A 57000-nucleotide genomic window follows, 5' to 3' on the forward strand; every position below is an offset into this window, starting at 1 on the left:
TCCCATGTCCGCATTAGCATCAGATGCCGGCCGGCCGGTGACCAAACGCGATTTTATTTACGTCGCGACAGGAGCGATGGTTGTCGTGGGCGCCGCGGCTTTCGCCTGGCCGTTTATCGACAGCATGAATCCTTCGGCAAGTGTACGTAGCCTCTCAACAGTCGAAATCCCATTGGGTGACATCGAGGTTGGGCAGCGCGTGACCGCTATGTGGCATGGCCGTCCGGTGTTCATTGACAGGCGAACGAGAGCTCAAATCGATGCGGCAGTCGCTGACGACGATGCCGATCTTATTGATCCGCAACGCGATGCCAATCGGGTGCAAGATCCCGAGTGGCTAGTCGTAGTTGGCGTGTGCACGCATCTCGGCTGCGTCCCTCTCGGGCAGAAGGAATCCGATCCCAGAGGCAACTGGGGTGGCTGGTACTGCCCCTGCCACGGTTCCCATTACGACACGTCCGGACGTGTACGGCGGGGCCCTGCGCCGAAGAACCTTATCGTTCCACCCAACAAACTCGTCAACGGCGAGAAAATAGTCATCGGCTGAACTAATTACGAAGCTTCCGGTGAGCCCATTGGAGCTTCCGGTTACATAGATGGAGACAAATAGTGAATATACGAGCAAACCTTCCGAAGGTTTTTATCCTGGGTTTTTTCGGCTTGGGGGCCGCGGTCTTAGTGTCGAAAACTTTTCGGTCCGAACCCGAGGCTACGGTTGTGGCCGTGTCTATGCCGGAACTGTCGAGCGAGGCGCGCGTCGGGCAGGTGTTGTTCAACGACAACTGCGCCGCCTGCCACGGAGACCGTGCATCCGGCACGGACAAGGGGCCTCCGCTGATCCACGACATATACAATCCGGGTCATCACTCTGATGCTGCCTTTTTCCTGGCTGCTGCGAACGGGGTCAGGCAGCACCACTGGCCCTATGGCGACATGCCGAAGCAGGACCATGTCACGCGCGTCGAGGTGGAGAAAATCGTCCAGTACGTCCGTGAGCTCCAGACCGCAAACGGCATTACCTACAAACAGCACAACATGTGACAGGACAAGGAGCGATTGCGATGACGTCCCGGCACGAACACCATCATCACGCGACAGGAATCGAAGACAGCTCTTCGGTCGACAAAAATCAGTATGACGAAGTTCCCGCTGGATATGATGGGCCCGTCTATACCTGCCCAATGCATCCGCAAGTGCGTCAGACACATGGCGGTTCATGCCCGATATGCGGCATGGGACTGGAACTGGAATCCGCGGCCATGGTTGAAGAGGGGCCGAATCCGGAACTTGTCGATTTTACGCGGCGTCTATGGATTGGCGCGGTCCTCACCGTACCGCTCCTGATCTTCACCATGGGTCCCTTTGTCGGGTTCCCCGGCGTTCGCGAGATCTTTGGCGAGCGGGTGACTCTCTGGATCGAGCTTGCGCTCGGTACGCCCGTGGTCCTCTGGTCGGGTTGGCCGTTCCTCGTTCGCGGCTGGACATCCTTTCGCACGATGAAGCTGAACATGTTCAGTCTGATTGCCATGGGCGTCATGGCCGCATGGACCTTCAGCGTCGTCGCTGTGCTCTTTCCCGATATTTTCCCCAGCGGTTTCCGGGATCCTGAAGGCCATGTCGGCGTCTATTTCGAGGCCGCTGCAGTCATCGTGACGCTCGTGCTTCTCGGCCAGGTGATGGAATTGCGAGCTCGCGAGGGTACGGGCAGGGCGATCCGTGCGCTTCTCGACATGGCCGCCAAGACCGCCCGGGTTATGCGCGATGACGGAACGGAGGAGGAAATCCCGCTCGAACATGTTGCGGTCGGTGACCGCATTCGCGTGCGGCCCGGCGACAAGGTGCCCGTGGACGGTGTGGTCATCGACGGGCGTTCCTCGATCGACGAAAGCATGATTACGGGCGAACCCGTTCCGGTCGAGAAAGTCGCTGGTGATCCGGTGACCGGGGCCACCATCAACGGCACGGGAAGCCTTATCATGAAGGCCACACGCGTCGGCGCCGACACGATGCTGAGCCAAATTGTCGAAATGGTCGCTAATGCCCAACGCTCGCGCGCGCCCATACAGAAATACGCCGACAAGGTATCGGGCTATTTCGTGCCGACCGTGATCGGCATCGCAGCGATTGCCTTTCTGGGCTGGGCGCTTTGGGGTCCGGAGCCCGCTCTTTCCTATGCCCTGATTGCCGCGGTCGCGGTGCTGATCATAGCCTGTCCCTGTGCCCTCGGTCTCGCCACGCCGATGTCGATCATGACGGCGACGGGACGCGGGGCCCAGGCCGGAGTGCTCATAAAGAACGCCGAGGCGCTCGAACGATTCGAGAAGGTCGATACGCTGATCGTCGATAAGACGGGTACGCTGACCGAAGGCAAACCGCGACTGGTGGCGGTCCTGGCCGAGCGCGGTCATGACGAGAGCGAAGTGCTGCGTCTCGCGGCATCCCTGGAGCGTGGTTCGGAACATCCGCTCGCCGAGGCCATCGTACGAGGAGCCGAAGAGCGCGGCGTGGAGATGGCGGAAGCCGATGATTTCGAGGCGGTTACCGGCAAGGGCGTGAAGGGCACCGTGGACGGCAGAGCCGTGGCGCTCGGCAATCTCGCTATGATCCGCGAACTCGGCCTGGAGGCAGGCGAGATGACCGAGAAAGCCAATGGCCTCCGGGACGAGGGAGAGACTGTCATGTTCGTCGTCGTCGACGGTGCGGTTGCCGGCCTCGTATCCGTCGCCGACCCGGTGAAGGAGACCACGCCGGATGCGCTGAAGGCGCTGCATAAGCTGGGCTTCCGCATCATCATGGCGACTGGCGACAACGAACGAACGGCGAAGGCCGTCGCTGCACGCCTGGGCATCGATGAGATCCGCGCCGATGTGCTTCCCGAAGACAAGGCGCGCATCATCCAGGAATTGCAGCAACAGGGGCGCAAGGTCGCGATGGCGGGCGACGGCGTGAACGACGCTCCGGCTCTGGCCCAGGCCGATGTCGGGATCGCCATGGGAACCGGGGCCGACGTCGCGATCGAAAGCGCGGGGTTTACCCTGGTCAAGGGCAATCTCGATGGCATCGTCCGTGCTCGCCGGCTGGCGCACGGGACCATGCGCAACATACGGCAGAACCTGTTTTTCGCCCTGATCTACAATGCTTTGGGCGTTCCGGTGGCTGCAGGCATTCTCTTCCCGTTTTTCGGCATCCTGATCAGCCCGATGTTCGCCGCATTCGCGATGAGTGCCTCCTCGATCTCGGTGGTCGTCAATTCGCTCAGACTCCGGCAACTGGAACTGAAGTCCTGAGTGACGCAGCACCCCGATCCTCGAACCCAAAGGTTTTCAAATGAACTCGACTACACGACGTGGTTTTCTCGCTGGAAGCGTTGCCGCCGGTTGCCTCGCTGCAGCCCAGGTGCTGGTTCCGGCACGAGCGCGCGCGGCGACCGAAGCGAAGACTCTTCGCGTCGTTCGCCGCAGCCTTGATATTGGCGGGCGTTCGGGCAGCGCGCTTGGCCTGATGGATGGGTCGGGACGACTCGGCCTCACGCTCGATCCCGGGCAAAGCTTCCGTGTCGATCTGACGAACGAGCTCGACGTCGAGACCATCATCCACTGGCATGGCCAGATCCCGCCAAACGCGCAGGACGGGGTTTCAAATACCAATCCGATGCTCCAACCCTTCGAAACCCGTTCGTTCGATTTCGCTCCGCTGTCGGGGACATTCTGGATGCATGCTCACGTGCCCGCACAGGAGGTAGATCTTCTGGCCGCATCCTTGATAGTGCGAAGCGCGGAGGACGTGGCGGCGGACCGGCAGGAAGTCGTCATGTTCTTGCACGACTTTTCCTTCAAGTCCGGCGCCGAGGTTCTCGACGAAATCAGCCGCGGCATGGCGATGGATCATGGCGATGTTCAACAGGGCGGTCATGCAATGGGCGGAATGTCGGGAATGAACCATGGCACAGAAGGGACAATGCCCGAAATGCGCTCCGGAATGGATCAAATGATGGGCTTGATGCGGGGCATGGATCAGATGCCCGGAATGAGCATGGACCTGAATGACTTCGACTTCGATGCCTATATCGCCAACGATCGAACTTTGGACGATCCGGAGGTGATCGCTGTCGACCGTGGGGCACGTGTCCTGCTGCGGATCATCAATGCCGCGTCGATGACGGCGTTCTGGATCGATTTGGGCGAACTCGAAGGCCGCCTTGTCGCGGTGGATGGTCACCCGGTCGTGCCCCTGTCTGGACGACGTTTCGGATTGGCGCATGCGCAACGGCTGGACATAGAAATTACCGTGCCGGCCGTCGGGCACGCATTACCGATTTTGGCGCTTCGCGAAGGCGCCCGCGAGCGGACGGGAATCGTCCTGGCGCCGACCGGAGCCAAGGTTTCTGCTATCGCAACTACGTCCGATAGCGGTCATTCCGCCTTCTCCGGAGACATGACACAAGAGCTAGCTTTGCGCGCGGCAAGTCCTCTCGCCGCGCGGCCCGCCGACAGGAGCCACATGGTGATGCTCGGAGGAGCAATGATGCCCTATGTCTGGACGATCAACGGACAGATCTGGGGCAGTCACACGCCCATCGCGGTGAAGGCGGGCGAACGCGTTGAAATGATGTTTCACAACATGTCCATGATGGCGCATCCGATGCATTTGCATGGCCACGTGTTCCAGGTGGTAGATGTGAATGGCCATCGGTTCGCCGGAGCGATGCGCGATACGGTACACGTGCCACCCATGGGAATGGTCACCATAGCTTTCGATGCGGGGGAGATCGCGCCGTGGATGCTTCACTGCCATCACATGGCACATATGGCAACGGGCATGATGACAGAACTGGACGTGCAGGCGGGATAGTCCTCGGTGCCGGAACCGGGTTGTGCGTTATGATCACGAACTGAAATCGGAGTGCGGCAGTGACAGGAACGTCAGGTGGAAATCACGTGCAGCGCCCCTATACACAACTGCAAATAGCGCTGCATTGGTTTGTTGTGCTTCTGATTTTCGGGCAATGGTACACGTCGAGCGCGATACCCCGAACACACAATCCTCTGCTTCCTCCGTCGGAATCAGATTTGATACAGCATGCCATTCATACCTATGCCGGCGTGCTCATCGGTGGGGTAATGGCGATTAGGCTAATGCTGGCGCATGCGAGTTACCGTCGGCGGCCGCCAATGCATCTGGCCTTGACGGAACGCCTGGCGTCGATCGTTCACGGTGGGCTCTATCTCGCGGTTCTGTGCCAAGTCACTGCAGGCTTTGTCACGACTTATCTCTGGGGGCCTGCGCGGGTGATCCATGCGTTTTTTTGGGATGTCATTCTGATACTTGCATCGGTCCACATCGCCGCCGCCGCCTATCACCTGACACGCGGCGACGGTGTGTTCCGGCGGATGATCCCGTGGCTTCGATGAATCAGCGGGCTCGTTTAGGTTTTTGGGGCCCTCGGTAGGATTCGAACCTCCATCTTCCTGACAACAATTCAGGTGCTCTACCGATTTGAGCTACGAGGGCTAACCGGGCGACAATCCTCGTTCCGATTCGTGAAAAAATCATTTTCTATCCGGAACTTCACAATGCTGGATCACGGAAAACGTGCGAAGTGCCGCAATCAGTGAGGCATCTCTCCGCGTGCCAATGCCAAGTGGTGTGCCTGGTGGTGCGCCCCAAGGCCATCGAGCTAATGAATCCTAGCGCGAGAATACGGGTTGTATCCCCGGTCGCCGTCAGGACGGCGCCGTTTTCGGTTTTCTCCGCCTTGGAGTTCCGGCCATCTCCGCGAACAATGGATCTCTTCCGCCCAAGGGGCATTGGCAGGAACTCGCGGCCGAGCTGGGCGTAAGCCGCGAGGCGCTCTACCGGGAGTTCGCCAGGCGCAGTCCGCGTTCGGGAGCGCTATCAGAGTCCTTGAATTGACCTTCCACTTGCCGGAACGTTTAGATTTCTCCGCTCTGTCGAAATCGGGAGCCCGATAATGCGCGGCATCACGAACCAACCTGAATTCGGTGTGGTCGTCTTTTCATTCCTTCTGCATTTTGTCTGGGAGTATCTGCAGGCGCCGACATATGCCGGCATGACCGACCTGCCCCACTGGGAAGGGGTCAAGCTCTGCACCTCCGCCACGATCGGCGATGTCGGTTTCGCACTGACCGCTTTCTGGATCGCCAGCGCGGCGGCGCGGTCTCGCTACTGGATCATTGATCCGCAACCGCTGCATTCGCTGCTGAATCTTGGCGCCGGCATCGCGCTGACGGTCGGCTTCGAGTACTACTACACGCAGGTAACCATGCGCTGGAGCTACTCGGACCTAATGCCTATGGTGCCGCCGTTCGGCACCGGCCTGAGCCCCCTCCTTCAATGGCTTGCGATACCTCCGCTCGTGATCTGGTTCACACGCCGGCAGTTGCCAGATCGAAGCGGTTCCAGAAGAGACTGACTTACTTGTAAGCCTCCTTTTCCAGAGCCTGGTACTGCGCGTTCATCTCGTCGTGCCGCTGCCGGACTTCCCCCGGCCACTGCGCCTTGATCCATGACAGCGCCGCGATCATCTCCTCGTCGGACAGCACACCCTCATAGACGGGCATCGCCGACTTGTAGTCCTTGAGATTGGCGGCCTTCGCGACACCGTGTTTGGTGATCGCGAACAGGATCTCGTCGGGATGGTGCCAGGTATGCCCGGTCTCGTCATGCGGCGGCGCAGGCATCAGGCCGTCCTCCCCGGGCGCCTGCCAGTTCGGCTGGCCTTTTAGGTCAACGCCGTGGCAGGACGCGCAATTGGCCTGGTAGATCGCCGCGCCCGCGGCGACAATCTGTTTGTCGTCGGGCCGCAGCAACGATCCTTCGGCTTGTTGTGCGTCGGGCAACAGCCAGAAGGCTAGCGCCGCCAGCAGCGCAAGCCCGATCGTCGCCAGAACAGCGAAACGTCTTGCCGTCATCACCTGCCGGCCTCGTAGAAGACGGTTGGCTTGTCTGCGGGATCATCGGTGAAAGCATAAACGTCGTAACGGGCACTCGGGTCGTAATCCATGCCGAGCGAACCTGACGGCATGCCCGGTGTTGCGATGCCGCGAATGTCCGGCTGTTCGCTGGCCAGTTTCTCTATCGCCTCCAGCGGTATGTGCCCCTCTAGGACGTATTTGCGGCCGACATCCAGTATTGCGGTGTGACATGCCTCGAGTTCTGCGCTCACGCCGGCTTGCCTCTTGACCACCGTCAGATCTTCCATGTCGCGGACTCTGACCGTGTATCCCGCCTTCTGCATTGCCTCCGTCCAGACATGGCAGCAGCCGCACCAAGGCGTCTTGAACACGGTGATAGTCATGTCGTCCTGCGCGTGACCCGGCATAACGGCGCCCAGTCCGGCAGCCGATGCGACAAGAAGGATGGAAAGGAAGCGTTTCATGTTTCGGAACTCCTTTATTTCCTGCGTTAGAGGGTTCGAGTTGGTCGCGGAATCGCGATTGTCGGTTCGGTGTATATTGGTTAGCTGTCGGCCACCTCGAACCAGGTGTTCATGCCTGCCGCCGCGTGTTCCAGCATGTGGCAATGCAGGAGCCATTTGCCGGGATTGTCCGCGACGAAGGCTATTTTCGTCGTCTGCTGCGGCCCGATCAGGAATGTGTCGCGCCAGGGCCGGCCGTCGTCGGCCGTTGCACCGGACCGTTCGACAATCCGGAAATGGTGGCCGTGCGTGTGCATCGCATGCACCCAGGCGGTGTCGTTGACCGTCTCGATCACGACCGTCTCGCCCCGCCTGGCCCGGAACAGCGGTTCGTCGGCGAGGTTCGCGACGCCGTTGAACGCCCAAACCTGGCCCGTGGACTGAAAATCCTCGCCTTGCAGCCTGCGGCCCTTGTAGACGATCTCGGCAAAGCCGCCCATCGCGCCGCCGGTCATCTCCAGTCGCACGGTCTGTGCATTTGACAGGTCCGGCTCGGGAATGGCGTTGGCGGCGAGCCGGGGAACTGCCTCGTCGCCGCCACTGCCCTTTTCGACCTTGAAGCTTGCAAAGGCGAACGGCTCGTTGCCCGAGATTTCCTCCAGCGCGAAGTCCTCCTGCGGCACGACCAGAAGGTCTACCCGTTGCGCGGGCCCGAGCAGGAACGGCGAATAGTCGAGCGTGACAGGCTCCGGCAGCGGCTGCCCGTCATAGGCCAGCACCTTCGCGCCGAAACGCGCCGGGTCGAGCTCGAACACCCGCGCATTGGCCGCGCAGATCAGCCGCAGACGATAGGCCTCGCCCGCCTTCAGCTTGGATGCCGGCAGGCTCCTGCCGTTGACGGTCAGCCAGTTGCCCATCCGTCCGCCATGGCTCCAGTCCATCAGCGATCCGAAACTGGCGAGATCCAGCGCCCCATCATTGCCGAGCCGCCAGTCGTCGATCACCAGCGTCAGGTCGTGATCGCGGTCGAAGGCCGGTTCGGCTTCGTCGACGATCAGCGGCCCATAGAGACCGCGCGCGACCTGGTTCCAGCTCTTGTTGTGGGCGTGGTACCAGAAGGTCCCGGCATCCGGTACGACGAAGTCGTAGTCGAAGCTTTCGCCGGGCGGCACCGGCTCCTGCGTCAGTCCGGCGACGCCGTCCATCGCATTGTCGATGCGGATGCCATGCCAGTGTACCGAGGTGGGCTCTTCCAGGTTGTTGGTCAAGCGGACGCGCACGCGATCGCCCTTTGCGACCCGGATCTCCGGTCCGGGCGACATGCCGTTATAGGTCCACAGCGAGGACGGCGCGGCACCTTCGGGATAGAGCGTATGCTCGCTCGGGCCCGCCGTAAGCTGAATGACGCCGGCGTCCTGCGCTGCGGCGTAGGGTGGAAAAGTGGCGAAAGCGGCGGCGCCCAACGTCCACCGCAGGAAATCGCGTCGGTCAGGATTCATCTTGTTCATCCTTGTTGAGAAGATAGATGGCGATCGCGCGCAAATCGGCATCGGACAGGAAGGCGGTGCCGTCGCGCACGACCTCGCCCATCGAGCCGCCGAAGACGTCGCCTTCGGGCGTGACGCCGCTGCGCAGTGCATAGGCAAGGTTGTTGACGGTCCAGCCCTCCGCTTCCAGCCGGTCCGCGGTGATCCGCGGCGACTTTCCGCCGTCCGGCAGGCCGTCGGCTCCGTGCAGGGCGAATTCGGCCTGCCGTGCGCCGAGCAGGTTGCGCGGCGTGTGACAGGCACCGCAATGCGCCGGCCCGCGAACGATGTAGCGGCCGCGGTTCCACGCATCGCTCCTGTCCGGCATCGGCTCCAGCGGCCCCATGTCGAGGAACAATGCCCGCCAGGCTTTCAACGCCGGACGGAAGCTGTAGGGAAACTGCAGTTCCTGTTCGCGGGACGGCGTAGCCGTCGCCGGAACGGTCCGGAAGGCCGCCCACAGATCGGCGATGTCCTGGTCCGAGAAACGCGAATAGAACGGATACGGGAAAGCCGGGTAATAGGGTTCTCCTTCGGGCGATATGCCCTGGCGAACAGCCTTGGCGAACATCTCCGGCGTCCACGCGCCGATCCCGTATTCGTCATCGGTCGTGAGGTTTGGCGAGCGGAATGTGCCGAATCCTGTCTTCAGTTCCAGTCCTCCGGCCAGCGGCGCGCCGCCGCCATCGGTATCGGAGTGACAGGCGATACAGCCGGACATGCGAGCCAGATATGCGCCACGCGCCGCATCGCCGCTGAGCGATTCCAGCGAAACAGGTCGGCCGATCGGCCATGCCGCGAGCGCGACGCCGCTCCCCGCCGCCGCGATGGCGGCGAAGGCTGCGATCTTGAAGGGGCGCCGCATGGTTTAGTTCTCTTCGGCCCGGAACTTCGTGTGGCATGCGGAGCAAGTCTGCACCGTCATGGCAAATACACCGTCAGCCGGCATCGCGGCGAGCGCGTCGGCATCCGGTATCCCGGCTCCGCCCATCAGGCCGCCGCCCGCCATCGGGGAACCGGATCCCATCATCCCGCCTCTCATCATGCCCGAACCGGAACCCATCATGCCATTGCCCTGGCCCATCATGTTGCCTGCGCCCGGGCCCCGGCCGCCATGCATCAGTCCGTTGCCGGCCGCGGCCTCGAGGCCTCCGGCAAGGGTTTCGAGCTGACCGGCCAGCGCCGAGAACTCGTCCCAATTGGACCAGATGTCCGGCTTCGCTTCCGACGGTCCACCGGCGCTGCCTTCCGGAAAAAGCTCGGTGATCGCTTTGCCTGCGTGCTTGCGGATCGTCTCGGCCCCGGCTTTTACGGCCGCGGCATCGTATTCGGTTTCGCCGCGCATCACGGCGGACAGCTTCTTGACCACATCGCCCATGCTCTCCATGGCTTCCATGCGTTCCTTGACGATTCCAGTCGCGCCACCATGCGCATATGCAGCGGCAACGGACGCGAGGCCGAGGGCGCCCGCGCCGATTAGTGTTTGGATTTTCATTGTCATTCCTCGTTGTTCGATGTCGTGCAGCCGGTCAGGCTGCGGCGTTACATTTCGAGAACGGGAAAAGCGCGGGGTGGCGGGGATTCGGGTATCAGGAGGTGCCCGGCCAGCTGACTGTAGCGCATGTCGGTGGATTGCGGTGCCAGGGCAGGATGGTCGAGGTCTGCGACAGAAGCAGTCATCAGGATGTTTGCGCCGCAATGGACCGGTCGTTCATCTTCCTTGCACATCGGGCAACCGGAAGTGTGTCCGTGATGGTCGCCGGACGCAGCGGCATGAACGTGATCGCGAGGACTGATTTCGTAGGCGTGCGCATACACGCCGCCGCCCAGCAGGAGCGAGACCAGCGCAAAGGCAGACAGCAGGAAACGAATCCCGCGAAAACTCATGGATGATGTCACTTGTAGCATTCATGGAAATCTACGACATCCGAAGAGAGCGGACAATCCTTTGAAACGGTATTGCAGGTCCGCTTATGGGCGGAGCTGAAGTGCGTTTGTATGGCGACTTTGGGGGCGCGTTGCTGCCACGCAGCACCGGGGCCGCTTGCAGAAAGTCTGCTTTCGGCGCGGCCAAATGACGAAGCTAGCCTTCGGCAAGCGCCCCCTAATTCAGCCGTCTACTCGCCCCAAGTTACCTCGATGCGCGTCATCACCGCGGCGATCGGTTGATGGATCCAGTACTCGAAGCGCGACTTGCCGGTCACTTGCCGGAGTGCGCGTGCATAGAGAGCCAACTGGCCGGCCACCGCGCGCAGCCGCTCCGCTTCTATCTCGACCGATCCGGGAAAGCTCTTGTGATCGATGATCGCGTAGCCGTCGCCAAGGTCGACCAGGAGATCGGGTCGGCCGCCGAGCACCTGCAGACCTTCAAGCGCATGAACCGGCCATTCGGCCAAGCGCGCGGCGGCGCCGTACTGCTCGTCAAGAAGCCCGTGCAGCCGATCGGCGATCTCGACGAGATCCTCGGGCTGGAACTCGGGAACGCCCCACCGGGCAAGCATGTCCGCCGCGCGAGAAATGCGCTGCGCGGGCCCGCGCGCTTGTTCCTCCCCGGCTAGAAAGCGGTGGATCGCTTCGCCGAGCCGCTGGAGATCGGGATCGCCTACGAGCGCGAACCGCGGACCGAGCACCTCGGTGGCGGCAATCCTCACCGTGCCGGTGTCCGCGATCGCGTCGCTCGGCCGCAGGCTCAGCGGCGGATGGACTGCCGCCACCGCGGTGGGACGGGTGTATTCCTGCGCCGGAGCCGCCGCTTCCGCACTGATCTCCAGCGCATCGGGCGGCGGCCGGACGGCAAAGTCCACGCCGCCTGCGCTTATTTTCTCAGGATGGAACGAGATTAGCGGCGCGCCGGACTCGTCGGCCAGTTCATCGAGCCAGAGCATGGCGTTCCCGGGATCTGCCAGCACGAGATGATCGCGCGCGCGAGTGAGCCCGACATAAAGCAGCCGTGCGCGTTCGAGACGCTCCTCGTCGAGCACGGCGGTGCCTTCGGGCGAGGCCGGGGCGGCAACATCGAGCCCGACGCCCTTGCGCTGCTCGCCGTAGGGCCAGGGCCAGAACCGCAATCCGCGAGCCGCGAGCGGCTCGGCCCAATCGGGAGCGGCCTCGTCGACGGCGGTGAGGCGGAAGGGCCAGGCCTTGGCCGCTGCGTCGAGTTCCGTGAGAATGACGACTGGCCATTCGAGGCCCTTGGCGCCGTGATAGGTCAGGACATTGATCGCATCGGGATGGCGGCTTGGCGGCTGGCGCGCGTCACTGCGCGCAGCGATCCACTCACTTGCGCCCGCTAGCGTCGCTGCCTGGCGCTCGGCGCGCTGCTCTTCCTGGTAAAGCGTCACCAAAGCCCGCAGCGCCTCGAGATTCTGGAGCCGCTGTTCGGCATTACCCCATCGCAGCATCGTAGCAAGCACCGTCTCGGCATGCAGAAGCGCGTCGAGAACCTCGGCCGGGGTACGCTGCGACGCTTCCGCGCGAATAGCGTCCAAGGCTCCTGAAAACGGAAGGCAGGCTACGAGACCGGCCCCGTGATCGTCCTCGAACACGGCCTCGAACCAGGTGTCGTCGTCGCTCGACAGGCGCGCCATCTCGGCGAGCGCAAGGCCGTCGCTGGGATCGGCGATCCATCGAAACGCCGCAAGCGTGAACTCGATCTCGGGTTGGTCGAGCAGCCCGGGCCGATCGACCGCGACGCGCAGCCCATGCGCAGAAAGTGCGGTGGCAAGCTCGGACACCTGCGCGTTGCCGCGGCACAGTACCGCGATATCTCCGCCTCGGACCGGACGAAGCGCACCGTCCTTATCGCTGACCGCCCAGGCGCCGGGATCGACTTCGGCGTTGAGCCCGGCAACGCGCGCGGCGAGCGCCGCGGTCCGTGCCGCCTTGGTCCTGCCCGCGGTCGGCCAAACCGACAGCGCAGCCGGCATCAGGTCCGGTTCGCTGCGTGCACAACGATCGAAGCGGACCTCCTCCTCGGTCATGCCGGCCCGCAACATGTTGGGGGTGATCGCGGCATTAATGAACGCGGCGAGTTGCGGGCGGGTCCGGTAGGAGCGCTGGAGGTAATCGGTCGCGCCGCCGCTCGAGGCAGTTATCGCTGCTGCTGCGGCGGTGGTGAGCGCAGGATCGGCATCGCGGAAGCCGTATATCGACTGCTTGGGATCGCCGACCCAAAGGTTGCGGGGAGCGATCCGCGACAGCGCGGTAAAAATCGCGATCTGGATCGGGCTCGAGTCCTGAAACTCGTCGACAAATACCGCACCAATAAGTTCGCGCAGCCGCTCCCAATTACTGGGTTCCGTGAGGATTGCCAGCGCGAGCATCTCCTGGTCAACGAAATCGAGCAGGCCGCGTTCGGCCTTGTAGGTCGCATAAGCCGCCATGCACCGCGCGGCGCAACCGAGGACAGCCTCGCAATAACGCTCGATGTCGGCGTGAAGGCGCGGATGGCGCGGATGCGCGCTGGCGGATGCGACCACACCGGCGAAAAGCGCTTCATCAGACTTGGTCGCGCCGAGCTTGGCGAGCTTGGCCCAGTCGGGCCAGGCGATCGGATCGCCCGCCGCGAGAGAGCGCAAGGCCTTCTCCACAGCCGGTACGTCGCTCTTGAGCGTACCCGCCTTGAGCGCCGCGCGCGCCGGTTCGATCGCGGCGATGCAGGATTCGAGCGCGCCCCGCAGCGCCGCGTCGAGCGCGCCCGCCGTGTCTTCACCTGGGTCGGGGAACAGCGTCAGCAGGCTGGCGGACGAGATCTCGGCGCACAGCGCGAGCCGCTCGGCGGTAATGCCGTTGGACCTCGCCAAATCGACAGCCCGCTGGACATCGTCGTGCCAGCCGCGCACGGCGCGGCCGTGAAGCGAATAGCCGCTTGCCGGAATGCCGAATCGCTCCGCTATTTCCGAGATCACCGGCCCATGCTCGGCGAAGACGTCGCCGGTGGCGCGGCCAAAGACGATTGCTTGGCGATCCTCGGCAATCACGTCGGTGATAGGCGAACGGCCGGTCTCGAAGGCAAATTCGCCGAGCAGCGTCCCGCACACCGCATTGACAGTGCCGATGCGCGCGCCGAGCATCGCGGCGCCGAGGTCTGGGCGGCCACGCTGGATCAGCGTCGCGCGGATTCGACCGGCAAGCTCGGCTGCCGCCTTCTTGGTGAAGGTGGTGGCGAGGATACGATGCGGCTCGGTTCCGGAAATGACTTCGGCGACGATATCCTCGACGAGACGGTGGGTCTTGCCTGTGCCCGCGCTGGCAATGATCGTGTCGACCCGGTTCTGCCTGGCACTCTCTGTCATGCTAGTCCCCGCACGCGGCATAGCGTGGCGTAATCGCACCATTCGCAGTGAACATCCCGCACAAGCGGAAGGTCTGCAGGAAGAAGATCGGCCACGCCTTCGACTCCCGCGGCAAGCAGCTGGCCGTCTGCTGCTACCTCTCGCCAGGTCCGCCATCCGGCCAGAATCGCTTCCCAGGTCTCGCCGAACGTGCGCGCGCCCTCGACCGACCGGCCCACGAGCCCGCTGCCCGCGAGCGTCGCGAATTGGCGCTGGTTGAGCAGGTAGTAGCCCGCACGGTATGGCGTATTCCCGGCAACGAGGGCGCCGTAAGTCGCTAGCTGGACAGCACGTCCGGTGGCGAGTTCGTCAACCCGGGCGCGCTCGCTGTGGGTCCACTTAAGATCGACGATAACCGCGTTTGCGTCCGCGTCGCGCGCCACTAGATCGACCGCACCACGCAGTGCGAGCAGCGTCTCAAAAGTCCCGCTTACCTGCGCCTCTGTCCCCTCGACGACAAGGCCGTTCTCGGCGAGGCAGCGCGCAAGGCCGGCCATCGCGGCCGGGAGCCGGCGCCGGGCTAGCGTCAGGGCATCGGCCAGCTCAGGCTGGCGAAGCGGAGCGGCCAGCTGGTCGATCCGCGATTCGAGCAGGTCTTCGGCGAGAGCCTCGGCCTCTTCGGGCGCGGGTGGCTGTCCGGGCGGAAAGACCTCGCGGGCGATGGCGTGCGCCAAGTTGCCGAGCAACTGGTTGCCGTCCGGAATCGAACGGACCCGACCCGGCCGCAGCCGGGCCACGTGCCGCAGGGCCCAGAGCAACTGGCACGAGAAAAGGCTCTCGAGCGAAGTGGCGGATTCGGTATGAGCCGCGAGCCGCTCCGCAAATCCGGGCGGGACCAGCCAAGCGGGCTGAGCGTCGGGAAGCTGCCGCGCATCGAGGGTGCTACGCGCAATTGCGGTTCCGGCGATCTCGATGCGCGGCGTGACGAGCGCGATTTCGAGCCGCAGCGGCAACAAGAGGAGATCGAGCGCCGGCTTGAGCCTGTGGGCCAGCGGATGGAGGCTATCCTCGTCTTCGCAGTCCGGACCGCCGGCGATGAGCACGAGGCGCTCGCGCGCATGAAGGATTGCCCGCTCCCACGCCGTGCTGGCGGCGCGCGCGGCGCGCGTGAACTCGTCCGCCGGACAGCCCGCCGCGGCGAGCGCCGCGCGTTCGCATGCGCTCCACGGGGCGCGCTCGCTCCCTTCCGTGGTGGCCTTAAAATTCCACCAGAGGAGGGTGTCGACCGGCGCCCATATGGCACCGGGGTGGACGACGCATCGCCAAGCGGCCGCTTCGGTCAGTGCCGAGGGATTAGCCTCGCCCTGATCGAGTGCCTGATCGATCACCCGTTCGACGAGGAGCCGCGGCATCGGGTCACGCCCCAGCGCGGTAAGCGCTGCCCGCACTTGCGTACCAAGTGTGACGGTAGCCGCGTGAAGCCTGTCGTCGCTAACGGCAAAACGGCGGGCAGCCCACTCGATGACAAGGTCGCAGATGTACAGCGCCTCGACCAGCGGCATGCCTGATACCGGGTCGGCAAGGCGACCGTCGGTCCATGCGCGCCAGCGTTCCAGTTTTGGAGCGATTTTCGCACTGGCATCAGGATCGTCCCCGGCGTGCTCCTCTTCGGCGGCGGCGATCGCCGCCCATGCCGCTTCCCATTCGGGCCCGCCCCGTCCGGGCGCCTCTTCGAGTGCTGCAGCGAGCCTTCGCGCTGCGCGCGGGGCGACCGGCGAACCTGGAAACACCAGGATTTCCATGAGGGCACCGGCATCGAAAGGCTCCCAGCGGGCCTTGAAGGCGAGGAGGAGCAACTGCAGCGAGCCGCGGTGGACCGACGTTCGGCTCCGCCCCGCCCGCGGCTGCCCGGAAAGACGCAGCGCGTGATCGAGCAAGTCGGAATCGCCGTCCTGCGCGATAAGCGCCAAGGTCTTGTCCGGTGGCTGACCGGCGATCCACTGGCCGGCGATTTCCGCAGCCAGCGGTTCGCTCGACGCGGTCGCGAGAGCAAGGCTTTTGTCGGTATCCCGCTCGGGCAAGGGAGCGCCGAGCATCCAGCGCTGGAGTTTGCCCAGAGCGGTCTCGGAAGAGGCGGAGGCGACTGGCTCAATCACTATGAGCGCGCAACCCAAGGACTCGAGTCTGTCGAGAAGACGGCGCACCGGCGCCGGGCAGAGTTCGCGCGGGTCAGCGAGACGGATGGTGGCGACTGGCGCGGTCGTGCGGTCTTCGAGTTCGGCAAGCACCGCCGCGACGCGATCAACGAAGCCGGGCGGCATGGTTCCGGCCGCCCGCGAAGCCTGGGCAAGCGAAGAAAGACGCGGCTCGTCCCAGTCATCTTCCGCCCGCCAACCGAAGCCAACCAGTTCATCGCGCCACGAAAGCACGGTGCGCGCGGTCGCCCAAGGATCCGTCGCGAGCGAGCGCGACCAGAAATGCGCGCCGACGATACCTTCGAGGATAGCTTGGAAATGGGCCACGCGCACGACATGCGCAGTCGGTGGCGCACCCAGTCCCAGCATGGTTTCGAGCGTGTCCACGAGGCCCAACGGCCCGACGACCGGTTGCCCCAGCGCACCTTGAGGCCCGCCCCCGTGATCGGGGAACGCGCCGCGATCAGCCCAGAGGTCGAATACAAGTTCCATCGACTACTCGCTTGTCTCGCGTCTTCTTACCGGCTTTTCCGTTCGAGGAACACATCTGGGAACAATATTCTAGCCACATCCTGTCCAATTCAACCAACACAATTGTAGAGTCTTATCTTTTTCTTTCGAAAGTCACCGAAGCACGAACGCCCTCGCCGCGCACGCAACTGCGCCACCGAGGCAACTATTGGGATAGAGCGGCTGGTCGTCGAAAGACCGGAATGAGGGCGCGTTGCGGACCGACTGTTCGCGACCCAATCTCAGTCGTTCAATCGAATGAGGCGGTTGTCTTCGCGATCACCGACGAAACGTGAGGCGACACTACAACCATCTGACGATGGATTGTCTTATCCTCGCCGCAAGCGAGCGGAATTTTCCTGGTCGTTAGCCCGCGACAGGACCGTCGTACATCGCGGGGTCCCACACCTGAATATTCGCCCCTTCGCCGTTCGGGGTGATCAGGAGTCCTTCCTTGTAGAACAGGTCGCGGGCGACATCGCCAAGTACGTCGAATTCGCTCGGGAACATCCATCCGCCGCGCTTATCCCAAAGCTTGCGGAGCTGAGCGACCAGCTCCTCGATTGCCTCGGTGTAACCAGCCTCCTCGATCGCTTGTCGGGTCTCCTCGCTGATCTCGACATTGCCATTACTGCCGTCGACGTGCCCAAAGGTATAAGCCGCCATCCGGAGCGGCTCCGACATCGGCGCGCCAAGTTCTCCGACGATCCGGTTGAGATCACGATGTTCCCAGAAACCGTCGCGCGCAGCCGCGGCCTTCTGCCGGGCGACGCCCACCACGCCACGCAGCCCTTCTTCGTAATAGGCCAGGTGCCCGGAACCGAACGGCGCGCTCAAGCGGCAGGCCGCATATTCGTCCCAGCAGGCCTCGTTGATCTGGGTGAATATCTGCTCCTCGTAGGAGTTGGCCTGCTTCTGGAGGATGGTGCCGGGGAAGGCTTCATCCTTCTCCGTCGTCACTTGCACGTGCGCGCATTCGTGGGCGATCAGATAGATGGCCTGTTGCTTTCCCGACTGAGCTTCCGCGTCATCCTCGTCGAGGGTTTCATCGATACTCTCGATGTACGCGCCGCTGAAAACGAGGTGAATCTTGACCTCGCCGTTGCGCAGGACGGCCGGTGACATGGCAACGCCGACAAGCTGGTCATCGTTTGACCGGGCGAGCGTTCGCAAACCTTTGACGCCTCGGTCAAGTTCGGCGAGCGCGGCATCGTAATCGTAGGCCACGGTCACCCCGTCAAGCCGCTCCAGATTAATCACCGAGCTTATGAGGCGGATGTAGCTCGCGAGCGTGTGGGCGACGCGGTTCGCGTCATCTGTGCGGGCGAACGCGCGCATCACGAATGACAGGTCGGCCGGTGCGGTTTGCGGCGGCAACGTGATTTCGGCATCTTCAGGCTTCTCGGACATTTACCGATCTTACGCGAACCCGCCGTGATCAGACACTGGCGGTGGCAAACCATCCACCGGGAACAGATGGGGTATATTGTGAATTGCGGCTGCCACTTGGTGTCCCGGTTCGTTAGGCTAAGCCTCGATCGCTGATGGCAAAGGTTTAGTGTCATCAGACGACATACGAGCAACCGCTTGCACCAATCTCAGCTTCAGAGCCATGTGTCTAGGATGTCACCCGACCCAGCCATCCAACCGACTGCCGACAGCGCATAAACTAACGGCCGCTTCCAGGATCGGAGATTGCATGGATGAACGGCGACAATGAGGGCGCGAAGCGGTCATTGAAAGAATTGCCATTCCTTAGCTTTGGCGCGTTTTTCGGATTCAAAACTTCACGATCGATACCCTGCAGCCATACGAACCTATTATTTCGATCTTCACTTGATCTCCGACGCGGGCACTGTTCCGCTTGAAGAATTCACCAACCCAACCACGTTTACGGAAGAGCTTCTTTGACCCGTCGATATCGGTGAACGCCGGAGAGTGTCCGCCCCAGACTACAGTGACTGTTCGGGCTGCGGCGGCAGCGGCGTTGGAGCCTCCGATGCAATCCTCAGGGAAGGCTGCCAAGACATCGCGCAGGTAGAAGTGGTTATTGTTGATGTTGCCCTGTGTGAGCGTCACGTATCCGACTACTGAGCCTTCAACTACTCGTGAGGCAGGAGACTCCTTGGCTGGCGTCGTTTCCACGCCGATAGAATTCTCCCAAGCGGTGGCATCGATATCGTCGGCCACCTCGACGTTTTCGATTTCGGGGACGATAGCTATGCGTGCGCCTTCCGCATGCAAGACGACTTCCGCGGCCGCTCGCGCATCCTCGCCGGCATCATGGTGGTCGAATGACAGGCCGAGATGGTTCTTAAGAGAGGCCAACCCGTGACCGCCATTGCCTTTCAGTTCAGGCCAGGCTTGGCGGGCGACGGTCACACTGTCTTGCCACTCCCACTCTGGCTCAGGAAGATCGACGGCGGCACAAGCCGCGCGGATCGCGCTACGGTCAAAACCGGAATGCTGATAGACGGTAATGCCGCTAAGCGCCCCCTCCAGAACGGGGAGCACCTGTTCGAAGGTGGGTGCCCCGGAAACCATCGTATTGGTGATCCCATGGATGCTTGTGAACATCCAGCGGGACGTCTGCGGATCGACGTAGGTCACCCATGTCTCGATTGAACTGTCCGGACGAACGCAAGCGACACCAATCTGACAGATGCTGCCGCGATCATTGTTCGCTGTTTCCACGTCGAGCGCCATGAACCGGAAGGGACCTGCCGGAAACGGTGGCACCGAAGCCTTCTCGGCAGAACTACTGGTCGTGGGAATGAATTCTGTGCCAAAGAAACGTGCCTTTTGGCGATCGATGGCGGCCAGTTCCGCATCGCGGAAATCCAAGTGGCCGATGACACGGTCCACGAGATCTACCGGTTCGTCGTAGGCATCCATACCACGGCGATTCCATGCGATGACGTCCCGAGGTGCGAGCGCAATCACCTCCTGCTCGAGCCTGGCTATGTCGATTTCATCCGGGAGAGGTACCCAGACCGCCTTGCAGTACTCGGCGATGAAGGCGTTGCGCAGCTTCTTCGCAATGTCACCATCAGCCTTGGTTGCCGGATCATTGCGCAGCCGCCACATCCGCCCGGTGTTGTACATGCGCGAGAAATAGTGACTGCCTGTCTCAGAACCGGTGCGATGGCGCTGGTGAATCCTCTTGTGGAAGGTCTCCTCCGCAGAACTCGTGGAGCCGATGTAGCGAAGCGCTCCAAGATGATCGACGAGGCCGTAAATGCCACGGCAATCCTTAGGCGCCACCGCAGTCGGTTGGGGTTTTACCGTGAGAAGCTGGTGCAGAATATCCTGTGCATTGGAGCTTGCGGGCTTTTGGCGAAAGAAACTCGCCATCTCTGAGATCCTTCTGATTCATTCGCTGCAAGCTGCCAGGCCCGCGACTCGAATGTCAGGTCTAATTCGGAACGCAGCGAGAATTCAACTGCGATCGGTCGGCTCGTGATGGTGTCAAACCTCGACAACCAACGCCGGATCGAACACGGCGTTCTCGTCCCCGTATCCACGCGGATTACTCACAATGAGCGTCTCAAGGATTCGATAGTTCCGGCATTCGTGGACATGCCCGTGGATCCAGACCGCCGGGCGTCCGGATCCGATTATGTCGGTCAGGTCAGATGCATAGGCGGCGTTGAGCAAGTCACCCTTGTAGCGTCCGGACAAGGATTTGGGATGCGGAAGATGGTGCGTGACGACGACGGTCGGGATCGGGTCAGCGTTCAATGCCGTCTCGATGAAGCGCAGGGACTCGAAATGTATCCTTCGGGCTATTTCTGGGACGAACCGTTTCCACGGCTTTCGCTGGTATACGATCTTCCGATGGTCGTTCATCCTTTCCCGGGCATGAGACATGGCCAATTGCGGATGTCCCTCGATCCCGTAGTCGGTCCATAGCGTAGCGCCGATGAAACGGACGCCGTCGATGACGACGAAATCGTTCTCGAGGAAATGAACGTTCGCAAGTCCTTCAGCCTCGGCTCGACCCTCATCGAGCCCATCCTTGATCGAGCCCTTGTAGAACTCATGGTTTCCGGCGACGTAGACGCAGGGCATGGCAGGGGCGATGCGCTTCGCCAGCCAGCGAATCCCGTTTGCCGGACCGTTGCAGAGATCGCCGGCGACGACGCAGACGTCGGCTTCGGGAATGGCGAGAGGCTCCGGCAGGTCGGCGTATTCGAGATGAAGGTCGGAGAATATCCAGAGTCTCATTCCTGCATCCGCTCCCGGACCTTCTCGAGGATTCGGGTCAGGCGTGGACCGTCGAAAGTCCCGTGGTTCAGCAGATGAGCGGCAAGGAATTCGACAGCCTCCTTCTGCTTGGCGATGATCGCGCGCGCGGCGCCATTCGCCGACTCCAGACGTGCATGGACCATCTCCGCCAGATCGGGATCCTGAGCGAACAGCAGTGAAGGGTCGGCGGCCGAACGGTAGAGCAGCGGCCACTTCTGTCCGAAGCCCAAAGTCGTCTCCATACGGAAGGCGAGATCGGTGGCGAGCGCGAGGTCGCTGTAGGGCTGGCCGCCGCAATGCGCCGCGACGTTGCCGAGGATGACTTCCTCGGCGGCCCTTCCGCCCAAGGTCGCCGCTAGTTCTGCGGTCAGCCGTTCCTCGGTCGAGTCGTCGTGCCGCTCGATGCGCCAGATTATACCGCCGCCTTCGGGGACATCCAGGGTGATCTGCTCGATGACGCCGAGGCCGAGATAGAGGCGCGCGACGGTATGGCCAGCTTCATGGATCGCCATGCGAAGCAGGAGCTCGATCGAGCGCTTCGGAGCTGACGGTCCTTCGAAGGATTCGTCGTGCTGCGGGCCATCGATGTTGCGGGGCGAGCGCCTGCCTCCGGCTTGTCGTCGTGATCGTTTTCGGGCAGCAGCGCTTTCGTCCGGGCGTGGTGATGCGGGATCCGTCATTGCCGTGACCTCTCTTGCTCGCGGGCTTCCATCAAGCCCTCCAGGAAGCGCTTCAACGTCCTGATCGATCCGCCGCTCCAGGCAGCGGCGAGAACCTCAAGCTCAAGGGCGTCGAGCGGTGTTGCCCAACGCGGGTCATGTCCGGCTTCGAGATACAGACCTTCAAGGATTCGGGGCGCCAGGGCGGCCACATGTTCGGGACCTGGCTGGGGGAACCGGAGCACACGGCAGCGGTCCCGCAGTACGGCGGGAATCGGGTCCACCGCGTTGGCCGTCATCAGCCACGTGACGAATCCAAGATTGCACTCCGCCTCGATGTATGGGTCGTGCCAGCGTCTGGCCGTCTCGCCTTCCAGCAGGCCGAGAAGCACGTCATGCGCGTTGCCGTTCTGGCGGCTGGTTCCAATCTTTTCGACCTCGTCCAAGATGATGATCGGTCCGGCACAGTCGTGCCGCCGGACCGCCATGACCGGAAGGCTCGGCTCTCCCGACGTCCAGCGTCGTGACGCGCCACCAATGGCGCTGTCGCTCATGCCGCCGCAGGAAATCATTTCGTATGGTACCCGCAGTTCCTCGGAAAGGCGGCGGGCAAAACGCGACTTCCCGCATCCCGGGGGGCCGACGAAGATCGTGGGATGGATCCAGACATGCCTCCGGCCGACGAGCGGGTTGAGCACCTTGTCGACGAGCGCCTCCGCATAGGGGAATTCCTCGACAAGGGCGGATCGAACCGATGCCAGGTTCGGGGTCTTCTTCAGCGGGAGCGGTTGTTTCAGGAGCGCCCCGAATTCCCTTGCGACGCGTTTGCCTTCGGATGTCGAGCCATTGCCGATGGAGTTGATGACAATGACAGCGCCGGGCGCCACGTATTCCTGGTCGAGGTGCGGTGGTCCGACCATGGGCCGATCGTCATTGACAGCCGGGTCGCGATCATCCGGCCGCCGGTTGTCGGCCTGCTTCCTGGCCAACGCCCTGACGGCAGACTGGAAAAGGTGTTCGTAGGTTTTCGCCTTCTCCGCCACGCGATACGACGAGCTTTGCCCGCCAAGCCTCAAACGCTCTTCCAGGACGGTCGAGGCGACCGTCCAGCCGAGCGATCGGTAAACCATGCCGGACTGCTCCCCATGCCGGACGTCCTTAAACGCAAGTCGCGCCATTTCGCCGGCCATTTTGATGGCGGCTTCCGGCTGACCGAAGAATGCCAGGTAGATAAGGCACCGCAACCGACACGCCTCGACGGGAAAGGTTTTGGTCTTTGGAAGCTGGTCGAGTGCTTCGACGAGAGCGATGACGCGGTCGTCGCTCGGGACGCGAGAGAGGTCATCCAGGCATTCGACTATGGGAAGAAGATATTTCTGGCGACGCCGTTTGATCCGGCGCCCCAGACGTGCCGCATATTCGCACATGTCTTCCGAAAGCGCCTCCTTGAAGAAGGGCATTCCGCGCAGGAGCTCCTCCTCGGTGGGCAGGTGCTGGCCCGTCACGGCTGCCGCGAAACGACGAAGGAAGTGCCTGTCCGCTGACAAGTATCCATTCCTTCACGACTGGAGATCGGTCTGACCGGCCGGCCGGCCCAGGCGGTACCAGCGGGACAGCGTGCGGGCCCAGGTCCGGTCCTCCGACATCAGCCAGAGATCCGAAGTACCGATCATCCTGTTGTCACCGGGAAGCAACGGATGACCTGTCGACAGTCCGGCCAGGCATGGGATGATCCTGCTGGCCACCATCCAGCGGTCGAGCAGCGGGGCTTCGCCTTCGACCAGTTCTTCCGGCAACAGGCCACGACTGATGGCGTCCATGTCGGCGACGAGGGCGGAGAGGCGCTCGAACTCGCGATGAAAAATCGGATCCTGTTCGTCGTATCTGCGGAACGTCACCATGGGCACACCTCCGGTGTTCGGCCGAGGAAATAGCGGATCGGATCGCGGGCGATCTCTAAGATCCGAATCCTTCCCTACGGCGCCACGGGTGCGGCGTCTACCAGTCCCACTTGGCGTCGTGACGCCACGTGCGACGTTTTCCACTGGAAGATTCGATTGCTCGCCGGTAGGAGGGATTCATGCAGGCTTCCTATGACCTACTCCGCGCCGCGCGTGTAGCGCTGGACATTCCCGCAGCCGAGTTGGCGAAACGCGCGGGTGTCAGCAAGCGGTCGCTCGTCCGGATCGAAGCATGCGAGCCGGTGACGCTTGAAACCAGCCTTCGCGTTCAGAAGGCGTTGGAAGAGGCCGGCGTGGAGTTCTTGGCAGAGACGGAGACGAAGGGACCTGGCCTGCGGGTCAGAAAAGAGGATGCTCGAAAGATCGGGTTTCAAATTGACTAACGAGTAGGCCAATTAACCGGCGTTTTGCCGCTGCATGGCAGTGCCGATCCGATAAACCCTGTACTAGTTTGCCCGACGTACCCAGCACCTAGGCCTGTCACGCACGCAGTCTAATGGAGCCTCCCAGACAAGCTCCGCCAAGCACAAATCAGGATAATAATTCGCTACCGGTTTCTTGGGCGGCTCTCAAGGCCCGCCCTTCGGTCGGGTCCGAATGCGAAATCGTCGCAAACTGCGCTTGGGGCGGGGGCGCCTACAGCGCAAGTTGGAAAGCGCGGCGCCCCCGCCCATGGCATAGATTTGTTGACTTCATACACAAAGACGCTTCGCACCAAACTGTTCATCCTTCCCAATCAGCCCATTAGACCTGAACACAAAGACGGGAAGAAAAGTTCTGTTTCTCAATAGCTTATCGACAAGTCAACAGATTGAGGCACCGCGTATAATTGGAGATTTCGCCACACTTGAGAGATTCTAACGAAATCAAAGAACGACAGTGGGCCGACCCCTGAGATCCAGAGCGTCGGCCCACCGGTGAGATGCAGATTTTCCGCCAACTACTTGTTATTGTTGGCTTTTTGGTCGGAGTGGCGGGATTCGAACCCACGACCCCTTGACCCCCAGTCAAGTGCGCTACCGGGCTGCGCTACACTCCGTCGACGCTCTGCTCCCAAATACTGAACAATTCGGCCCATCGCGTATAACGAACCCACGACCCCTTGACCCCCAGTCAAGTGCGCTACCGGGCTGCGCTACGCTCCGAACCGCGAGAAGCTATAGTCATCGTCCGGCGCATAGACAAGCGGTTTTCGCTGCGATTTCACCGCGACTGGTCGAGGAGCCGCTTGCATTCGAGAAGATCGAACAGCGCTTCCTGAAGCAGGGCGCGGTTCTCGCGCGACAATTCCGATTTGCCGGACGCTTCCGCTCCCTCGCCGGCCTTGCCGACAAATCCGAAAATGCCTTTGCCGCGCGCCTTCGCCTCGCCGACGACCATGTCGGCTTCGGCTTCCGCCATCGCCGGCTGACGTGTCGCGCGCGCATCTTCCGCCTGTGCGGTCTTGGCCGCATCGGCGTTCTTGCGCGTCAGCTCCTCGAAGGCCGACATGTCGCCGGTTCCGATGGCGACAGCGAATTGAACACCGTTCTCGCGCAGGAGTTTCTGCACGCCCTTGATGGTGTAACCTTCCTCGTAAAGCAGATGCTTGATGCCGCGCAGCATGTCGACATCGTTCGGCCGATAGTAGCGGCGGCCGCCGCCACGCTTCATCGGCTTTATCTGCGAAAAACGGGTTTCCCAGAAACGCAGGACATGCTGGGGAAGGTCCAGTTCTTCGGCGACTTCGCTGATAGTGCGAAACGCATCCGGGCTCTTTTCCATGGGGGGCTCTGTCTTCTTTCCGAATCCTTCGAAAGTCTAACGTCTGCTCCGCCCGGCGCAAAGCGCCAGTGCGCCGTCCAGTCGCGTTTTTTACGGAAGTCTTTGAAAATGTTCCGGAAGAAAATCCGGAAACTCAGTCGCCGGCGCTATCGGCGCGCTTGGCGTGCGAATCGGCAATCTTCTGCTTGAGGACGTTGGACGCCTTGAACGTCATCACCCGCCGCGGGGAAATCGGAACTTCCTCGCCGGTTTTCGGGTTGCGCCCGATCCGCTCCGACTTGTCGCGAACCTGAAAGGTCGCGAAGGACGAAAGCTTGACCGTTTCGCCGCGAACGACGGCATCGCAAATCTCGTCAATGATCATCTCGACGAGCGAAGCAGACTCGCTTCTTGACAGTCCCACCTTGCGATAAACCGCCTCGGCCAGATCCGCACGCGTAAGCGTTTTGCCTCCCATATGATCCGGCTTCCCTCAACACACTGAAAATCCAAAGGAAAGGCTAGCGTGTGACCGCCCAACGGTCAAGCAAGCTCGGCCTTAAACGCGGAAAATATTACCAACGGAGCAGAACCGCACCCCAAGTAAAACCACCGCCCATTGCTTCGAGCAGAATGAGATCGCCTTTCTGGATGCGTCCGTCCTCGACGGCCACCGACAGGGCGAGCGGAACGGAAGCGGCCGAGGTGTTGCCGTGCCGGTCCACGGTGATGACCACCTTACCCTCGGGAATTCCAAGCTTTTTTGCCGAAGCCTCAATGATCCGGCGGTTTGCCTGGTGCGGTACGAACCAGTCGATATCATCGGCGGTGATACCGGCTACGCTGAAGGAATCCTCGATCACGTCGGTTATCATGCCGACCGCATGCTTGAAGACTTCGCGACCCTGCATGCGCAAGTGACCGACAGTCTTCGTGGTCGACGGACCGCCGTCGACATAGAGTTTTTCCTTGTGACAGCCGTCGGAACGCAATTTGGCGGCAAGAATGCCGGTGTCCGAGGTGAGGCCAACGCCTTCGGAGGCTTCGAGAACCACGGCCCCCGCCCCGTCGCCGAACAGCACGCAGGTCGTGCGGTCTTCCCAGTCGAGCAGGCGCGAGAAGGTCTCGGCGCCAATCACCAGGACGCGGCGCGCCATGCCGCCGCGAATGTAGAGATCAGCGGTTGTCAGGGCATAGATGTAACCGCTGCACACCGCCTGCAGGTCGAAGGCGGCGCCGTGATGGATCCCGAGCCGGTTCTGGATGTCGACCGCGGTCGCCGGGAAGGTGTTGTTCGGGGTCGATGTCGCGAGAATGATCAGGTCGATATCGGCGGGCTCGCGGCCGGCGGAGGCAAGCGCGTTGCGGGCCGCTTCCTCGCCCAGCGATGCGGTCGTCTCGTCATCGCCGGCGATATAGCGCTGGCGGATCCCGGTGCGCTGGATGATCCACTCGTCCGATGTCTCGACGATGTGCTCGAAATCCCTGTTGGCCATGGCGCGCTTCGGCAGCGCGCGCCCAATACCGGTTACCGCAGATCTGATCATGTCCGGAAATTACCCTGAAGTTTGAGCGGACGCCGCCTTGAAGGCCACGTCCCTTGCACGGCGTCCGTGGAAGCTCTGGAGATCGGTTTCGATCTTGTCCAGAAGCCCGTTGCGGACCATGTCGTAGCCGACATCGATTGCCGCCGCGAATCCCTCGTCATCGGTGCCGCCGTGGCTCTTGATGACAATCCCGTTGAGGCCGAGAAAGACCCCGCCATTGACCTTGCGCGGATCCATCTTGTCGCGCAGGCGATTGAACGCCCCGCGCGCCAGGAGATAGCCGATGCGGGCCATCACGGTGCGGCTCATGGCGGCGCGCAGATATTCGGCGATCTGTTTGGCCGTCCCCTCCGCGGTCTTCAGCGCGATATTGCCGGCAAATCCTTCCGTCACCACGACGTCGACGGTTCCCTTGCCGAGGTCGTCGCCCTCGACGAATCCCTCGTAATCGAGTGTCGGCAGGCCGGATTCACGCAACAGCCGGCCGGCCTCCTTGACCTCTTCCTGGCCCTTGATCTCCTCGACACCGACATTGAGCAGTCCGACCGTCGGGCGCTTCACCTCGATGAGGGCGCGCGCCATGGCGGCCCCCATGACGGAGAAATCCACGAGTTGCTGGGCGTCGGCGCCGATCGTCGCGCCGACATCGAGCACGATGCTCTCGCCGCGCAGCGTCGGCCAGATCGCCGCGATGGCGGGACGCTCGATATCCGCCATGGTGCGCAGGCAGAATTTCGACATCGCCATCAGCGCGCCGGTGTTGCCGGCGGAGATGCAGGCTTCGGCCTCGCCGTTCTTGACGGCCTCGATGGCCTTCCACATGGACGATTTCCAGCGGCCCTGGCGCAGGGCCTGGCTCGGCTTGTCGTCCATGCGCACGGCGATATCGCAATGGACGAAACGCGATGCCTTCTTCAGCTTTTCGTAGCGGTCGAGGATCGGCAGGACCTTGTCCTCCTGGCCGAAGAACACGAACCGCAATTCGGGATGGCGTTCCAGCGATTTCGCGGCTCCGGGGATGACGACGGCTGGTCCGAAATCCCCTCCCATCGCGTCAATCGAAATTGTTATCAAAACGTCCAATCCCGTGTTCGTTTTCTGCCTTTGGCAGTTGGCCGGGCGCGATGGGCCGCGGCGGGCAGACCATAGACGTTCTGCCGGAGGTCTCAACACCTTATTTCGCGGCTTTTTCCGGTTTCACAGCTTATCGCGCAGCGCGGCGAGCTTGGCGAAGGGATTGTCGGCGCCGCCGTCGCCGTCATCGTCTGCCGCGTCCGCCGGCTGCTCCAGTTCCGCGCCGGGCGCGCGGGGATAGGGATCGATGGCAAGCTCGAAAAACTCCTCGGCGACCGCTCCGGCGTCGATCACTCCGCCGTCGAAAGTCTCCGGCAGATCCGGCCCGTCGGGATCGACGATCATCGCGCCGTCATCGTCGAGCGGCCGGGCAAGGCGCGAGCCTTCTGGCAGGAACACCGCATCGACGGACACGTCCAGTTCCGCGGGCACGGGCGCGAGCGTGACGATGCATTCCTGCACGATCCGCGCCTTGACCGTGCCGCGAATGCGCACGCCGTCCTTGCGCCAGCGCTTCAGGTCCAGTTCGGCAACAAAACTGTCAACGGACGCCAGACCGTGCGTTTTCGCCAGCGCCTCGCGCTCGGCCTCGCCGGCCTCGATACGGACGGCAAAACCCGCCGACGGCAGAACCGAGACGACGACCGGCCGGGCAATCGGGCTCGGCGCCTTTGGATTGTCATGCGCGCTCATGGTCATACCTGCCCGAGAGCCGCCGCTTCGGGATACCGGACAATGCCGGCGAGAAGCTCTTCGTCGGAGACGCCCTGCAGAAGCTTCGCCGACCGCAGCATGTATCCGGCGATGGCGGCGCGGTCGATCGTCTCCGGCGCTCCGGGCGCGATGTTGCGCGCGATCGCCTCGCCAAGCGTTTCGGCATCGCCGTCATCGAGCGCGGACCAGTAATGGCCCATGCGGCCGTAGAACATGCGCGCGAGTTTCTTCATGCGCTTGGGCACCGACGGATCGCCGACACCGAGCTCGCGAATCGAATGATCGACATCCTTGAAGAATTCGTCGAGCACGTCCTGCGCCAGCTCGTCGATCGGTTTGGCGGCGGTGCGGGTGCGGTAAAGGAAGAGAATCATGTGCAAGCCGACGCTTTCGTAGCGCCCGAGCGGCGTGTCCGGCACGCCCCAGTCACTGTAGAACACCGGCTGGCGCGCCGCGGCGATGACCGAGGTATACACCGCGTCGACGATCTTGCGGTTGAGGTTTTTCGGCGCCCGCCGAAAGAGTGACATAATCATAGTGCAATCGCACCTTCCGTCGTTGGGCCCGAGCCTCGCGGCGATCTTGCAACCGGGCCTGAGACAGGTTACCGAACCAGACCCAAGACAGGCATCGGGCCAATCTGATTGACGGAGATGATGGTGGCGTCGGAAAAAATCAAGAAAAGAATGTCGCTGGCACGCGCCCTTCCCGTTCTGCTTGCTGCCAGCACCGTGACGCTTGCGGGCTGCACGACAGCGAAGGTTCTGCCAATCTCGGAGACCTTCAAGCAGGGCTACGTGATCGACGAGCAAACCCTGCAGCTGGTTCCGCCCGGTTCCAGCCGCGAACAGGTACTGCTGGCGCTGGGCACGCCGACGACGACAGCCGAGTTCGACAACGAGGTGTTCTATTACATTTCGCAGACGCGCCGGCGCCCCGTTGCCTTCATGAAGACCAGAATCGTCGACCAGCGCATCCTCGCCGTCTATTTCAACAAGGACGAAACGGTGGAGCGGATCGCCGATTACGGCCTGCAGGACGGCAAGATCTTCGACTTCGTCACCCGCACGACGCCGACCGGCGGTCGCGACCAGACCTTCCTCGCACAGATCTTCTCCGGAACGATCGGCGGGCCGAGCGCCTCGAGCGTTTTCAAGGGACACTGACGCAAGGCGCATTTCCCAATAAAAAACCGGCGGTGGTTTCCCACCGCCGGTTTTTCTTTTCGTATCGCCGCTATCAGTGCGCCATGACCGCGAGCAGAAGCAGGGCGACGATGTTGGTGATCTTGATCGCCGGGTTGACGGCCGGACCGGCGGTATCCTTGTAGGGATCACCCACCGTGTCGCCGGTGACCGAAGCCTTGTGCGCTTCGGAGCCCTTCTCGTGCTTGACGCCGTCCTTGTCGACAAAGCCGTCCTCGAAGGACTTCTTGGCGTTGTCCCAGGCGCCGCCGCCCGAGGTCATCGAGATGGCGACGAACAGGCCGTTGACGATCACGCCGAGCAGCATGGCGCCGAGCGCCGCAAAAGCCGAGGCCTTGGAGCCGGAGATCAGCAAGACGCCGAAATAGACGACCAGCGGCGCCAGGACCGGCAGCAGCGACGGAATGATCATTTCCTTGATCGCAGCCTTGGTCAGCAGGTCCACCGCACGGGCATAGTCCGGACGGTCCTTGCCTTCCATGATGCCCGGCTTCTCGCGGAACTGACGGCGCACTTCCTCCACGATCGAACTCGCGGCGCGACCGACTGCCGTCATCGCCAGACCACCAAAGAGATAGGGGATCAGGCCGCCGAAGATCAGGCCGGCAACCACATAGGGGTTGGACAGCGAGAACGAGATGTCGCCCATGCCGGCGAAATACGGAAACTTGTCCGAATTGTCGGCAAAGAATGTCAGGTCGTTCGAATAGGCGGCGAACAGCACCAGCGCGCCGAGACCGGCAGAACCGATCGCGTAACCCTTGGTGACAGCCTTGGTGGTGTTGCCGACGGCGTCGAGTGCGTCGGTCGATTTGCGAACCTCGGGATCGAGGCCGGCCATCTCCGCGATACCGCCGGCGTTGTCGGTAACCGGGCCGAAGGCGTCGAGAGCGACGATCATGCCGGCGATGCCGAGCATGGCGGTGACCGCGATACCGGTGCCGAACAGGCCGGCCAGCTGGTAGGTCACAATGATGCCGCCGGAAATGACGATGGCCGGAAGCGCCGTCGATTCAAGCGAAACGGCAAGCCCCTGGATCACGTTGGTGCCGTGACCCGAAACCGATGCCTGTGCGATCGAGTTCACCGGGCGCTTGTTGGTGCCCGTGTAGTACTCGGTGATCACCACGATCAGGGCTGTTACCAGCAGGCCGATCAGCCCGCAGATGAACAGGTTGGTACCGGAGATCATCGAACCGTTGCCCAAGGCGATGTCGCCCCAGCCGATGGTCAGCGAGGTTGCGCCGCCGAGACCGATCACCGACAGGATGCCGGTGACGATCAGGCCCTTGTAGAGCGCGCCCATGATCGAGCCATTGGTGCCGAGCTTGACGAAGAAGGTGCCGACGATCGAGGTGATGATCGATGCGCCGCAGATCGCGAGCGGATAGAGCATGACGGATTCGAGCACCTGGGTGCCGGCGAAGAAGATGGCGCCGAGGACCATGGTGGCGACGACGGTCACCGCGTAGGTCTCGAACAGGTCGGCGGCCATGCCGGCGCAGTCACCGACATTGTCGCCGACATTGTCGGCGATCGTCGCCGGGTTGCGCGGGTCGTCTTCCGGAATGCCCGCTTCCACCTTGCCGACGAGGTCGCCGCCGACATCCGCACCCTTGGTGAAGATACCGCCGCCGAGACGGGCGAAGATGGAGATCAGCGATGCGCCGAAGCCGAGTGCAACGAGGGAGTCAACGACCACGCGCGGCACTTCGCCGTCGGCGCCAATCCCGTATCCCATCACGTTGGTCAGGATGTAATAGTAGACCGAGACGCCGAGCAGCGCGAGCCCGGCAACCAGCATGCCGGTGATGGCGCCCGACTTGAACGCGATCTCGAGGCCGGCGGCGAGGCTGTGCGACGACGCCTGCGCGGTGCGCACATTGGCGCGGACCGAAACATGCATGCCGATATAGCCGGCCAGACCGGACAGCACCGCGCCGATCATAAAGCCGAAAGCGGCCGCGGCGCTCAGCAGAACCCACGCTGCTATAAACACGATCACACCGACGATGGCGATCGTCGTGTACTGGCGGTTGAGATATGCCTGCGCGCCCTCACGGATCGCCGCGGCGATTTCCTGCATACGCGCATTTCCCTGGTCGGCGGCCAGGACCGACTGCGTTGCCCAGATCGCATATACGATCGAAAGCAGCCCGCAAGCGATGACAGCTAGAAGAACCATTCCCGTTTCCTTTGATTTTTCCTCGGACCCGAAATCCCCTCCACGGCCCGTTCAAGAGCGACCGATTGCGCCGAAAAGCGCGCACGATGTCGCACCTTACGTAGTTTACCGCGCAAGTGAAGGTCAAGCGGCGATCCGCGGTGTCCAGCGGGATTCGCTACTCTCCGGCTTGTGCTATGGTCGAATGCCGGGAGCCGAAGACAAGAAGACCGAGAAGAACGAGGCAGAAAGCCGCCACCGGGAAGACGATCCAGTTGAGCATTTCCCAACCGAACGCGTTGAGTGTGAAGCCGGACATCAGCGACGCGAAGGCGACGGTCGAGAACAGCAGGAAGTCATGCAGCCCCTGGACCTTGTTCTTTTCGCTGACGTGGTAGGAGTCGGTCAGCATCGCGGTCGAGCCGATGAAGGCGAAGTTCCAGCCGACGCCGAGCAGGACCAGCGCAGTCCAGAACTGCCACAGCGCGATGCCGGACAGCGCGACGATGGCGCAGCCGACGAGCAGCACCATGCCGAAGGCAACGATGCGCTCCTTGCCGAAACGGGCGATCAGGCGCCCGGTGACGAAGCTCGGCGCGAACATCGCCATGACGTGGAACGAGATGCCGATCGCCGCCTCGTCGGTCGTGAAGCCGCAGCCGACCATGGCGAGCGGCGCGCCGGTCATGACGAAGCTCATCAGCGCGTAGGAGCCGACGCCGCAGGCAAAGGATACCATGAAGCGCGGCTGCAGCAGGATCTGCATCAGCGGGCGCGCGGCGGGGCCGGTGACCACGACGTCGCCCGCCTTGACATGGCGGATGTTCAGCGTCGAGAGGATGCCGATGCCGATCAGGCCGAGCCCGATCATCGAAACGAAAGCGCCTGCATACTGGACCGGCTGAAAGAGGTCACGCGTCCACACCACCGTCTGCGGGCCGATGACGGCCGCGAAGACGCCGCCGCCCAGCACCCACGAAATCGCGCGCGGCCGGAATTGCGGCGGCGCGTTGTCGGCAGCCGCAAAGCGATATTGCTGGACGAAGGAGCCGCCCATGCCGATGATCAGCAAGCCGGTGGCGAAGAGCCAGAAATTCAGCTGGAACAGCGCGATCGCCGCGAGCGCGCCGCCGAGCGCGGTGACCATCGCACCCGACATGAAGCCGACGCGGCGCCCGAGCGCCCGCATCAGCAGGGCCGCCGGCAGCGCACCGAGCGCAACGCCGACATTGAAGCCGGTAACCGGCGCTGTCGCGATCGACGGATCGGCGTTGTTGACCGCCAGCAGGTATTTTCCGGCGAGACCGCCGAGCGAAATCGAGATCGGCGCCGCAGCGCCGATGATGGCCTGGGCGCTCGCCAGCGTCAGCGCGGTGCGTTTCGCGCTGGTTTCGGTGATCTCGCTCGTCGCTGTCATGAATCTCCGGCCTGTTTGGCCTCCCGTAAACTCTTCGCGATCCGGTCGAGCACGGCATTGACCATCCGCGGCTCCTCGCCGTCCTCGTAGAAGGCACGGGCGATGTCGACATATTCGGAAATCACGACCGCGGGCGGCAGGTCCTTGATGCTTGTCAATTCATAGGCCCCTGCCCGAAGAATCGCGCGCAGGGTGGAATCCAGCCGCGACAGCGGCCAGTCGTCGGTCAGCGCGTTGCGCAGCACGGGATCGAGCTGCTTCTGGCGGTTGACCACGCCCGACAGGATGTTGCGGAACCAGGCCGCATCGGCCTCGCGATACTGCTCGCCGTCGATTTCCTTGCCGAGCCGGAAGGTTTCGTATTCGGCGGCCGTTTCCAGCACGCCGCTGCCGGCCACGTCCATCTGGTAGAGCGCCTGCACGGCGGCAAGACGCGCCGCGCCGCGCTTGTTGGCGGGCTTCGGCCCGTTTTCCGAGCGCTTTCCGGCTGGCTTCTTGTCGTCGACCCTAGTCATTGGCACCCATCTTTTCGCGCAGCGCGATCATCGTCAGCGCCGCACGGGCGGCGAACCCGCCCTTGTCACTTTCTTCACGGCGCGCACGCGCCCATGCCTGCGCCTCGTTTTCGACCGTCAGAATACCGTTGCCGATGGCCGCGGCTTCCTCGACGGCGAGACTCATCAGCGCGCGGCTGGATTCATTGGCGACGATCTCGAAGTGATAGGTTTCGCCGCGAATGACGACGCCGAGCGCGACGAAACCGTCGAACTCCCTGTCGCCTTCGAGCGCAAAGGAGATCGTGGCCGGAATTTCGAGCGCACCGGGCACGGTTACAACCTCGTATGTCGCTCCCGCCTCGTCCAGCGCGGCTTTCGCCCCGTCCAGAAGGGCCTCGGAAAGGCCCTCGTAGAAGCGCGCTTCCACGATCAGCAAATGCGGTGCGTCATCGGCCATAGATGGTATCTCCGGAGGAATTCTGTGCAGGCGCGTGGACCTACGCCTCTTTGGCGTGGTCCGCAAGGCGTTTCACGTATCGTTCGACGTAACGCGCGATCTGGTCGATTTCGAGATTGACCGCGTCGCCGACCGCCCGGTCGCCCCAGGTCGTCACATCCAGCGTATGGCGGATCAGCAGCACGTCGAAGACATCGCCCTCGACGCCGTTGACGGTCAGCGACGTGCCGTCGAGCGTGACGGACCCTTTCGGCGCGATGTAACGCAACAGCTCCGGCGGCGCCTCCAGGCGGAAGCGGACCGCCTCGCCTTCCGGTTCGCGCGCGACGATCACCGCCTTGCCGTCGACATGGCCGGAGACCATGTGGCCGCCGAACTCGTCACCGGCTTTCATGGCGCGCTCGAGATTGATGCGCGTGCCCTCGCCCCAGCTGGCAATTGTCGTCAGGCGGAGAGCTTCCTCCCAGGCCTCGACCTCGAACCAGCGCGCATTGCTGCCAGCTTCCGGCAAGGCGACGACCGTCAGGCAGACGCCCGAACAGGCAATCGACGCGCCGATGTCGATCGTCTCCGGGTCGTAGGCCGTCTCGATGCGCAGCCGCCTGCCCTGATCGCGTTCCGTTACGGCGGCGACACGGCCGATGTCGGTGACGATTCCGGTAAACATCAGCTCTCCTGCGTGAATTCGAAGCAACGGTCGGCGCCGAACAGCCATTCGCCGCTTTGGACATAGCCGCCCGGCAGCGTCGCGCGCGAAAACGGCGCGGCAATGCCGTTGGCACCGACGACAACGTCGCTTTCGAACAGCACGATCCGGTCGGCCAGCCCTTCCTCCAGGAAGGTCCTGGCCACTTCCGCGCCACCCTCGACAAGCAGGCTCGAAATTCCCTGCGCGGCGAGATCGTCGAGCAATTCGGGCAGCGCGATGCGGCCGCAATGCTCCTCGCAGGCAAGAAGGCGCACGCCCGCGCCCTCGAGCACCTGGGCGGTTTCGGTGTCGGGCGCAACGGTGGCGATCGCCAAAGGCGCGTCGCCCACCGACTGGACCAGCCGCGAAGCGACCGGCAACCGCGCATGGCGATCGAGCACAATGCGAAGCGGCGAGCGGTGGCCGAGCCCGGGCAAACGGCAGGTGAGTTCGGGATTATCGGCAAGCGCCGTGCCGATGCCGACGAGAATGGCGTCGTGCTCGGCGCGCAGGACGTGGCTCTGGGCGCGCGCGACGTCGCCCGTGATCGGCACCTGGCCGGCAGCCGCGCGGCCGATCATGCCGTCGGCGGAAACGGCAAGCTTGAGAGTCACTTGGCAGCGTTTCTTCGCAGATCGAATCAGGTAGCTCGACAAGACCGGAAGCGCGTCTTCGGCGAGCACGCCGGGCACGACCTCGATGCCGGCGGCGCGCAGGATCTCGTAGCCCTTGCCCGATACCCGCGGATCCGGATCGCTCGATGCCGCGACGACCCGCGACACGCCGGCCGAGACGAGCGCCTCGGCACAGGGCGGCGTGCGGCCGTGATGAGCGCAGGGTTCGAGCGAGACATAGGCCGTCGCGCCGCGGGCGCGTTCACCCGCCTCGGCCAGCGCGACCGTCTCGGCATGCGGACGCCCGCCGATCGCGGTGATGCCGCGGCCGACGATCTCGGGACCATGGCCCCCGCTCGTCACGATCAGCGTGCCGACGGACGGATTCGTCCCCGTCTGGCCGAGATGGCGGCGCGAAAGGCGGATGCAGGCCGCCATGAAACGGCGGTCGAGGTCGGTCGGGGTTTGCGTCATGGCGCGAAAGTGGCGCTATTCCTTGGACGGCGCAACCGGTTCGGTGGACTCGGGCGGCAAATTGCCGCCGAGCTCGCCGAGAAGATCCTGGAAATCCTGCGGATCGCGGAAGTTCTTGTAGACCGAGGCGAAGCGCACATAGGCGACGTCGTCCATGCCCTTCAGCGCCTCCATGACGAGCGTGCCGATCTCTTCGGCCTGAATATCCTGCTCGCCGGAAGACTCCAGCTGGCGCACGATCCCGGAGACGGCCCGCTCGACCCGGTCGGGATCGATCGGCCGTTTGCGCAATGCGATCTCGAAGGACCGCGCAAGCTTGTCGCGGTCGAAGGGGACCTTGCGGCCATTCTTCTTGATCACGTAGAGGTCGCGAAGCTGGACGCGCTCGAATGTGGTGAAACGGCCGCCGCAGTCCGGACAGACGCGGCGGCGGCGAATGGCCGCCCCGTCTTCGGCAGGGCGGCTATCCTTCACCTGGGTATCGAGGGATTGGCAAAATGGGCAGCGCATGCCCGCTAGCTAGCCCAGATAGCCATAGATCGGGAAGCGACCGGTGAGCGCAATCACATCTTTTTTCACCGCTTCCTCGACGGCGGAATTGTCGCCTTCGGGCCCGGCGTCACGCAGACCGTCGACAACGCGCGCGATCAACTGGCCGATTTCGCGGAACTCGGCCTGGCCGAAACCGCGCGTCGTGCCCGCCGGCGTGCCGAGACGGATGCCCGACGTGACGAAGGGCTTTTCGGGATCGAAGGGAACGCCGTTCTTGTTGCAGGTGATGTTGGCGCGGCCAAGCGCGGCCTCGGCCGCCTTGCCGGTGACGCCCTTGGGGCGCAGATCGGCCAGCATCAGATGGTTGTCGGTGCCGCCGGAGACGATGTCGAGACCTTCCTGCTTCAGGCTTTCGGCCAGCGCCTTGGCGTTGGCGACGACGGACTGCGCATAAGACTTGAACTCCGGCTGCAACGCCTCACCGAAGGCGACCGCCTTGGCGGCGATTACATGCATCAGCGGTCCGCCCTGCAGTCCCGGAAAGACCGCGGAGTTGATCTTCTTGGCGATCGCCTCGTCGTTGGACAGGATCATGCCGCCGCGCGGGCCGCGCAACGACTTGTGCGTCGTGGTGGTGACGACATGGGCATGCGGCACCGGCGACGGATGCGCGCCTCCGGCGACGAGACCGGAGATATGCGCCATGTCGACCATCAGCCAGGCGCCGACCGAATCCGCGATTTCGCGGAAGCGCTCCCAGTCCCAGACGCGCGAATAGGCCGTACCGCCGGCGATGATGAGTTTCGGCCGGTGCTCCTCCGCCTTCGCCGCGATATCGTCCATGTCGAGCAGGTGATCCTCCTCGCGCACGCCGTAGGAGATGACGTTGAACCATTTGCCGGACATGTTGACGGGCGAGCCGTGCGTCAGGTGACCGCCGGAATTGAGGTCGAGGCCCATGAAGGTGTCACCCGGCTCGAGAAGCGCCAGGAAAACCGCCTGGTTCATCTGGCTGCCGGAGTTCGGCTGGACGTTGACGAAATTGCAGCCGAAGAGCTGCTTGGCGCGCTCGATGGCGAGTTCCTCGGCGATGTCGACGAACTGGCAACCGCCATAGTAGCGGCGGCCCGGATAGCCCTCGGCATACTTGTTCGTCATCACAGAGCCCTGCGCCTCCAGAACGGCGCGCGACACGATGTTTTCCGACGCGATCAGCTCGATCTCGTGGCGCTGGCGGCCAAGTTCCTTGCGGATGGCGGAAAAAATTTCGGGATCACGGTCGGCCAGCGATTCGGTGAAAAAGGCATCCGAATATGCATTGGAGGTTGCCGCGCTGCTCTGGGACATCGGTTCTTTCCTTTTCGGTAAATGGGAAAACGCAATTTGCGGGGCGCATTATCACGTATCCCCCCGTCAATCCATCGCCTGAACGCGAATTGATTTCGCCGTTTTCAGGCATGGTGGCCGGTCGTGCAAAGCAAAACGCCGGCACGAAGGCCGGCGTTGAATTTCGGTCCCGCGATACCGCCCTATAGCGTGTTGGACGACAACATCAGCGCGTCAACGCCGTCACGGCCGTAGATATCGTCGCGAAAATGCACGACGCCGGCATCCGTCGACCAGGCGGTGATGTAGACGAAATAGACAGGCACGGGTTCGCTCAGCTCTATTTCGGTGTTCTCGCCGGTTTCGATGACCTGCTCGATATGGGCACGCGACCAGCCCGGCGTGTCACGCAGCAGCCATGTCGTCAGTTCGCGTACATCCTGGACGCGAACACAGCCCGACGATTCAAACCGCAACAACTGACCGAACAGGCTCTGCTGCGGCGTATCGTGCATGTAGACGGCGTGCGGATTGGGGAAGTTGATCTTGGTCGACGCCATGGCGTTGATCTTGCCCGGATCCTGACGGAAGCGCAGGTCGACGGCCTCGTCGGTCGACCAGTCGACCGTTTCCGGCGGGACCTCGTTGCCCTGCTGGTCGAACAGACGGATCGAGTTGCGCGTCAGATAGGTCGGATCCTTGCGCATCAGCGGAATGATATCCTTCTGGATGATCGATTTCGGCGCCGTCCAGTAGGGATTGAGGATGATCTGGTTGATCTTGGAATTCAGAATCGGCGTCTGACGCTCGATTCGGCCGACGATGGCCTTGTGGTTCTGGGCGACGCGGCCGTTTTCCACCGCCTCGATCTCCGCCGCCGGGATGTTGACCATCACGTAACGGTCGCCGAGGAAGCCGGACATCGAACGCAGGCGGATCAGGTTGGTTTCGAGCTGGCCGAGACGGACGTCGGCCGACACATTGAGCGCGGCGAGCGTGACATTGCCGATGACACCGTCCGCCGGCATGCCATGACGCAACTGGAAGCGCTTTACGGCCGCGTCGAGGAATGTGTCGAAGACATCGCTGTCGCCGGAATTGCGCGGAAGGTCGCCGGAGATGATCAGGCGGGAGCGCAACTGGCGCACCGCCGGGTCGGTCGACCCGACCTTGAGGCGCTGCGAAAGGTTGACCTCGGGCCAGCCGCCGCGCGCCACGATGTCGCGATAGACGTCCATGGCGCGTTCGACATAGGAAACGGTGAAGGGGCTGAGGATCGGCTGGCGGGACTTGACCGACGGCGCGCGCGTTCCGACCGCGTCGAACTGGTCGTCCCAATTGCCGCGGCGCGGCGACTGGAGGATCTCGTCGAGCGAATCCTGCGCCCGTACCGGAGCGATGCCGGCCGCCAATGCGCCGAGAACTCCCGCGTTTTTCAGGAAAGACCGACGACTGCTTTTTCCAAATCCGCTCATCACCCACCTGCGTATGCGCATTCACAAAACCGGTTCGACCGGCCTTATGTCGGTCGCTAGTTATCACCGTCAACTTAACAAAGCGGAAACCATGTTCACGGTTCCGCGAGCTGGAAAACAAGCGCTCGACTGATGACTGCCGCCCTCTACATCACCCTCGCCCTCACGGTCTCAATTTTCATAGGAATATGGCCAATTCATGTTAGGTTAACTGACGCCGGAATCATCGATTATTACTGGGGTCCGGGCTTTGTCGTCATCGGCGCGGTGCATGTGGCAATCAATCCGCATGTTTCGTTCTACCAGTTGCTGTTCCTTGTCGCGGTCTTGTCGTGGGCGGCGAGAATTGCCGCGTATCTGATCCTGCGTCACCGCCGCTCGGGCAGCGAAGACGGACGCTACCGCGCCATGCGCGAGGCCGGCGGAGCGAGTTTCTGGTGGACCAGCCTGTTCACGATATTCCTGCTGCAGGCGGTGTTGATGTGGATCATCGCCGCGCCGGTTCACCTCGCGCTGGGTGCAGGTGCCGGCGCGACGCCGCAGGGAACTGGCGCCGCACTCTACTGGGGCGGGCTGATCCTGTTTGGCGGCGGCCTGGCGCTGGAGACAGTCGCCGACAGCCAGCTTGCGCGCGGCAGGACGGCCGATGCGGGCACGACCTTCGCCGGCGGATTGTGGCGCCTGTCGCGGCATCCGAACTATCTCGGCGAGATGATCGTGTGGTGGGGTCTCGGTTTCAGCGCCTGCGGGCTCTCGGGATCGCCCCTCGCCCTTGCCGGTCCGGGGGCGCTGACCGCCGTCATGATCGGCGTGTCGATGCCGCTTACGGAAGCACATCTGCGCCGCAGCCGGGACGACTACGACGCCTATGCGGCGCGGGTGCCGGCACTTCTCCCAAGGCCCGTAAAAGACCGCCGCAACCATAAGCCGGCGGAATAGCAAAAGGGGCGCGGCCGAGCCGCGCCCCTTTTTCGCAGGCCGGTTTCCGGCAGATCAGAGACGATACAAGATCGTGTCGTTCCAGAAGCGGTCGAGCCGCTGCATGGCGCGGTTCATCGCCTGGAATTCATCCGCGCCGATGCCGCCGACGGCTTCGATCGACAGGATGTGGCGGTTGTAGAGCTCGGTCACGACCTCGGCGACATCCTTGCCCTTTTCGGTCAGGCTGATGCGCACAGAACGGCGGTCCGTCTTCGATTTCTTGTGGTCGACGAAGCCCAGTTCAACCAGCTTCTTCAGGTTGTAGGACACGTTCGACCCGAGATAGTAGCCGCGCGAGCGCAGTTCGCCGGCGGTCAGGACGCTATCGCCGATATTGAACAGCAGCAGCGCCTGGACGGCATTGATATCGCTACGGCCATTGCGGTCGAATTCATCTTTCACCACATCAAGCAGACGCCGGTGCAACCGTTCGACGAGCTGCAGCGATTCCAGGTAAAGATCGCGGACTTCAGCTTCAGACGGCTTAACGGGCTTTGCGCCCACCATGTTGGTCGCATTCATCATGATCAGATTGCCTCTCTGTTATGCCGGTGATTGTTTTTTTATTTCACCGTTGAGAGCAAACTACCCAATGCGACTAAAATTCGACTTAAAGCCCATCGTTAACGGGCGATTACCGAGCGTTCGTTTCCAAATATCGTTAATAATCATTTACGCGCTCGCGATAGCGCTGAATGGACAGGATGACGATGAAAACGAACAGCACGGCAAGCGATATCGTGTGGCCGATCACGACATTGGGCCTGGCGGCGTAGCTGTCGGACCAGACGCCGTAGATCGAGATCTCGATCAGGCAGGCGATCGTCCACAGCACGATGCCCCACGAGGTCACCATCCACAGCCCCATCGAGGCGCAGGGCAACAACACGGCAAGCGCCACGCACGGCACCTGCCAATGGACCGGAAGCAGATCGAAGCGTGGCAGCGTGTCGTTGGCAAGTCCGATCAGTTGCGCCCAGTAGGACAGTCCTGAGACCATGGCGATCGCGGCCATCAGGCGCAAAAACCAGACGAACACGGTCTGGACCATGCTCTGGCGCTGTTCCTTCATTTCGCCGCTCAGCGTCACCATGTGACTTCGTTCCGATCCCCGGCCGCGTGATTCCCCGGCCGATAGCTTTGACGGATTTGGCATGCTAGGCAAACCCGGCAATCGAACAAAGGCAATATGTCGGGGTACGACAATGACGCGGAGCGTTGACGAGATTACCGGAGGAAAGCGGCTGCGCCGCATGCGCAAGGCCGACTGGTCGCGCCGCCTGGTGCGCGAGACCGAACTTACAACGAGCGACCTGATCTGGCCGATCTTCCTGATCGAGGGCGAGAACAGGACAGAGGCAATCGCAGCGATGCCGGGCGTCGAGCGCCTGACCGTCGACTTGGCGGTCAAGGCCGCCGAAGAGGCCGCGAAGCTCGGCATTCCGGCGATCGCCACCTTTCCCAATGTCGCGATGGAAAAACGCGACACGACCGGCAGCCATTCGCTCGACGCCGACAATCTGATCAACCGGGCAACACGCGCCATCAAGGCCGCCGTGCCGGAAATCGGCATCATCACCGATGCCGCGCTCGATCCGTTCACCGACCACGGCCATGACGGCATCCTGCGCGACGGCATCATCGTCAACGACGAATCGGTCGCCCAGATCGCCAAGGCGGCGGTCGGACAGGCCGAGGCCGGCGCCGACATCATCGCGCCATCGGACATGATGGACGGACGGATCGGCGCGATCCGCGACGCGCTCGACGCTGCCGGCTTCCAGGACGTTGCGATCATGTCGTATGCGACCAAGTTCGCCTCGGCCTGCTACGGCCCCTACCGCGAGGCGATCGGTACCTCGGGCCTGCTGAAAGGCGACAAGAAGACCTATTACATCGATCCCGCCAATACCGAGGAAGCGCTGCGCGAAACCGAGGCAGACATCGCCGAGGGCGCGGACATGGTGATGGTCAAGCCGGGTCTGCCCTATCTCGACATCTGCCACCGCGTGAAGGAGACTTTCCAGATCCCGACATATGTCTACCAAGTCTCCGGCGAATACGCGATGATCGAGGCGGCCGCAGCGAATGGCTGGATCGACGGCGAGCGGGTCATGATGGAGAGCCTGCTGGCGTTCAAACGCGCCGGCTGCGACGGCATCCTGACCTATTTCGCGCTGCGCGCGGCCCGCTTACTGAAGGGATAGCGCGGGCCGGCAATCTTGATATCGCGGGCATGGCCTCCCACCTCAGTCGAAAGAGGAACGCTGATGCAGAACACACAGACATTCGACGCGCCGGGCGGCAGCTATTCGGACCGCTACGACGACTGGCGGCTGTTCGAGGGCGTGCGCACGCGGCGCATCTTCGCCTTCCTGATCGACTACGCGATGGTGTTCATCCTGATCGTCGTCGCGGTGCCGGTCATCTTCCTGATGGGCTTCGCGACATTCGGCGCGGCTTGGCTGCTCTACACGATCCTGACGCCGATGGTCGCGCTGCTCTATATCGGCTGGACTGTCGGCGGCCAGGCGCAGGCGACGATCGGCATGCGGATCGCCGGCATCCGGCTCGAGCGCTATGACGGACGGCGAATCGATTTCATCACGGCAATCGTCCACGCGGTGCTGTTCTGGGCGCAAACCGCGTTCCTGCCGCTGCTGCTGGCGCCGCTCTTCCTCGAACACAAACGCACACTGCATGATTTGGCACTTGGAATCGTCGCTGTGCGCTCCGAGCGTTGACGCCTTCGGAAAGGTATATTGACCTTTGGCCGCTTCTCGCCAAATCTGGTAGTGAAGCGAGACTGGCGGCATGACACAGCATTCACCAAAATCTCCGCAGTTTTTCCTGACGTCGCCGTCACCCTGCCCCTATCTGGAAGGCCAGTACGAGCGCAAGGTGTTCACCCATCTCGTCGGCGAGAAGGCCGCGGAGATGAACGACCTCCTGACCCAGGGCGGTTTCCGCCGCAGCCAGAACATCGCCTACCGGCCGGCCTGCGAAACCTGCCGGGCCTGCGTCTCGGTACGCATCCTCGTCGACGAATTCGAGCCGTCGAAGAACCTGCGCCGCATCATGGGCGTCAATAACGACCTGATCGGCACCGAACACAAGGCGGAACCGACGAGCGAGCAATATTCGCTGTTCCGCCGCTATCTTGACGCCCGCCACAAGAAGGGCGGCATGTCGGAGATGACCGTGCTCGACTATGCGATGATGGTGGAGGACACGCATGTGCCGACGACGATCATCGAATACCGCAAGCGTGGGCCCGACAGTTTCGTGACGGGAACCGGCGACGGGCCACTCGTCGCCGTTGCCCTGTCGGACCGCATGTCCGACGGCTTTTCGATGGTCTATTCCTTCTTCGACACGGAGCAGCCGCAGCGTTCGCTCGGCACCTGGATGATCCTCGACCATATCGCGAGAGCGCGGGCGCGTGGCCTGCCGCATGTTTATCTCGGCTACTGGGTCGAAGGATCGCGCAAGATGGCGTACAAGACCCGCTTCCAGCCGCAGGAGCACCTGACCACGACCGGCTGGGAACGCTTCGAAGACTGACCGCCGCCACTTTCCCGGACAATCGCCCTATATGACGCCACACCAGAAAGGCTTGCTGCTGACCGGATTCGGCGGCCTTGTCCTCTCCTTCGACATTCCTGTCTTGCGCCTTGCCGATGGCGACATCTGGTCGGTCCAGCTGGTGCGGGCCGGTCTCGGTCTCGCCATGGCGCTGCTGATGTCGGGTGCGATCGGGCTCTGGCGCGGCCGCGCCGTCGTCCTGATCCCGGGCAAGACCGGCGCCGCCGTGGCCGTGCTTTACGGCCTGTCGGCCATCGCCTTCGTCGCCGCCGTCTTCAACACGGCGGCGGCCAATATCGTCTTCATCCTGTCGTTCAACACGATGTTCGCCGCGCTTTTATCCTGGCTGTTCCTAGGCGAGCGCCCTGCCCGCGCGACGCTCGCGACGATGGCAGTGATGGTCGCCGCCGTGATGCTGATCGTCGGCGACAGCGTGCGCACCGGCAACCTGTTCGGAGACCTGATGGCGCTCGCCGTCGCCTTGCTGCTGTCGATCGGGATCACGATCACGCGCCAGAGCGGCCGCGACATGGGATTTGCGCCGATGATCGGCGGCGTGCTGCCACTCCTGCTCGCCATCGCGATGATCGTGCCGCAGGAAAGCTTCGCCGGAAGAATCGGCAATCCATGGTGGCTGTTTCTCGACGGCGCCGTGCTGATCCCTATCTCTTTCTGGTGCCTCGCCACCGGGCCGAAATACATCTCGGGCCCGGAGGTGGCGATGTTCTATCTCCTGGAAACGGTGCTCGCCCCGGTCTGGATCTGGCTGGTTTTCAAGGAAACGCCGACACCGGCGGCCCTTGCCGGCGGCGCGATCATCACCACCGCGCTGGCGGCGCATTCGATCTGGCAATACCGGCGCGAGAAACGCCGCGCGGCGGCACCGGCCGCCGTCAGGAGCCGAGGCCGATAAAGCGGCCGTGCACATAGCCGAGCGGCGCGGCGGGCGTGGAGGCGAATTCCAGCACGCGCCCGATCAGCACGTCATGGTCGCCCGCCTCGACGATTTTCTCCAGCACGCAGTCGAACCATGCAACCGACCCATCGATCACCGTCCGGTTGGTCGGCAGGCGCGTCACCGGGAGACCGGCAAAACGCTCGGCCGAGGTTCCGCGCGCAAAGCGGCGCGCAACGGCTTCCTGGTCGGCGCCGAGGATGCTGACGGTATAGCCGCGCGAATTCGTGAAGGCCTCGTGGCTTGCCGTCGTCTTCTGGACGCTCCACAGCACCAGGGCCGGATCGAGCGACACGGTGTTGAAGGAATTGCAGGTCATGCCGTAATCGGCGCCCTTGTAATGCGTCGTCACCACGGTGATGCCCGTGGCGAAGCATCCCATGGCTTCTTTCAGGGCCGCGTGGTTCAACGCTTCGAGATTGAGATGGGCGTCGGCGTTCATGGTACTGGTTTTCCTCAAGGAATTTCCTTGCCTTCGGCGGGATGTAGCAAGTCGCGACACTTCCCGCGTTTCGTTTCGTTTCGTCCGTCAGGCGTCCGGTAAACTGCCGGTGTTTTCAAGCCCGTTCGCGCCCAAGACCGGCATAATGCCAGCCGGAAGCGCCATAATCCATGCCCTTGCGGCCGCGCATGCTGCAACTTCGCGTTTTACGGTTACCGTACGCGCGAACGGCGGCCTCGCCGGCGCGGCCCGGCGCCCGGAAGAGCCATCCGGCTGATATGGCCACGCCAAACCGGCGGACAAGCCCGGAAGCCGCAGATTTCACTGAAACCGATCCTGTCGCGCTGTGGAGCTAGAGCCGTTCATCTTTAAATGGAAGCAGTTAGATGGAATGGATTTTTCGTTCCGGCAAGGAGAACACCGCAGCGCGATATGAATATCGCGCGAGGATTTCGACGCAGCCGGGGCGGAAAAGCCATCCGAGCCGACAAGGCTTTGGAACTTCGTTCCAAACTGCAATCGTGTGCACTTGGCCTTTCGCGTCCCGGACGGCGTCGCTTCACGCTCCTTGCCAGGCCACGAAATTCCGGCGTTCAAACGATTCCATATAAAGATGAACGGCTCTACACAGCTGCGGGACCGAACCAGCGGTCGAGAAACGCCGCATACCAATCCTTCAAAGCCGCGTCGTGGGCGTCGAAGCCGGCGTCCTGTTCCTCGATAGACTGCGTGCCCGGCTTGCCGATCGTCTCGCCGTGGTCCTGCTGCCACTGGTCGAGGATCGCGCGGGTCACTTCCGGGTGAAACTGCAGCGCGATGGTCTTGTCACCGGCCTGGAAGGCCTGGTTCGGGAAGACCTCGCCATGGGCGAGCGGCGTGACACCCCTCGGCATCTCCCAGCCCTGCGAATTGCCTGCGAGCACCTTCATGGCCTCCGGGAAATGCGCCCTGCCCGCCTCGGTCGGCTGCAGAGCGTAGAAACCGAAGGTGGCGTGATTCTCGGGATGGAAGTCGACGCGCGCGCCGTGCAGATGGGCGATTATCTGCGAGCCTAGGCAAATGCCGACCAGCGGCATGTCCTTCTCCATCACCTGTTCGGCGAAGCGCAACTCGTCGCGCAGATAGGGCGCCTCGTCGAGGTGGGTGACATATTGCGGCCCGCCCATCAACAGGACCCCGCCCTCGTCGCCGGTCAACTCGGGCAGCGGCTCTCCGCGCCACGGATCGACGACGCGGACGTCATGGCCGCGCGCGACCAGATGCTGCCGGCCGAAATCGGGTTCGACAGGCTCCCAGTGTTCGATGACGTAGATTGTCCTGTTCAATGCGCGCGCCGGCTCATCCATTCGTACCAGCCACGTTCTGAACCATTGAAAACGTTCAGGTCAATATTTTCCGGCACGCCGCGCGCCTGGCCGGTGCCGGAATATTGCCAGAAGGCCCAGTCGCGGTCGGAATAGATTTCGTCCGGATGCGCCGCGACCGAGCGAAGCCAGAACGGATAGTCCCTGAACTGGCCGCGCAGATTGTCCTTGTAGAAGTCCGGCGACGTATAAATGATCGGGCGCTGACCATAGTGACGCTCGAGCGCGTCGAGGAAGACCTGCATCTTCTCGAGGACGTCCTGGCGGGTCGGGCGGTGCCTGCAGGTCTGGGAATGGGCGTTCCACTCGACGTCGAGCACGGGCGGCAAGGCGCCCTTCACCTTCGGCACATTGCGGATGAACCATTTGGCCTGGTCGCGCGCGGTGCGGCACCAGTAGAAGAAATGATAGGCGCCGCGCGGCACGCCGGCTTCGGCCGCCGCCTTCCAGTTGCGCCTGAAGGCGTCGTCGACGTGATCGATGCCCTCGGTCGCCTTGATGAAGGCGAAATTGGCGCCCTGCTTGCGCAAGGTGTGCCAGTCGATGTCGCCCTGCCAGCGCGAGACGTCGACGCCGTGGACCGGAAAATGCTTCGGCGCGGCGCGGCCGAAACTTACCGGCTTGGCGTCGTCGAATTTCTGGTTGTAGACCTTCGGGCGGCCGGACGACACGGCGCCGGGCGGGGCGACGAAGGCGACTTCCTCCTCGGGCATGACTTCGGGCGGGAACAGGGCCGCGCGCGCCGGCGAGACCGGCGTTCCGCCCGCCATCGCCATGACCTCGCCCTCGCCGCCGACATCCTCGGAAGGGACCGGCGCAGGAACGATGGAACTGACGGTCTCGCTGGAGGGCTGCAGGTCGAGCACGTCGAGCTTGGACGACGCGGTACAGCCGCTCACCGCCACCGCGAGGATGGCCGGAATTAAAAAACGCATGATCACCCGTACGCAAAACAGAGTGGGGTCCGGCGCGCATTCGCGCACCAACCCTCAGCGTTAACGGAAAATGACTAAGGCCGAGTCAATTCGAATGATTAACGGAGGGTGAATCGGGGCGGGTTTTCGCCGCCGAGTCGTCTGTCCCATCCTTAAGCTTCGCTTCGCTCGCTGATGGGCCCCTGCCGCTCACGACGTGTCTTCCCGTTCCAGAGACAGCGCCAGCGCATGGCATTCGGTGAGAATGTCATCGACCGCGTGAAACGCCCGCTTGCGGCGGCCGGGCGGCCAGCCGGGGCGCATGGGCGAGACATATTTGCTTCGGTTGAGACCGAGGTCGCGTTTGGCCCGCCAGCGGGCAAGGCGTTTCGCATGGCCGTCGAGATCGTCCAGCGCGCGTTTCAGCGCGGCGAGACGGCGGCGGAGACGGGTCGCGTCCATCGCGTCTTCGGGCGTGGGGATCCGGATTTCGGGGATCGGGCGCGGTTCGGAAACGCCGATCACGCAGATGCGCGGGAAGGATTTCGCGCGGCGGCGGCGCGGGCGGAAATCGAAGCGCTTGCGCGGATCGAGCAGCGGAAGAGCCGCGACGGCGGGGACGGATGTGGTGGATGTTGTGGTTGTTGTGGCGGCTTGTTTGCGGGGCGCCACCACCACAACAAGGTCGCGCGCGGCGATGACGATCAGGCGGCGGACGGCGGATTCGGCCGCACGGAGTATGCGCAGGATGTGGTTATGCAGGTGGCGCGGCAAAGTCGTCGCGGTTACTCCCCCGGCGAGGCCAGCCATGGCGAACAGTGCCGCGAGAACGCGCAGAAGCGCATCGCGGTTGCGGGCAATCGCCTTGTCCCAGTTGATCGTGTGTCCTTGCGCGTTCGTCATTCGGGCAAGGGTAAGGGAGGTGTCGGGGAGGTGGATAAGTCGCGGCGCGGATTCGGCGATTGGCCGCCGAGCACCGGACTTGCTGGCTGTTTTTGGTGGTCGCTTCGCGACGACCCCCACCCTGCATCCCTCCCCACAAGGGGGAGGGAGGACAGCGACGCCGGCGCTTCCACCTGCGCCATCGCACCAGGTACGGCTTCATGCCCACGACATCCCTCCCCCTTGTGGGGAGGGATGAAGGGTGGGGGTACGATGAATGGCGGGATGCCGGATGCGGTTCTGGCTTCACAGCCAATCGCGGACATCCATCCGTACGGCCATGCGCGCGATACGTCGCCGCGGCGGGACTGGCGGGTGCCAGCCCTGCGCGTTCAGCATTCGAAACCGATTACCAGATCGCGTCGCCCGCCCGCAACGCCACATCTCGCAATCGGGTGGATTCGCGTCCGCGCGGCAATATCCGCAAATGCAACGCTAGCGTGTAATCGATCACAGACGGAGATCACCGGCAAAGGAACAATGGCCATCACGGAAGGGACAATTTCCACACCAGATGCAAAAAAGGAGTTCCAGTGATGTCAATGACCAGCCCCAGGCAAAGGCCGCAGCCGCCCGGACGCCGTTTATCCATTGGCCGTTCGATCCTCGGTTCCTCGCGGGCCTTCATCAGGAAACAGCTGGCCCCCGCAGCATGGGCTTTGGGTGTCGCCGGAATGATGGCGACGCCGGCCGCGGCCGACGCTCCGATCTTCAGCAGTATTGCGATCGGAGGCGCGCCCGGCTCCGATACGATTACCGTCGAGCAGGAAAACGACATGTGGACGCGGATTTCCGATGATGAGCGGAAAATATCCATCTACATGTCCATCGAGACGTCCCGCGGCTATATCGAGTTCTATCGTGTCGGCCGCAACCTGACCGACGGCGCCGTCCGCGGAATCTTTTCGACCTACACCGAAGGCAACACCGGGAACCCGATAGAGACCCCTATCGATTCACGGCGTTCAGTACGCGGTTCGATGAACATCTTCATCGGCGAGCATACCAGACTCAATCCCACGGACGAGCAGGCAATCGTCAATCGTTGCAATTCCAAGTGGACCGAGACCGAATCGGGCCATTCGTTCACCTACAACCTGCCGCTGGCGATCCATGCGGATGCCAGGGAGCATCGGCGCAAACGCTTTCCGCCCCAATATGGCGACGTCTATGTCGGGTATGGCGACTCTACCCGGGCACGAGCGACCGGTTTCGCGCCCGTTCAGGTGAAATGCCTGGGCAAAAGCAAACCCACTCTGGACGATGTGGCCGAAGATCAGGGCCTGCACTTCGATCACGGGGCGATGAAGGTCAACGACATCAGGATGACGCTGACCACCTATTCCAACGCCTATACCGAGCCGACGCCGGGCACGAAGTGCAAGAAGGCGAAGCTCAGGGTGACGATGGAGACCAACCAGGAAGGGCCCCTCTCCTTCAAGCTCTGGAAGCAGCGCGGCGACGGCGCGATCAAGAACGAGACGGTGAACGTGACGGCCCATCACGAAGACGGCCGCTTCTTCGCCGTTCACGAGCGCTGGATCGCGGTCGAGAAAACGACGAATGTGCAGTTCAACGCCCGCGACCTCGTCAACGAGACCTTCAACCACGAAACCGGCTGGAAGGACATCACCCTGCACTGCACCGGGGCGGGCGGCGAAGGCTTCGCAAACCCGGCCGGCGATGACGACGACAACACGCCGGATATCGCGTCTTTCGAGGGACATTTCCAGTTCATCGACAATGGTCCCCTCGCCGACCGGTACACATGCCCGCGCGACGCCAAGGCGCTGGTCTGGTTCGATGCGCCGAAGGCCGACAATATCCACTATTCGCTGGATTGCGGGGCACTCGGCAATTTCTCCGGCGTGTTGCAGCCCGAGAAGATCGCCAGCAGCCATTACCGCGCCGGCAAACTGATAAAATTCGAGCTGTCCGACACCATCGAGGCCGGTTGCACTCTGCGCACGGTATCCCCTGGAGATCCGGTCGACCATGCGTTTGCCGCGCATACGTTCCAGTGCGCCAAGACGGCGGGTCACTCGAGCGACATCGGCGGCCTGACCGGCGGCCAGGACAACCCCGGCGGGGACATCCCCGCCCCGCGTCCGAAACCGAAGGTCAATCCGGCCGTCGGCGGCGGCGTGGGCGGACTGGTGGCCGAGCCGAACCCGACGCATGCGCCGGCTACCGCCTCGGACGATCCGGCACGCACGAATCCGACACCTGCAAAGCCGCAAATCGTCTGCAAGGGCGGCAAGCTTTCCAAGGGCAAGTGCACCTGCGGCCAGAACAAGATCCGCAAGCAGATCGGCAATCGCGCCTATCAGTGCCTGGCCGTCGCCAAGCCGCAGGAGAAGAAGAAGCCGGTCCGCGTCACTCCCGCTCCGAAAAAAGCCAAGCTGGTCTGCAAGGGCGGCAAGGCGAGCGGCGGCAAGTGCCGGTGCGGATCGAACGCCAAGCGGATCAAACTCGGTGCGAACAGCTTCGCCTGCCAGAAGAAGCAAGCCGTGCGCACCACCGTCAAGCCGGCGAAGAAGGCGATACAGTCGAAGCGGGTCAGCCCGAAGCCGAACAAGCAGAAGCTGGTCTGCAAGGGCGGCAAGGTTAAGGGCGGCACGTGCCGGTGCGGCAAGAAAAAGGTCGCCAAGAAGCTGGGCGCGCGCAAGTTCGCCTGCGTCGCCCGCCGCGGCTGAGCGAACGAATGAACCGGGCCGCACGCGGCCCGGTTCAACCAATCAGGAAAGAACCGTCATGTCTCCCCACTACCCGCGCGACACGATCTATTTCTACGCGCAGACCGACGCGTTTTCGGAGTTCTCGAACTTTGCGCCTTATGGCATCGCGATGGATGGCGTCTGGTGGCGCACCGTCGAGCACTATTTCCAGGCGCAGAAGTTCCACGACGAAGGCTACCGGGAGCGCATTCGCCTCGCCAATCGTCCCAAGGACGCGAAGGCCCTGGGGATGACGCGGGCCATTCCGCTGCGCGCCGACTGGGAAGAGGTGAAGGACGACATCATGCTGCGGGCGGTGACGGCGAAATTCGAGACGCACGATAAGCTGGCGCGACTGCTGCTGTCGACCGGCGAACGAATGATCGTCGAGAACGCGCCGATGGACGGCTACTGGGGATGCGGTCCCGACGGCAGCGGAGAGAACAAGCTCGGCCGCATCCTCATGACGGTTCGCGACCAACTCAAAGCATAGGCTCCCGGCGCGGTCAGCTCCCTGCCCCACCCTTGGCGCATGAACACGACTTGCAGCCGCCGCCGGCGACCAGATCGTGATGGCGTTCGCCCACCCGGGGCGCGGCGCCCGTCAGGCAGGGGCGGCGCGACGCTTCCTGGGCGGGGACCCTGGCCATGACCTTCCTGACGGCGTCGAGGTCAAGCGCCGCCTCGGCGGTGAACTTGCCGGCATAGGCGAGCTGTTCTTCCTTCAGCTCGTAGCAGGTGGCGCCTTCGATATCGAGCAGCACCGCATCCATGCCGGAGTCGCGGAACGCATGATGGCGCTTCAAAAAGAATTCGCCGCAGCACATCCCGACATAGCTTTCGACGCCCTGCGCCTTCATGTCGTCAAGCGTATCGGCGAGATGTTCAAAATTGGTGATCGTCACCACTTCCATGTTGCGCTCGCGCGCCATGAGATAGGCGTCGCCCACCTCGCATTTGCCGCATTCGACGCAATCCATGGTGTGACGCCACTTGCACCAGCTCGGCTTGGCGCAATAGGGCACGAGCATCACGCTGGCGCGTTCCAGCGCGTGCGCCGGATCGGTATTCTGCCCGGCCAGCATCAGGCCGGAGGTCTGTTCCGGGGTCAGCCCGAGCCATTCCTGCATCGACCATTTCGACGCCGCGCGGGCGATCAGCCTGACCAGATCGCCGGCCTCGAAGCCCGCCATGTCGGGCGCTTCGGCGGCGAGCCATGCGTCCGCCGCCGCGGCGAGATCGGAGACGGTGCTGCCGCAAAGATGCCGCGCCAGCCGGGGCAGCGTCTCAGCCGGAGACAGATGGCCGTCGGTCGCAAAGCGAACGTCGGAGGCGATATCCTCGGCGCCGATCCCGAGCAGCACCCTGAGCGTCGCGCCGGCCACCTTGTCCTTGGTCTCGAAGCGGGCCTCGCCGAGGCCCCAGGGAAGTTCGGCCGGCGGTTCGGCGGTGAGCGGACCGTCCAAGCCGGTCACAAACGGCCTGCCGAGGCGGGCTTCGGCTGCGGCGACAATCGATTGCGCGACGTCGGCGGTGCGCGGCAGCCGACCGAGCACTTCCTCCAGCGAGGTCATGCGCTCCTTGGCATGTTCGAGCCCGGTCACGGTCAGCTTCTCGGTCGGCACCAGCAACGCCTGCATCGCGGATTTCAGGTCGAGCCTCAGGATGATGCTGACGCCGAGCAGCGCCGTGCCGCCCTTCCCGGCCAGGAAGACCGAGGCGATCTTCTGGCGGCCCGCGACCTGCAGGTCGTTCGGCGGCTTGAATTCGGTTTCCACGCCGATCCGGGCAAGCGCGTCGGCGACAATCGCCGCGCCGGCCTGCAGCCGGCCGGCGAGGTTCGGGCCGAGAGCGGCGGCCGGCAGGACGAGGCTGACGCCCAACTGGCCCTCGTCAAGATAGAGCGCGCCGCCCGCTGTCGCGCGCCGCACCACGTCGACGCCGGCGTCGGCGCAATAGTCGCGCCGCACCTCGTGCTCGAAAGTCTGGTGGCAGCCGATCGAGACGGCAGGGCGGACTTGGTGGAACAGGATGCGGTCGGGGCTATCGCCCGCGGCATGCGCGGCCAGCAGGGCGCGGTCGCGCGCGACGGCCTCGGCGGCGGTCAGCGACCCGGCCAACCCGAACAGCCCGTCTTTCGTCTCGACGTGAACGTTCATCTCCTCCGTACCTCCTGACACATACTGAAATTAGCATGTGAAGGTGTCAATGGAAGATTGGATCCTCGGGACAAGCCCGAGGATGGCGGCTGAGAGCGGCGCGCCTGCCGGGGCGGGCCCCGCTGCCTCCGGCAGCTCCCGCCCGTTCGAAACCTGCCGTTGATTCACCGGATCATCGGCTTGCCGCTACCGCGGCAACCGGTTCCTCACCCAAACCGCCCATTGCGCGGGAAGCCCTTGGGCACCATGCGGCCGGCGCTTGCGCGCACGCCCATCCATTCGGCGAGGTCTTCCCTGCCCTTGGTGAAGTTGCGGCCCGAGGCATCCTGCCAGGTCAGGCCCTCGGCGAGGGTGAAGACGCGCAGGTCGGCGATGCCGCCGTCCTTGTATCTCTGCAGCCGGACGCCCTTACCGCGGGTCATTTCCGGGATCTGTTCGAGCGGGAAGATCAGCAGCTTGCGGTTTTCGCCGACGGTGGCGACATGGTCGGCCGCGACCGCACCGTCGGCGCCGGCCGGCAGCGGGATGCACAGCTTCGCCTCGTCGGGCATCTTGACGTTCATCACCTGCTTGCCCTTGCGGGTGTTGGCGACGACGTCAGCCTCGGGGACAACGAAGCCGTTGCCGGCGCCCGAGGCGACGATCAGCTTGCCCTTCGGCCGGTGGACGAAGGCGGAGACGATGTCCTGGTCGTTTTCCATGTCGACCATGATGCGGATCGGCTCGCCGTGGCCGCGCCCGCCCGGCAGCTTGTCGGCGCCGAGCGTGTAGAACTTGCCGCCGGTGGTGAAGACGAGGATCTTGTCTGTCGTCACCGCGTGGAAGGCGAGCTGCAGTTTGTCGCCCTCCTTGAAGGTGAGCGTCGACATGTCGGCGAGATGGCCCTTCATGGCGCGCATCCAGCCCTTCTCGGAGACGACGATGGTGACCGGCTCCTTCTCGATCATCGATTGCGCGACGGCTTCGAGGTCGATCTCGGCGGCCTCGCCGAAGGTGGAGCGGCGCGCTCCCAGTTCGGTGTCCTTGCCGAACTTCTTCTTCACGTCCTCGATCTGCCAGGCGATCGTCTTCCACTGCGCCTCCTCGGAGGCGAGCAGCTTCTCGATGCCCTCCTTTTCGGCGGTCAACTCGTCGTGCTCCTTGCGGATCTCGACTTCCTCGAGCTTGTTCAAGGCCCGCAAGCGCAGGTTCAGGATCGCCTCGGCCTGCACCTCGGTCAGGTCGAAGGTCTCGATCAGCTTCGCCTTCGGCTCGTCCTCGAAGCGGACGATGCGGATCACCTCGTCGATATTGAGATAGGCGATCAGGAAGCCGCCGAGCACCTCGAGACGCTTCTCGATGATGCCGAGGCGGTAGCGGGAGCGGCGCAGCAGCACCTCGCGGCGATGCTCGAGCCATTCGCGCAGCACCTCGCGCAGGTTCATCACCCTCGGCACGATGCCGCCGGCCAGGACATTCATGTTGAGCGAGATGCGGGTTTCGAGCTCGGTCAGCTTGTAAAGCGACTCCATCAGGATCTGCGGATCGACGGAGCGCGACTTCGGCTCCAGGACGATGCGGATGTCCTCGGCGCTCTCGTCGCGCACGTCCTCGAGCAGCGGGATCCTCTTGGCGATCAGCAGTTCGGCGATCTTCTCGATCAGCCGCGACTTCTGCACCTGGTAGGGAATTTCGGTGACGACGATGACGTAGCCGCCGCGCCCGGTGTCCTCCTTCTCCCAGCGCGCGCGCACGCGGAAGGAGCCACGGCCGGTGGCGTAGGATTCGAGGATCGACGCCTTCGGCTCGACGATGATCCCGCCGGTCGGGAAATCCGGACCGGGGACGAATTCGACCAGCTTATCGATGGAGGCGTTCGGGTGCTTGATCAGATGCAGCGCGGCGTCGCAGAGTTCGGCGGCGTTGTGCGGCGGGATCGAGGTCGCCATGCCGACGGCAATGCCCGACGAGCCGTTGGCCAGAAGGTTCGGGAAGGCGCCCGGCAGGACGACCGGCTCGTCGTCCTCCTCGTTGTATGTCTTGCGGAAATCGACCGCGTCCTCGGTGATGCCCTCGAGAAGCAGGGTCGCCACCTCGGTCATGCGGGCTTCGGTGTAGCGCATCGCCGCGGCGTTATCGCCGTCGATATTGCCGAAATTGCCCTGCCCGTCGACGAGCGGATAACGCACCGCGAAATCCTGGCTGAGACGCACCAGCGCGTCATAAATCGCCTGGTCGCCATGCGGGTGGAACTTGCCCATCACGTCGCCGACGATGCGGGCGCATTTCTTGTAGGCTTCCTTGGGGTCGAGCTTGAGCAGCCGCATCGCATGCAGGATGCGCCGATGCACGGGCTTGAGGCCGTCGCGCGCATCGGGGAGCGCGCGGTGCATGATCGTCGACAGCGCGTAGGCGAGATAGCGTTCCTCGAGCGCCGACTTGAGGTCGATCGGCTCGACTTCCTTTCCGGGGCCGTCGCCGGAACCGGGCGGTGTGACTTGTTTTGACATGGAAACTCGTTAGCGGGGATGGCGATTCGCGGCAAGTCATGCAGGCCGCAAAGCCCCGGTTTTCCCGGGTTTCGGCGCTTTCCGGCGGCCGAGATTCATTAAGCTGCAACCGGTTCGAAAAACCAAGCGTTAAGGCAACGCTGCTATAGCTTGGTGAATTAGTCGCATAAGGGTACTGCGTAATGACCTATGCTGGCTCCGGCCTTGGTCTGCTCCCGGATGAACGTATCGATCTGTCGGAACGGCTCATCCGCAATGAAGAAGATAACGGAAAGTCGCTCACCGACCCGGTGACCGGGCTCGGCAATCTCCGCAGGATGAAGGTCAAGACCGACAAGCTGATCGAGCAGCGCGCCGACGATCCCGCGCCGTTCACGATCGGCATCTTCAACATTGACCGCTTCCGGCCCGTCAACGACCTGTTCGGCCGCAAGGCCGGCGACGAGATCCTCGCCCAGGTCGCCCTGCGGATTTCCGCCTCGCTGCCCGACGACGCCACGCTGGTGCGGATCAGCGGCGACATGTTCGGCATGGTGCTGCCGACCTGTTTCTTCGAAAAGGACGCCGAACGGCTGGGACGCCTGCTGAAGGAAGTCTTCACCGCGCCGTTCGATCTCGGCGAACGGACGGTGCGCATGTCGGCGACCTTCGGATTCTGCCAGTATCCGTTTGCCGGCAACAGTTTCGACGAACTCTTCGACAAGTGCGAATCCGCGCTTTACCTGGCGCGCAAATCCGGCCCGTCCAGCGTGCAGGTCTATACGCACCAGATGGCCGACGACATGCGCAAGCGCACCCGCATCGAACAGGCGCTG

54 protein-coding genes and 2 tRNA genes (1 of these 56 cut by a window edge) are annotated in these 57000 nt (G+C 63.1%); 16 read left to right on the plus strand and 40 right to left on the minus strand.

Features of this window, described 5'->3' with window-relative positions; translation table 11 throughout:
• Positions 1-4: 4 nt before the first annotated feature.
• The 5 genes from petA to IG169_RS06810 all read left to right on the plus strand — a co-directional run bounded on the left by petA (position 5) and on the right by IG169_RS06810 (position 5411).
• Entirely contained in the window at positions 5-547 is a 543-nt protein-coding gene (gene petA, locus IG169_RS06790) for a ubiquinol-cytochrome c reductase iron-sulfur subunit (protein WP_193175424.1), read from the plus strand.
• 182 nt (positions 548-729) lie between these two features.
• Complete coding sequence (locus IG169_RS06795; RefSeq protein WP_246717203.1) at positions 730-1041, plus strand: c-type cytochrome; 312 nt, start codon at positions 730-732, stop codon at positions 1039-1041.
• 20 nt (positions 1042-1061) lie between these two features.
• Positions 1062-3287 carry a copper-transporting P-type ATPase gene (locus tag IG169_RS06800; RefSeq protein ID WP_428982239.1) on the plus strand — a complete coding sequence of 742 codons (2226 nt, stop codon included), beginning with the start codon at positions 1062-1064 and terminating at the stop codon, positions 3285-3287.
• Between the two features lie 40 nt (positions 3288-3327).
• Positions 3328-4851 carry a multicopper oxidase family protein gene (locus IG169_RS06805; RefSeq protein WP_193175426.1) on the plus strand — a complete coding sequence of 508 codons (1524 nt, stop codon included), beginning with the start codon at positions 3328-3330 and terminating at the stop codon, positions 4849-4851.
• An 86-nt stretch (positions 4852-4937) separates the two neighbouring features.
• Entirely contained in the window at positions 4938-5411 is a 474-nt protein-coding gene (locus tag IG169_RS06810) for a cytochrome b/b6 domain-containing protein (protein WP_193175427.1), read from the plus strand.
• A 23-nt stretch (positions 5412-5434) separates the two neighbouring features.
• On the opposite strand, the gene IG169_RS06815 is transcribed toward IG169_RS06810, so the two are convergent.
• Positions 5435-5511 (minus strand) — tRNA-Thr (locus tag IG169_RS06815).
• A gap of 460 nt (positions 5512-5971) precedes the next feature.
• Between IG169_RS06815 and IG169_RS06820 the strand changes: the two genes are divergently transcribed.
• Positions 5972-6433 (plus strand): hypothetical protein, encoded by a 462-nt coding sequence (locus tag IG169_RS06820; RefSeq protein ID WP_193175428.1) that lies wholly within the window; start codon positions 5972-5974, stop codon positions 6431-6433.
• A gap of 1 nt (position 6434) precedes the next feature.
• Here the strand turns inward: IG169_RS06820 and IG169_RS06825 are convergent, their stop codons facing one another.
• The 14 genes from IG169_RS06825 to IG169_RS06890 form a co-directional block, all read right to left on the minus strand.
• Positions 6435-6932 (minus strand): c-type cytochrome, encoded by a 498-nt coding sequence (locus tag IG169_RS06825; RefSeq protein ID WP_193175429.1) that lies wholly within the window; start codon positions 6930-6932, stop codon positions 6435-6437.
• A complete protein-coding gene (locus tag IG169_RS06830; protein WP_193175430.1) occupies positions 6932-7399 on the minus strand; it encodes a DUF411 domain-containing protein in 468 nt (155 codons plus the stop codon). Before IG169_RS06830 ends, IG169_RS06825 begins: the two co-directional genes overlap by 1 nt.
• 80 nt (positions 7400-7479) lie before the next feature.
• The gene (locus tag IG169_RS06835; RefSeq protein ID WP_193175431.1) at positions 7480-8877 is read right to left on the minus strand and encodes a multicopper oxidase family protein; all 1398 of its coding nucleotides are present in this window, start codon (positions 8875-8877) and stop codon (positions 7480-7482) included.
• On the minus strand, positions 8867-9769 hold the full coding sequence (locus IG169_RS06840; RefSeq protein ID WP_193175432.1) for a c-type cytochrome: 903 nt from the start codon (positions 9767-9769) through the stop codon (positions 8867-8869). Before IG169_RS06840 ends, IG169_RS06835 begins: the two co-directional genes overlap by 11 nt.
• A gap of 3 nt (positions 9770-9772) precedes the next feature.
• On the minus strand, positions 9773-10399 hold the full coding sequence (locus tag IG169_RS06845) for a c-type cytochrome (protein ID WP_193175433.1): 627 nt from the start codon (positions 10397-10399) through the stop codon (positions 9773-9775).
• Positions 10400-10446: 47 nt separating this feature from the next.
• Positions 10447-10791 carry a hypothetical protein gene (locus IG169_RS06850; RefSeq protein WP_193175434.1) on the minus strand — a complete coding sequence of 115 codons (345 nt, stop codon included), beginning with the start codon at positions 10789-10791 and terminating at the stop codon, positions 10447-10449.
• 230 nt (positions 10792-11021) lie between these two features.
• Entirely contained in the window at positions 11022-14240 is a 3219-nt protein-coding gene (locus IG169_RS06855; RefSeq protein WP_193175435.1) for a UvrD-helicase domain-containing protein, read from the minus strand.
• On the minus strand, positions 14195-16864 hold the full coding sequence (locus tag IG169_RS06860; protein ID WP_193175436.1) for a PD-(D/E)XK nuclease family protein: 2670 nt from the start codon (positions 16862-16864) through the stop codon (positions 14195-14197). The genes IG169_RS06855 and IG169_RS06860 overlap by 46 nt, the downstream gene beginning before the upstream one ends.
• Before the next feature lie 384 nt (positions 16865-17248).
• Positions 17249-18292, minus strand: a complete 1044-nt coding sequence (locus IG169_RS06865) for a hypothetical protein (protein WP_193175437.1) — start codon at positions 18290-18292, stop codon at positions 17249-17251.
• Positions 18293-18661: 369 nt separating this feature from the next.
• Positions 18662-20236: a 3'-5' exonuclease gene (locus tag IG169_RS06870; protein WP_193175438.1), complete on the minus strand. Its 1575-nt coding sequence runs from the start codon at positions 20234-20236 to the stop codon at positions 18662-18664.
• A 114-nt stretch (positions 20237-20350) separates the two neighbouring features.
• Complete coding sequence (locus tag IG169_RS06875; protein WP_193175439.1) at positions 20351-21109, minus strand: metallophosphoesterase; 759 nt, start codon at positions 21107-21109, stop codon at positions 20351-20353.
• A complete protein-coding gene (locus IG169_RS06880; RefSeq protein ID WP_193175440.1) occupies positions 21106-21810 on the minus strand; it encodes a M41 family metallopeptidase in 705 nt (234 codons plus the stop codon). The genes IG169_RS06875 and IG169_RS06880 overlap by 4 nt, the downstream gene beginning before the upstream one ends.
• Positions 21807-23336 carry an AAA family ATPase gene (locus IG169_RS06885; RefSeq protein WP_193175441.1) on the minus strand — a complete coding sequence of 510 codons (1530 nt, stop codon included), beginning with the start codon at positions 23334-23336 and terminating at the stop codon, positions 21807-21809. The genes IG169_RS06880 and IG169_RS06885 overlap by 4 nt, the downstream gene beginning before the upstream one ends.
• Before the next feature lie 12 nt (positions 23337-23348).
• Positions 23349-23690, minus strand: a complete 342-nt coding sequence (locus tag IG169_RS06890) for a DUF6634 family protein (protein ID WP_193175442.1) — start codon at positions 23688-23690, stop codon at positions 23349-23351.
• 179 nt (positions 23691-23869) lie between these two features.
• On the opposite strand from IG169_RS06890, the gene IG169_RS06895 reads away from it, so the two are divergent.
• Positions 23870-24133: a helix-turn-helix domain-containing protein gene (locus IG169_RS06895; protein WP_193175443.1), complete on the plus strand. Its 264-nt coding sequence runs from the start codon at positions 23870-23872 to the stop codon at positions 24131-24133.
• Positions 24134-24712: 579 nt separating this feature from the next.
• Here IG169_RS06895 and IG169_RS06900 read toward each other — a convergent pair.
• From IG169_RS06900 to IG169_RS06930, 7 genes are all read right to left on the minus strand, one after another.
• A tRNA-Pro gene (locus tag IG169_RS06900) sits at positions 24713-24789 on the minus strand.
• Positions 24790-24953: 164 nt separating this feature from the next.
• Complete coding sequence (locus tag IG169_RS06905) at positions 24954-25514, minus strand: MerR family transcriptional regulator (protein ID WP_193175444.1); 561 nt, start codon at positions 25512-25514, stop codon at positions 24954-24956.
• A 133-nt stretch (positions 25515-25647) separates the two neighbouring features.
• The gene (locus IG169_RS06910; protein WP_193175445.1) at positions 25648-25971 is read right to left on the minus strand and encodes an integration host factor subunit alpha; all 324 of its coding nucleotides are present in this window, start codon (positions 25969-25971) and stop codon (positions 25648-25650) included.
• Between the two features lie 97 nt (positions 25972-26068).
• Positions 26069-27040, minus strand: a complete 972-nt coding sequence (locus tag IG169_RS06915; RefSeq protein ID WP_193175446.1) for a beta-ketoacyl-ACP synthase III — start codon at positions 27038-27040, stop codon at positions 26069-26071.
• 9 nt (positions 27041-27049) lie between these two features.
• Entirely contained in the window at positions 27050-28114 is a 1065-nt protein-coding gene (plsX, locus tag IG169_RS06920; protein ID WP_193175447.1) for a phosphate acyltransferase PlsX, read from the minus strand.
• Between the two features lie 123 nt (positions 28115-28237).
• Entirely contained in the window at positions 28238-28807 is a 570-nt protein-coding gene (locus IG169_RS06925) for a YceD family protein (protein WP_193175448.1), read from the minus strand.
• A gap of 2 nt (positions 28808-28809) precedes the next feature.
• Complete coding sequence (locus IG169_RS06930; protein WP_193175449.1) at positions 28810-29364, minus strand: ubiquinol-cytochrome C chaperone family protein; 555 nt, start codon at positions 29362-29364, stop codon at positions 28810-28812.
• 150 nt (positions 29365-29514) lie between these two features.
• Between IG169_RS06930 and IG169_RS06935 the strand changes: the two genes are divergently transcribed.
• The gene (locus IG169_RS06935; protein WP_193175450.1) at positions 29515-29994 is read left to right on the plus strand and encodes an outer membrane protein assembly factor BamE; all 480 of its coding nucleotides are present in this window, start codon (positions 29515-29517) and stop codon (positions 29992-29994) included.
• Between the two features lie 73 nt (positions 29995-30067).
• Here IG169_RS06935 and IG169_RS06940 read toward each other — a convergent pair whose 3' ends face one another.
• The 9 genes from IG169_RS06940 to IG169_RS06980 all read right to left on the minus strand — a co-directional run bounded on the left by IG169_RS06940 (position 30068) and on the right by IG169_RS06980 (position 39637).
• On the minus strand, positions 30068-32218 hold the full coding sequence (locus IG169_RS06940) for a sodium-translocating pyrophosphatase (RefSeq protein ID WP_193175451.1): 2151 nt from the start codon (positions 32216-32218) through the stop codon (positions 30068-30070).
• 157 nt (positions 32219-32375) lie between these two features.
• Positions 32376-33614 (minus strand): MFS transporter, encoded by a 1239-nt coding sequence (locus IG169_RS06945; protein WP_193175452.1) that lies wholly within the window; start codon positions 33612-33614, stop codon positions 32376-32378.
• Complete coding sequence (gene nusB, locus IG169_RS06950; protein WP_193175453.1) at positions 33611-34129, minus strand: transcription antitermination factor NusB; 519 nt, start codon at positions 34127-34129, stop codon at positions 33611-33613. Before nusB ends, IG169_RS06945 begins: the two co-directional genes overlap by 4 nt.
• On the minus strand, positions 34122-34568 hold the full coding sequence (ribH, locus tag IG169_RS06955) for a 6,7-dimethyl-8-ribityllumazine synthase (protein WP_193175454.1): 447 nt from the start codon (positions 34566-34568) through the stop codon (positions 34122-34124). The genes nusB and ribH overlap by 8 nt, the downstream gene beginning before the upstream one ends.
• Positions 34569-34608: 40 nt before the next feature.
• A complete protein-coding gene (locus IG169_RS06960; protein ID WP_193175455.1) occupies positions 34609-35235 on the minus strand; it encodes a riboflavin synthase in 627 nt (208 codons plus the stop codon).
• Positions 35235-36344 carry a bifunctional diaminohydroxyphosphoribosylaminopyrimidine deaminase/5-amino-6-(5-phosphoribosylamino)uracil reductase RibD gene (ribD, locus tag IG169_RS06965; protein ID WP_193175456.1) on the minus strand — a complete coding sequence of 370 codons (1110 nt, stop codon included), beginning with the start codon at positions 36342-36344 and terminating at the stop codon, positions 35235-35237. Before ribD ends, IG169_RS06960 begins: the two co-directional genes overlap by 1 nt.
• 15 nt (positions 36345-36359) lie before the next feature.
• Positions 36360-36854: a transcriptional regulator NrdR gene (nrdR, locus tag IG169_RS06970; RefSeq protein ID WP_193175457.1), complete on the minus strand. Its 495-nt coding sequence runs from the start codon at positions 36852-36854 to the stop codon at positions 36360-36362.
• A gap of 9 nt (positions 36855-36863) precedes the next feature.
• Positions 36864-38183, minus strand: a complete 1320-nt coding sequence (gene glyA, locus IG169_RS06975; protein ID WP_193175458.1) for a serine hydroxymethyltransferase — start codon at positions 38181-38183, stop codon at positions 36864-36866.
• A 182-nt stretch (positions 38184-38365) separates the two neighbouring features.
• Positions 38366-39637, minus strand: a complete 1272-nt coding sequence (locus tag IG169_RS06980; protein WP_193175526.1) for a L,D-transpeptidase family protein — start codon at positions 39635-39637, stop codon at positions 38366-38368.
• A gap of 132 nt (positions 39638-39769) precedes the next feature.
• Between IG169_RS06980 and IG169_RS06985 the strand changes: the two genes are divergently transcribed.
• On the plus strand, positions 39770-40576 hold the full coding sequence (locus IG169_RS06985; RefSeq protein ID WP_193175459.1) for a DUF1295 domain-containing protein: 807 nt from the start codon (positions 39770-39772) through the stop codon (positions 40574-40576).
• 54 nt (positions 40577-40630) lie between these two features.
• On the opposite strand, the gene ldtR is transcribed toward IG169_RS06985, so the two are convergent.
• Positions 40631-41140, minus strand: a complete 510-nt coding sequence (gene ldtR / locus IG169_RS06990; protein ID WP_193175527.1) for a transcriptional regulator LdtR — start codon at positions 41138-41140, stop codon at positions 40631-40633.
• Positions 41141-41279: 139 nt separating this feature from the next.
• Positions 41280-41711, minus strand: a complete 432-nt coding sequence (locus IG169_RS06995; RefSeq protein WP_193175460.1) for a DUF6163 family protein — start codon at positions 41709-41711, stop codon at positions 41280-41282.
• Positions 41712-41823: 112 nt separating this feature from the next.
• Between IG169_RS06995 and hemB the strand changes: the two genes are divergently transcribed.
• The 4 genes from hemB (at position 41824) to IG169_RS07015 (ending at position 45116) form a co-directional block, all read left to right on the plus strand.
• The gene (gene hemB / locus IG169_RS07000; RefSeq protein WP_193175461.1) at positions 41824-42825 is read left to right on the plus strand and encodes a porphobilinogen synthase; all 1002 of its coding nucleotides are present in this window, start codon (positions 41824-41826) and stop codon (positions 42823-42825) included.
• A 63-nt stretch (positions 42826-42888) separates the two neighbouring features.
• Positions 42889-43362, plus strand: a complete 474-nt coding sequence (locus IG169_RS07005; RefSeq protein WP_193175462.1) for an RDD family protein — start codon at positions 42889-42891, stop codon at positions 43360-43362.
• A gap of 70 nt (positions 43363-43432) precedes the next feature.
• The gene (locus IG169_RS07010; RefSeq protein WP_193175463.1) at positions 43433-44182 is read left to right on the plus strand and encodes an arginyltransferase; all 750 of its coding nucleotides are present in this window, start codon (positions 43433-43435) and stop codon (positions 44180-44182) included.
• 31 nt (positions 44183-44213) lie between these two features.
• Positions 44214-45116, plus strand: coding sequence for a DMT family transporter (locus IG169_RS07015; RefSeq protein WP_193175464.1), 903 nt, complete (start codon positions 44214-44216; stop codon positions 45114-45116).
• Here IG169_RS07015 and IG169_RS07020 read toward each other — a convergent pair.
• The 5 genes from IG169_RS07020 to IG169_RS07040 all read right to left on the minus strand — a co-directional run bounded on the left by IG169_RS07020 (position 45097) and on the right by IG169_RS07040 (position 49637).
• A complete protein-coding gene (locus IG169_RS07020; protein WP_193175465.1) occupies positions 45097-45600 on the minus strand; it encodes a flavin reductase family protein in 504 nt (167 codons plus the stop codon). The two genes, IG169_RS07015 and IG169_RS07020, sit on opposite strands and share 20 nt — an antisense overlap.
• Before the next feature lie 623 nt (positions 45601-46223).
• Positions 46224-46925, minus strand: coding sequence for a glutamine amidotransferase-related protein (locus tag IG169_RS07025; protein ID WP_193175466.1), 702 nt, complete (start codon positions 46923-46925; stop codon positions 46224-46226).
• Positions 46922-47899 (minus strand): glycoside hydrolase family 25 protein, encoded by a 978-nt coding sequence (locus tag IG169_RS07030; protein ID WP_193175467.1) that lies wholly within the window; start codon positions 47897-47899, stop codon positions 46922-46924. Before IG169_RS07030 ends, IG169_RS07025 begins: the two co-directional genes overlap by 4 nt.
• Before the next feature lie 189 nt (positions 47900-48088).
• A complete protein-coding gene (locus tag IG169_RS07035; protein WP_210325903.1) occupies positions 48089-48781 on the minus strand; it encodes a hypothetical protein in 693 nt (230 codons plus the stop codon).
• Positions 48782-49307: 526 nt separating this feature from the next.
• Entirely contained in the window at positions 49308-49637 is a 330-nt protein-coding gene (locus tag IG169_RS07040) for a hypothetical protein (RefSeq protein ID WP_193175468.1), read from the minus strand.
• 4 nt (positions 49638-49641) lie between these two features.
• On the opposite strand from IG169_RS07040, the gene IG169_RS07045 reads away from it, so the two are divergent.
• On the plus strand, positions 49642-51516 hold the full coding sequence (locus IG169_RS07045; protein ID WP_193175469.1) for a hypothetical protein: 1875 nt from the start codon (positions 49642-49644) through the stop codon (positions 51514-51516).
• Positions 51517-51574: 58 nt separating this feature from the next.
• Positions 51575-52030, plus strand: coding sequence for a riboflavin biosynthesis intermediates N-glycosidase (gene ybiA, locus IG169_RS07050; protein WP_193175470.1), 456 nt, complete (start codon positions 51575-51577; stop codon positions 52028-52030).
• Between the two features lie 13 nt (positions 52031-52043).
• Here the strand turns inward: ybiA and IG169_RS07055 are convergent, their stop codons facing one another.
• Complete coding sequence (locus IG169_RS07055) at positions 52044-53696, minus strand: lipoyl protein ligase domain-containing protein (RefSeq protein ID WP_193175471.1); 1653 nt, start codon at positions 53694-53696, stop codon at positions 52044-52046.
• 206 nt (positions 53697-53902) lie between these two features.
• Positions 53903-56185, minus strand: coding sequence for a DNA topoisomerase IV subunit A (parC, locus tag IG169_RS07060; RefSeq protein WP_193175472.1), 2283 nt, complete (start codon positions 56183-56185; stop codon positions 53903-53905).
• 182 nt (positions 56186-56367) lie between these two features.
• On the opposite strand from parC, the gene IG169_RS07065 reads away from it, so the two are divergent.
• Positions 56368-57000: the 5' portion of a putative bifunctional diguanylate cyclase/phosphodiesterase gene (locus IG169_RS07065; protein ID WP_193175473.1), read on the plus strand. Its footprint extends 789 nt past the window's final position; only the first 633 of its 1422 coding nucleotides appear in the window; the start codon lies at positions 56368-56370; the stop codon falls past the right edge of the window.

The organism is Oricola nitratireducens (genome assembly GCF_014904745.1).
In the GTDB taxonomy this organism is placed as follows: Bacteria; Pseudomonadota; Alphaproteobacteria; order Rhizobiales; family Rhizobiaceae; genus Oricola; species Oricola nitratireducens.

Coding starts and splice junctions, on each gene's coding strand:
- nusB (WP_193175453.1), bottom strand. CDS start 34,129: ATGACTAGGGTCGACGACAAGAAGCCAGCCGGAAAGCGCTCGGAAAAC.
- IG169_RS06985 (WP_193175459.1), top strand. CDS start 39,770: ATGACTGCCGCCCTCTACATCACCCTCGCCCTCACGGTCTCAATTTTC.
- IG169_RS06960 (WP_193175455.1), bottom strand. CDS start 35,235: ATGTTTACCGGAATCGTCACCGACATCGGCCGTGTCGCCGCCGTAACG.
- IG169_RS06890 (WP_193175442.1), bottom strand. CDS start 23,690: ATGGTGACGTTCCGCAGATACGACGAACAGGATCCGATTTTTCATCGC.
- hemB (WP_193175461.1), top strand. CDS start 41,824: ATGACGCGGAGCGTTGACGAGATTACCGGAGGAAAGCGGCTGCGCCGC.
- IG169_RS06860 (WP_193175436.1), bottom strand. CDS start 16,864: ATGGAACTTGTATTCGACCTCTGGGCTGATCGCGGCGCGTTCCCCGAT.
- IG169_RS06805 (WP_193175426.1), top strand. CDS start 3,328: ATGAACTCGACTACACGACGTGGTTTTCTCGCTGGAAGCGTTGCCGCC.
- IG169_RS07020 (WP_193175465.1), bottom strand. CDS start 45,600: ATGAACGCCGACGCCCATCTCAATCTCGAAGCGTTGAACCACGCGGCC.
- IG169_RS06930 (WP_193175449.1), bottom strand. CDS start 29,364: ATGATTATGTCACTCTTTCGGCGGGCGCCGAAAAACCTCAACCGCAAG.
- IG169_RS06880 (WP_193175440.1), bottom strand. CDS start 21,810: ATGACGGATCCCGCATCACCACGCCCGGACGAAAGCGCTGCTGCCCGA.
- ybiA (WP_193175470.1), top strand. CDS start 51,575: ATGTCTCCCCACTACCCGCGCGACACGATCTATTTCTACGCGCAGACC.
- IG169_RS06995 (WP_193175460.1), bottom strand. CDS start 41,711: ATGGTGACGCTGAGCGGCGAAATGAAGGAACAGCGCCAGAGCATGGTC.
- IG169_RS06910 (WP_193175445.1), bottom strand. CDS start 25,971: ATGGGAGGCAAAACGCTTACGCGTGCGGATCTGGCCGAGGCGGTTTAT.
- IG169_RS06875 (WP_193175439.1), bottom strand. CDS start 21,109: ATGAGACTCTGGATATTCTCCGACCTTCATCTCGAATACGCCGACCTG.
- IG169_RS06825 (WP_193175429.1), bottom strand. CDS start 6,932: ATGACGGCAAGACGTTTCGCTGTTCTGGCGACGATCGGGCTTGCGCTG.
- petA (WP_193175424.1), top strand. CDS start 5: ATGTCCGCATTAGCATCAGATGCCGGCCGGCCGGTGACCAAACGCGAT.
- IG169_RS06915 (WP_193175446.1), bottom strand. CDS start 27,040: ATGATCAGATCTGCGGTAACCGGTATTGGGCGCGCGCTGCCGAAGCGC.
- IG169_RS06800 (WP_428982239.1), top strand. CDS start 1,062: ATGACGTCCCGGCACGAACACCATCATCACGCGACAGGAATCGAAGAC.
- IG169_RS06850 (WP_193175434.1), bottom strand. CDS start 10,791: ATGAGTTTTCGCGGGATTCGTTTCCTGCTGTCTGCCTTTGCGCTGGTC.
- IG169_RS07005 (WP_193175462.1), top strand. CDS start 42,889: ATGCAGAACACACAGACATTCGACGCGCCGGGCGGCAGCTATTCGGAC.
- IG169_RS06795 (WP_246717203.1), top strand. CDS start 730: ATGCCGGAACTGTCGAGCGAGGCGCGCGTCGGGCAGGTGTTGTTCAAC.
- IG169_RS06905 (WP_193175444.1), bottom strand. CDS start 25,514: ATGGAAAAGAGCCCGGATGCGTTTCGCACTATCAGCGAAGTCGCCGAA.
- IG169_RS07045 (WP_193175469.1), top strand. CDS start 49,642: ATGTCCATCGAGACGTCCCGCGGCTATATCGAGTTCTATCGTGTCGGC.
- IG169_RS07055 (WP_193175471.1), bottom strand. CDS start 53,696: ATGAACGTTCACGTCGAGACGAAAGACGGGCTGTTCGGGTTGGCCGGG.
- IG169_RS06845 (WP_193175433.1), bottom strand. CDS start 10,399: ATGAAAATCCAAACACTAATCGGCGCGGGCGCCCTCGGCCTCGCGTCC.
- parC (WP_193175472.1), bottom strand. CDS start 56,185: ATGTCAAAACAAGTCACACCGCCCGGTTCCGGCGACGGCCCCGGAAAG.
- IG169_RS06820 (WP_193175428.1), top strand. CDS start 5,972: ATGCGCGGCATCACGAACCAACCTGAATTCGGTGTGGTCGTCTTTTCA.
- IG169_RS07040 (WP_193175468.1), bottom strand. CDS start 49,637: ATGGATATTTTCCGCTCATCATCGGAAATCCGCGTCCACATGTCGTTT.
- ribD (WP_193175456.1), bottom strand. CDS start 36,344: ATGACGCAAACCCCGACCGACCTCGACCGCCGTTTCATGGCGGCCTGC.
- IG169_RS06925 (WP_193175448.1), bottom strand. CDS start 28,807: ATGAGCGCGCATGACAATCCAAAGGCGCCGAGCCCGATTGCCCGGCCG.
- IG169_RS07015 (WP_193175464.1), top strand. CDS start 44,214: ATGACGCCACACCAGAAAGGCTTGCTGCTGACCGGATTCGGCGGCCTT.
- IG169_RS06855 (WP_193175435.1), bottom strand. CDS start 14,240: ATGGTGCGATTACGCCACGCTATGCCGCGTGCGGGGACTAGCATGACA.
- ldtR (WP_193175527.1), bottom strand. CDS start 41,140: ATGAATGCGACCAACATGGTGGGCGCAAAGCCCGTTAAGCCGTCTGAA.
- IG169_RS07030 (WP_193175467.1), bottom strand. CDS start 47,899: ATGCGTTTTTTAATTCCGGCCATCCTCGCGGTGGCGGTGAGCGGCTGT.
- IG169_RS06870 (WP_193175438.1), bottom strand. CDS start 20,236: ATGGCGAGTTTCTTTCGCCAAAAGCCCGCAAGCTCCAATGCACAGGAT.
- IG169_RS07035 (WP_210325903.1), bottom strand. CDS start 48,781: ATGACGAACGCGCAAGGACACACGATCAACTGGGACAAGGCGATTGCC.
- nrdR (WP_193175457.1), bottom strand. CDS start 36,854: ATGCGCTGCCCATTTTGCCAATCCCTCGATACCCAGGTGAAGGATAGC.
- IG169_RS06945 (WP_193175452.1), bottom strand. CDS start 33,614: ATGACAGCGACGAGCGAGATCACCGAAACCAGCGCGAAACGCACCGCG.
- IG169_RS06940 (WP_193175451.1), bottom strand. CDS start 32,218: ATGGTTCTTCTAGCTGTCATCGCTTGCGGGCTGCTTTCGATCGTATAT.
- IG169_RS06980 (WP_193175526.1), bottom strand. CDS start 39,637: ATGAGCGGATTTGGAAAAAGCAGTCGTCGGTCTTTCCTGAAAAACGCG.
- IG169_RS06830 (WP_193175430.1), bottom strand. CDS start 7,399: ATGAAACGCTTCCTTTCCATCCTTCTTGTCGCATCGGCTGCCGGACTG.
- IG169_RS07010 (WP_193175463.1), top strand. CDS start 43,433: ATGACACAGCATTCACCAAAATCTCCGCAGTTTTTCCTGACGTCGCCG.
- IG169_RS06840 (WP_193175432.1), bottom strand. CDS start 9,769: ATGCGGCGCCCCTTCAAGATCGCAGCCTTCGCCGCCATCGCGGCGGCG.
- IG169_RS06835 (WP_193175431.1), bottom strand. CDS start 8,877: ATGAATCCTGACCGACGCGATTTCCTGCGGTGGACGTTGGGCGCCGCC.
- IG169_RS06895 (WP_193175443.1), top strand. CDS start 23,870: ATGCAGGCTTCCTATGACCTACTCCGCGCCGCGCGTGTAGCGCTGGAC.
- IG169_RS06935 (WP_193175450.1), top strand. CDS start 29,515: ATGTCGCTGGCACGCGCCCTTCCCGTTCTGCTTGCTGCCAGCACCGTG.
- IG169_RS06865 (WP_193175437.1), bottom strand. CDS start 18,292: ATGTCCGAGAAGCCTGAAGATGCCGAAATCACGTTGCCGCCGCAAACC.
- ribH (WP_193175454.1), bottom strand. CDS start 34,568: ATGGCCGATGACGCACCGCATTTGCTGATCGTGGAAGCGCGCTTCTAC.
- glyA (WP_193175458.1), bottom strand. CDS start 38,183: ATGTCCCAGAGCAGCGCGGCAACCTCCAATGCATATTCGGATGCCTTT.